Here is a 54525-nt window from a genome sequence, read left to right as displayed (position 1 = left end):
TTTTTTGAATCAATTGATAACTATCCGGCTCAAACTGATTTCGGTAACACCGCGAGATTTAATTTGAACCTATGGGCGCGGTGACTTTTATCTATCTGGATATATTCTGTTGGTATGTTGTTGATATGTGTTTTTATCGTCCGCTCATTTTTCCTCAAAGTCCCTGCAATTTCAGCTAAAGTTGCTCCATCCTCTGAAAACAGCGCGGCTTGAAGCAACACATAACAAATGCTTTTGTCTGTTTGGTTATCAATCACATCAAGCTGACCTAAAGAACTGCTATATTCATTTAACAACCGCTGTTTTTCCTTTAAATCTTCTTTTACACGCACGATACTCTTTTCTATAATCCATAAAAAGCCTGTAATAAAGGGGGTCAAATCCCCTCTGTTTCCATAGGAATTCGTTTCCTCAAACAGCTTATAGTACATGCGGAGCGATTTTTTTATGGTAATGGATAGCCGAATTGCCACCAGCGGGCTCAATATACGTGCAAGATAAAACGATGTAATAAAACGTGATGTGCGGCCATTACCATCATAAAATGGATGTATGTACCCAAAAAGATAGTGATAGATTGCTACCCGTACCAAATTGGGAATTTTAGGATCATGCAAAATAGACAGAGCCTTGTCCATATTATCAATAATCTTTCCTTCTGGATAAACGCCACGGTGTATCACTTTTGTCTTTGACCATACCTCCACACTGCTTTTCCGAAATATTTCGCCGTCGGGAATATTTTTCGGATCATCTCTGCGAATTTCATCTAAAATGAACTCATCATAGAACTTGCGCAAATCCGAGCTATTGTTAAAAGGAATATCCTGCTTATTCTGTAACTTGATATACTTGTTGACTGTACTCCATAGGCGAGTAGTTTTCGCTACTGATATATTGTCCTGAGCATCAAGCGCCTGACTGATTTCCTTCCGGGTACTGTTTACCCCCTCGATATCATTACTGGATTTTATTTCCTCTATCAGGCAAGCTCGCTGGAATGCCTCAATTGCAATGGCAGGGATGCGATTGGCTATTATCGTCAGCTCGTTCATATGGCTCATCAACGAGATAGTTGTTTGCATAAGTTCTTCCGTATAATAAAAGAATGCCGGATAGTGGCGTTGACTATTCGCAGGATGAATGTTGAAATCAAGCACATGCGTCAAGGGCGAATTGTACAGCGATTGGTAAAGTTCATTCCATTTATGCTCATCGGCATGGAATAACGTATTTAAATGAATACTTTCCATACAAGCACCCTTTCTAACATAATATCTCCCACAAACCAACTAGGAAAAAAATGCAATTTTTTCCTAGTTGCTAATCTATGTAGGAAAAAACGCCGCTTTTTTCCTACATAAAAACAGCTCCACACCTAACAAACCTAAAAATCCACATTCCTTTGTTATATAATAGCTTTCCTGATACAAAAAGGCAAGATAAACAAAGGGGGCCGGTTCACGTAATCGAAACGTATCCCAGCCCCTTGACTGTCATATAATTTTATACGTTAAAGCGGAAGTTTACGACATCGCCATCCTGCATGACGTAATCCTTACCCTCAACACGTACCTGTCCCTTCTCACGAGCAGCGGCGACGCTGCCGTTCGCTACGAGATCGTCGTAGTTGACAATCTCGGCACGGATAAAGCCACGCTCGAAATCCGTATGGATTTTGCCAGCGGCTTTCGGTGCCGTCGTTCCTTTGACGATCGTCCAAGCACGGCATTCATCCGGGCCAGCCGTCAGGAACGTCTGCAGTCCCAAAAGATCAAAGGCCGCCTTGATCAAACGGTCAAGACCACTCTCCGTCTCGCCGAGATCTTCGAGGAATGCTTTCGCCTCTTCTTCGTCGAGTTCAGCAATTTCCGACTCAACTTTCGCCGAGATAGCAACTACCTCTGCGCCCTCCTGAGCCGCGAATTCCTTAACCTTCTGCACATACGCATTTTCCTCGAAAGCCGTTGCCACTTCATCTTCAGCCACATTCGTGACATAAAGCGTCGGTTTCAGCGTGATGAGGTTCATATCCTTGATGACTTCGAGGTCATCGTCGCTGAGGTCGACCTGACGGGCCGGTTTTGCCTCGTCGAGGGCTTCCTTGATGCGGCGCAGGATTTCATCCTCCACGCGGGCTTCCTTGGCACCGGATTTGGCCAGTTTTGCCACTTTCATGATGCGCTTTTCGACCACTTCGAGGTCGGCCAGGCAGAGCTCCGTCTGGATGATGTCGATATCGCGCAGCGGGTCAATGCCGCCCTCAACATGCGTGATATTCGGGTCTTCAAAGCAACGGACAACATGTGCTACGGCATCAACCTGACGGATGTGCTCGAGGAACTTATTGCCGAGGCCCTCGCCCTTCGAAGCGCCTTTTACGAGACCAGCAATATCCACGAAACGGACCGAAGCCGGCGTCGTTTTCTTGGAATCATAGAGCTCATGGAGCACCTTGAGGCGCTCATCCGGAACCGCTACAACGCCGACATTCGGCTCAATCGTGCAGAACGGAAAATTTGCGGCCTCTGCGCCAGCCTTTGTAATCGCATTAAAAAGCGTACTCTTGCCGACATTTGGCAGGCCGACAATACCTACTTCTAAATTACTCAAAATACTTACTCCTTTAAATCAATCAAAGCGTGCCGAAGATACGGTCGCCAGCATCGCCCAGACCCGGTACGATATAGCCCTTTTCGTTGAGCTTCTCGTCGATGGCCGCAACGTAGAGCGGTACATCCGGATGATCTTCGTTGATGACCTTGATGCCTTCCGGTGCAGCTACGAGGCACATGAGAATCAAAGACTTCGCACCTTTTTCCTTGAGCAGGGAAAGCGCTGCCGACGCACTGCCGCCCGTTGCGAGCATCGGGTCAACGACGATAAGCGTACGCTCCTCGACATCATTCGGCAGTTTGCAATAATACTCTACCGGTTTGAGCGTCTTCGGATCGCGATACATGCCGACATGACCGACACGAGCTGCCGGAATCATGTTGACCACACCATTTAACATGCCCAGACCTGCACGCAGGATGGGAACTACGCCCACCTTCTTGCCCTCGAGAACCTTGGCCTTGCATTTTGCGACCGGCGTCTCAATCTCGATTTCCTTCAGCGGGAAATCGCGGGTAATCTCGTACGCCATGAGCATAGCAATCTCTTCCAAAAGCTCACGGAAATCCTTCGTTCCCGTATCCTTCTGGCGCATCAGCGTCAACTTGTGCTGAATCAGCGGGTGATCGATTACGGTAACTTTCATATCTTCAGACATTTTCTTTCTTCTCCTTTTTACTCATAAAGCGGGTACTTTTCGCAGAGAACAGCAACGCGCTTGCGTGCCTCCTCTTTCGTGGCTTCATCCTGTGGATTCGAAAGGACCATTGCTATGATGTTGCCTACTTCTATCATATCATCCTCTTTAAATCCACGGGTCGTAAGGGCCGGCGAGCCCAAACGGATACCACTCGTGACGAACGGGGAGAGCGGCTCAAAAGGTATCGTGTTGCGGTTGGCGGTGATATTGACCTCATCGAGCACAAACTGGGCCTCTTTGCCCGTGATGCCCTTGCTCGTCAGGTCGACGAGCATCAGATGGTTGTCCGTACCGCCCGAGACGATGCGGAAACCATCTGCCGACAGCGTATCAGCAAGTGCCTTGGCATTCTTCTTGAGCTGTTTGGCGTATTCCTTAAACTCCGGACGCAGTGCCTCGCCGAGCGCGACGGCTTTAGCCGCGATGACATGCATCAGCGGGCCGCCCTGGATGCCAGGGAACACAGCCTTGTTGAACTGCTTGCCAAACTCCGCATCGCGGCAGAGAATCATGCCGCCGCGCGGGCCGCGCAACGTCTTATGGGTCGTCGTCGTGACGACATCGGCATACGGAACCGGGCTTGGATGCTCACCAGCAGCGACCAAACCGGCAATATGCGCAATATCAACCATCAGATAGGCGCCGACCTTCCTCGCGATCTCGGCAAGACGCGGGAAATCAATGACACGCGCATAAGCAGACGCGCCTGCCACAATCAGCTTTGGCTTGCATTCCTCGGCCTGCTTCTCGAGCGCATCGTAATCAATCGTCTCGGTTTCCTTCGTGACACCATACGGAACAATGTTGAAATACTTGCCCGACATATTGACCGGACTGCCGTGCGTCAAATGTCCACCATCGGTCAGATTCATCCCCATGACCGTATCGCCCGGCTGGAGCAGGGCAAAGAACACGGCCATATTGGCCTGCGCGCCCGAATGCGGCTGCACATTGGCATACTCCGCCCCAAAGAGCTTCTTGGCACGGTCGATGGCCAGCTGTTCCACTTCATCCACGAACTCACAGCCGCCATAATAGCGTTTGCCGGGATAACCTTCGGCATATTTGTTCGTCAGCACACTGCCCTGCGCTTCGAGGACGGCTTTGCTTACGATATTTTCCGATGCGATAAGCTCCAGCTTCGTGCGCTGGCGGTTCAGCTCATTATCGAGCTGGGCTGCGATTTCGGGGTCAGACTTCTTCAGTGTTTCCATAAGACTCATAGGGAGAACCTCCTAAAACAGATGATGAATGCGGACACTTGCTTAATTTTTAATTGTTAGTATAGCGGCAAATATAGGATTACTTCTGCTCGATTGCCATGATTTTATTTACACGGCGCTCATGACGGCCGCCCTCGAACTCGCCTTCCACCCAGGCGCGAACGATTTCGCCAGCCGGGCCGAAGCCAACAACACGGCCGCCCATAGCCAACACATTGGCATTGTTATGCTGACGGGACATCTTAGCCGAATAAACATCGTTGCAAAGTGCACAACGGATGCCCTTTACCTTGTTGCAGGCAATGGAAATGCCGATACCCGTACCGCAAAGCGCAATACCGCGGTCAGCCTTGCCCGAAACAACATCAGCACAGATTTTCTCTGCGATATCCGGATAGTCAACCGATTCCGTGCCAAACGTGCCGACATCGGTTACTTCGATATCGCCATATTCCTTGAGCACCATTTTGACCTCTTCTTTCAGCTGGACAGCGCCATGATCGCTGCCGATGGTGATTTTCATGCTCTATTCCACCTTTCATACATACTAACCTTTATTGTATCATAAGCCACACGAAAAAAATAGAAGTCCAAGAATTTTTCCGTGGCGAAATAAGCGCCTTTACCCATACAAAAAAGACGCCTATTATTACTTATCGAAAAAATATTTTCTAAAGCACAACGCACAATGTGTATACATTCCCTCATATAGAATTCATGTTCTCTTTATGATATAATATTATGGATTACTTCATCAAAGAAATCGACGATTGCATCACGGAAACCAAAACCAACCACGAAGAAAGGGTGAGTTACATGACATACGAAATGAAAATGCAAGAAGCTCACGACGACGGCCGTGCCGAGGGACGTGCGGAAGGACGTGCGGAGGGCCGTGCGGAAGGCGAACGCAGAAATCAGGAACAAACCGCCCGTGATATGTTGCGCGACAACATGGACATTCAATTAATCATGAAATACACGCATCTTTCTGCCGACCGCATTGCCGAGCTTGCCCAAAAGCTCTAAATAAAATAATTTCATTATAATCTTAGGAGGATTCTCACTATGCGCAAACTACTTTACACGCTCGCTCTAGGCACCGCTTTAACCCTTGCTCCTTGGACAGGCGCCACCAAAACCGCCTGCGCGCAGGACGTCTGGGCTGCCTCTTCCGGCAACTACAACTACTACGTCGTATCCGAAACAGTCCGTGCTACAGGCAACCGCTACAGCGCCCGTGTAAAAGTAGATGAGGGCAACGGCCGCTCCTTCCGCATGGACAAGTTCTACATGTGTGACAGCTACGGCCTCTACACCCAAGGTACCGACGGCGGCTGGATTCCCGTAAAAGGCGGCTTCGACCTCGGCATCTTCCATACCATCCTTACCCTCTCCCAACAGTAAAGCAAAAATACAAAAAAGTTCCGCGCAATCGGCATTTACCGATTGCGCGGAACTTTTTTAATAGGCATCTCTACCCAATACTACATGAATCGTCTTAAATAAAATCACAATATCCTGCCAAAGATTCCAGTTGCGTACATACCAAGAATCCATCCTCAAACGTCCACTAAACTTCACATTACTGCGTCCACTAACCTGCCAAAGTCCCGTCATTCCTGGAACCGTCATACAAATAACCGGTAAATAATCGCCAATCTGCTCCCTTTCGCGTGGCAAATAAGGACGCGGCCCCACGAGACTCATATCTCCCTTGAGCACATTAAAAATCTGTGGCAGTTCATCGATGCTGTACTTGCGAATGATACGGCCGACACGCGTAACACGCGGATCTGCCCCACGAAGCTTCTGGAACTCCGTCCACTCCTGCTGTGCCTCCGGATGATTCAGCAAATATTCCTGCAAAATCCGATCCGAATCTACATACATCGACCGGAACTTATAACAACAGAAATTATGCCCATCCTTTCCAATCCGCTCCGCATTATAAAATATCGAGCCCTTAGAATCCAGCTTGATAAGAATCGCCGTCACCACAAGGATCGGCATAATCAAAAACGCAATCATACCACCGACCAACAAATCAAACGCACGCTTAAGCAGCCGATTCGACAGCCGGTTCAAATTATTATACGTACGCAAAATCAACAGCTGATCATCGAGACTTCGAATCGCCTTCATATTCCCAATCGGGATTCCAAACAAATTCGGTATCAACGAAACATGTTTGACAAACGGCTGTACCCGATAAAACAGAGCAATATTATCCGCCTTCGTAAGTCCTGGCGTTGCCAAAATAACCTCATTCACCGGATTCTCCTGCAGGATAGCTTCCACCTCCGCGAACCCGCCCAGTCGTGGATAATCCTGCAACAACGGCCTAGTCTGTACATCCTCTACAAAGCCCACGATCTCTACCCCAGAGCCAAAGGCACGAACATATTTCTGCGCGGTCTTACCAGCACCAATGATAATAACCCGGGTCTGCCATACCCCCAATTTACTAAAGCCCCATCGGAGCAGGCAACGCTCAAAATACAGGCCCCAAAAGCCAAACAACCACACAAAGAGTAAAAAACCTCGCGAAAGCGGCCCTCCCGTATGCAACACGAAATCAAAAACAATGATGGATAGGATTGCATAAGTAGACGCCTTGAACATCTTGCGCGCATGATCTGTCATCACGCGATGCGTGCGATATAGATCTGCAAATAACAAATTAGACATATAAAGCACAGGCAAAAGAACATACCATGTTTGCGGAGGGTACACACTATGCCCGATAACCCATTCTGCTGCCACCAAAGATAATTGCATCGCACCACAAACGACCAACAAATCTACGATAAACAAAATCACAGGTCGAAGAAAATAATTCCACTCGATATGCTTTTCCTCCAGCTGATTCTGTACTTTTACCAAATCACATTCCCCTATCTACGAGAAAAACATCGAAAAAATAAGACACTACCTACCGTGCCTTATCCTAAAATCAAACCTTATGAAAAACCTAAGTACAGTATATCATCTATGTGTATATTGCACAATAAATAATCCGTGTAAAAAGCACATTGAAATTAACAATATCTATTAAATATATTTCGAACGTATCCAGAGGACATGTATGCATCCCATAAACATTTTTATACATCTTCTTTTAGTCTCAAACATATTTTCGACTAAAATACATCTCCCATCCTATACTAAAGGCAAACGAAAGGAGATGTTCCTATGAACAACCTAAGCAAAACAGACGAAGACAAGCTCATCGCCCAAGTCGCCGAAGGAAACGAAAAAGCCACCGCCATCCTCTATCATCACTACGAAGGCCTCCTCATCAAAGAATCCCGGGAACGCTACCTTGCCGCTATGAATCTCAGCGACGAAGCCCCCGGAATCGCCCGGCTTGCCTTCTACGAAGCCATCAAAAGCTATGACGCCACCCGCGGCATCCACTTCGCCGCCTATCTCCAGCGTCAAGTCCGCGGCACCCTCTATACCGAATTCAAACGCCAGCGACGCTACCTATCCCGCACCACGCACCCAGACCAAACCGCCACCGAAGAGCAAAACTTCTGGGATGTCTACGCAGACACCAGCCGCAGCCAAAACCACGAAGAAAAAATCTGCCACCGCGAACTCCTTCGCCAGGCCATTCATCTACTCACCCCAGCCGAGAAGCGCCTTCTGAGCCTAATATATCTCTACGAACTCCCTCAAAAACAAATCGCCAGCCTCCTGCACATCACCCATCAAAGCATAACCAAAGCCAAAAAACGTCTGCTAACCCACCTGCGACAAACAATATCACAGCCCACCCCCTGCCTTACCTGTGTATACATTCTTTAATATATGGAATATTTGTTCGCAGTGTAGTATAATATCTTTATAGAGAAAATATGTTCTCTATAAATGTTTTTCCTTGCCGGCACAATGCTTTTTTTCTATAATGAAGAAAGAAGGGAATCCATTATGGTGATGGACCAAAACGCCGATTTGTTTGTAGATCTCAGCGAACGTAACTACAATCCCATGAATGATGTCTTGTTCAAATTCATTTTTGGCAAAGAAGAACGCAAACAAATCACGATTGATTTTCTAAACGCCGTCCTACAACATGATTTGCAGCATCCCATTCAGGATATAACATTTACCCAAACGGAGATGTCTCCTATCAACGAAGCGGATAAGCTCACACGTCTCGATGTAACCTGCATCCTCGACACCGCCGAGCAGGTAGATGTCGAAGTCCAGGTTGTCAATCATCAAGATATGGAACGACGGACTCTATACTATTGGGCACAGCTATATCTGATGACTCTGCCAGCGGGTAAACACTACCGTGATCTTAAACCATCTATCACGATTAACATTCTAAAATTTAAATTACTCCCACAAAACAGCCCTTACTCTATGTGGAGCATCTACAACCCAGAAACTGGCGACCGACTCAACAAAGATTTGACCCTTCACTTCCTTGAAATCCCTAAATACGCTAAGAAACCCGTCGCCGAAATGACAAAAATGGAACGCTGGCTAGCATACTTCGCCAACCAACTAGATGATACCGAAAAGGAGGAACTGTCCATGAGTGATACTGCCATCAAAAATGCTATGCAAGCCGCTCGTGTTTTCCTTAACAATACCGAAGAACGCCGCCGCTATATCAACCGCGAAATGGCCATCATGGACTACAACTCCGACCACGAAGCCGCCATAGCTCAAGGCCGTGCTGAGGGACTTGCCGAAGGCGAACGCAAGAATCAAGAACAAACCGCCCTTGATATGCTGCGCGACAACATGGACATGCAACGAATTATGAAATATACCCACCTCTCCGCCGAACGCATCGCGGAACTTGCTAAAACACTATAATATCCCCCAACCCAAAGAGCCTGACCATCGTATCTATGGTCAGGCTCTTTTTCATATTCCCATCAATCAGCCACAATTTTACAGCTTTAACAACTTCCCATATCCATTAGAAAATACTCCTGGATTCTTCCAACGTTTTAAATTCACTCCATAATCCGTGACTACAATACCATCAGAACAAATCTCCACCACTCGCCAAACTGGAGTGCCAAAACCATCATGACGCATAATAATACCATCACGGCCGACATATAGCACTTGGGCATTTGTCCTATCCTTCTTTATGGAAAAGAGACCTCGCTGCCCATCAACCCATTCATTTTGCTCTATGCCAGACATCGGCTGAGGTGTAAAATGCATAGCTGTTCCACGGAATTTATTTCGCATAACTGGATCAGGTGTATAAAGATAACTTCCCGGATCAGCAATAATCGTTTTCCCATCCAAAGTCAATGTCAACGACAACTGATCATTATGTGAATGTCCGCCACTACCATTTTGCCCCACTTCGCCGCAACGAACAATTAAATGCAATCTGTCAGATTTCCATATATAAAGCCCCATGCCCGTATACGCATAAACATGTAAATTTAACAGTAAATTTACATGTTCATCAGCAATGTGATACACATTTTCTCTGCCACTATCCGACCAAGCATCCCGTAAATGCTTCCACACCTCGTGTAAATCACCAGCATTTTTCACTTCCTGCATATCATCTGCAAACGGAAGTAATTCACGATATGATAAAACCTCCTCATGATTCTGCATATCCTCATCATAATACACATCATCTACTAATTGCTGAGGGGCAAGATTCTGATAACGTTCATAAGCCCCGGCTTTTGTCAATTTATGATATCGCGGTGCCAATTTGAAAAAATGACCGCTATCAGCATCACCTATCTGCTGTAACACGCCATCGATTGAACATTTTTCGACAAACCCTACGGCTCTCACCAGTCTGCACCAAAACCATTCGGGCAACTCTACCTGTAATTCCCGAGGCAAACGTTTGATCAATAAAGCACTATGTAGCATCAACTCCGTAGACAAACAATGATAGCTGGTCGAGGCTTCAAAATTACTACCATCGCCATGAAACTCTCGCTTCATCTCGCTGATAATTTCACGTTGAGAAAAAGCTAGCCACTTCGATATCTCAGTGGTATTCTCCAAATGCGCTGTTGCAAACAGCAAGCCAGCAATATCGGACAGATAATGATTCGTGGTAAGTTGCGGTGAATATTCCAAATTGTGAACGATATGATAAGCATGGTCATATACAGAACGTGCCAGGACCTGTTCAAAATCCTCAGAAAACTTTACCCCCTGTCCAACAAATATATCATACGCCAGTAACCAATTGGCAATACGGATTCCCACATCCATGGTGCAACGCCAATTAACGCCAAAACGCGGCGGATTCTGCGCGATAAAATCTAGGATTTCATCGCAATATTCCTGCCAGTATCGATCATTTCGATCATAAGCATATGCTATAGCCAATTGTGGCAAATGCTGCATCCGCGCCAATTCCCAAGGAACCTTCACATCAACGCCCGCCTTGTGACCAATCGGAATATCCATATACCAAGTCCGCTCAGACCACCGGTAGCCAGATTTAAAATCCAACTGCCAGTCAATCGGTCGATAACCTGCCGAAACCATCTGCCAAACAGTCGTGGCATACGGTATACAAGCAAGTGGTAAATGGTCTTTTAGCCATTTTTCTCTATTCTTTGAGGCTAATGACACGGACTGCCAGCCACTCCCCAACAAATCAAAACGATGCTGAAGATAAAGACTACACACTTCCTCCCTCATACAATCTATTACCAAATAACGATTCTCTATCGGTATAGCATTTAACTTGCAATCGTATATATGATAAGTACTACGTCGGCTATCCAAACACTTGACAACGATTCTACATAATCTTCTCCATATTTTCCCGAAAAGTTCTCTATTGATTTTTCGCATAATATCCTCATATTTCATTCTGCAGTAATATATACGATATAGAATAATGACGCCATTAAATTTATCAATATCTATTCAGCAACACAAAACAAATATACTATACAAGTCTATGTATTAATCAATTAGTATTTATCCATTAAGAATTTTTTTCCTTTCACATATCCATATATATTTATTAGGGTATAGCTTAATGACAAACTTAAAGCCATACCTAAGATTCCTAACATTGGATAAAGAAAAAAGACTGATAAGCAATGCAGCAAGACTACTCCAAAAACACATTTGCACAAAGGTTTAAAACATTCAAACTTCAATACCACTGTCATATACGGACTCAACATAACGGAAAAAACAGCTAACAAGCTAAAAACTAGAAACGCAAGAATTGATTCATCATATTTCCCCACGAAATACAGTTTAATAAATTCAACGATAAAAACATCTGTAACAGCAACAAACAAAAGCATGACTTTAAATATCTTTGACTGTAATTCGAACAAGTCTTTCATTTTTTGTTTTGTTTCTGCATTTACTATCCCTGGAAACATAACCGTAGTAATAGCCCCCAGTACTAAAGCATATATATTATAAAACTGAAACGCTACTCCATAGGATGCCAAATCACTTTCAGAAGCAACCATACGCAAAAAAAACACGTTAACATTTGCCAAAAACGTTAACAGTGCCATATATATAAACAAAAATTTGTAATCACTAGTAAATATTATCTTAAAAGTTTTTACTCCATCTCCCAAACATTGATTAAACGAACAAATACTAAAGACTTTTTTATTCATCATGGCTGCTGCCAAAAAGGCCAAACTATTTAACAGGATGACAGATATTGCTAAAATTGAATTTGTGAACAAAAACACATAAACGAATATAAGTATGGCAAAAATTCCAACACGGTACAATTCAACATGATTATACTGACTAAAGTTTTGTATATTCTGATATGCAGTCTTTATAAATTCCGAAAAACATACTGCTACGGTTAATAAAGTGACTGCTAAAAGTCCAGTGCCTTCTATGGCAAAAATATTTCCGAGTAAAACAGTAAAAACTACCACTAACACTGTCTGAACTAAACACAGCGATGTCTTGTCTTTCTCTAGAGATAGCTTATTACAACCAACAATGTATATATTATTTACACTAGCAACAAAAATCCCCGATACTAAGCCGCTAACGGATAATAAAAATGTATATAACGCATACTCCTCATAATCCATATACTTTATGATTAATAGTGTTATCACCCCCATGATTCCTTTAGAAAAAAAACTTGTCATGAATACATAAAGCATATCTTTAACTTTTGAACCAAACTTTAACATATTTTCTATCTTTCAATATACCCTTTCCAGTTAGCTTGCGGTTTAAAATGCAAATTAACACTCCGCCAATCTACGCTTGCACCATTTTTTTCACAATATGCCCTTATATCCTGTTCGTCATAACAAAACCCATCTAATTTCATCGCATTGTAAATCACAGGTATTTTATACGGATCAAATCCTATCAAATGTGCACATACAAAATCAACGAAAAACGGATTATTACCACCAGCTATAAGCCCAGCATGTTTAGGAGTCGGTTCTAACGGGCCATTTTCCTCACCAGCCACTACCCCATCAACCACACAAAAATATTTCCGCTGTGGCTCTTTATGAATAACACCCTTACTATCTGCGAACAATAAAATTCTATTTAAATCTAGACACATTCTCCAAACAGTATCGTTTCCATGCCAATCTCCATTCCCCATGACATAATCTCGCCCCGTTATAGCTCTATATAAACGATGAATAATTCCAAATGGCACATTCATAAGAAAATACTGATACCGACTTGTTTTGGTGTTTTTTATTAAAATATTATCCATTGCAAATCGTCGCCATTTATAATGTAATCTCCCTAACAAACCTACATCATCGGCAAATTCATCGCCTCCATCTGCCGGACTTCCCACACGATAATGCGCTAAAAAATTTTTATCTCCATTAGCACCCACCATATTTTTGCTATTTATCGTAACTCCAGCTTTTCGATGTGTTTTTAACTTAGGTATACTTATAACAACATCCGCATCTAAAACACTTCGCGAAAATAAATATCTATGTCCATTTGTATGCTGTTTGACAATAAAGTTTCTATCATAGTCAGCCCCATATAACCGATCGGGATTAGCAACATCCTGCAACATTGACTTATCTTCTAGATTGCATAATACATACCCACGAGGGTCACCTTTCAAGTCAACTCTTAGTCCTGTATCAAAACCTCCAACATATGCATTTTTCCGCAAATCTATCAACTCAATCATTACGTTTTTACTATTGTAATAATCGACTAACTGTTTCACACCATTTCTTTCAACAATAGTTTCGAAATCAGCATTAGCTTGCGGTGCATCTGCTATTATAATCTTCCCTGTGCCTTGTAGTGCCAATAACACATAATCAATAATTGGCCTTATAACAGCGCCATGCGTTACAAGACTTTGTATATCTGGATCACCTGCATTATCATGATATACAAAATTAGGCTTCAGTAAAACTGTATCGCCCTTATTAATCAATTCACAAAATGGATTCCATTTAGGTGTTCCATAATTTTCCTCATCCAACCCAAGATTTTTCAACATATCTCGAACGGCATGATATACAGGATTATTCTCTGATACAACATCTTCCCGTTTGAATATAAACTCGGGATACTCTTCACTCGGTGAATATGGAGGACAATCAGGATACATCGTTTTGTTATTAATATGAACTGACACATTATTCATTTCAATCTAACTCCGATATTATATATCTATACTTACCACTAGCTGCACGCCTAACCTCATTGACGTATTGAATATCCATCTTTAGATATTCACCTAGTTTACTTTGCACCGCGCTCTTTATAGCCACCTCATCGTCTATTGTGTAATCTTTGCCTTTCACTATTCGCATTGTTACCAAACCGGGGGTGTTTTGATAAAATTGATAATATTTGACACGATCAAAAACGTCAGAATGGAAGTTAATGGCCGTCATCGAAATTTTATTTCCCTGACTTGTAACTAACATCTCTTGAAGCCATCGCCCCTCGATGTCTTTTAAAATACGACCTTTAAAACCACATTTAGTCTTTACACACTCTTCATAACTCGCATAATCAGCAGTACGATAACGAATTAATGGCAAAACGTAGTTGTTAAATCCTGTGGCAGTAATTTCTCCCATTATCCCAGAATCATTAATAACATCACGGTTCTTGTCTAACAATTCAGTATATCCATATAATTCTTCTATATGATAGTGATCTTCCAAAGCACATCCATTTGCTAAACTACACATTTCTGAGTGTCCGTATGACATATACATCCGACAACCAAACGCATTCTCAATAATTTCTCGTTGTCCTTTATATAAATTTTCACTAGTTGCAAAAATCGCCAATGGCTTGTATGTTAGCCTATCTCCTGTTCGGTTCATATATTCCGCTAGCATCAATATTGATGAAGGATACACATGAAAAAAAGGTATTTTTTCCTTATTCAACTTATTAATAAATTTGTGACAAACTTCATCTGTCATGTGAAAAGGATCCAATACTAGTGAGCGATTCTTCTTTTCATAACGCCACAGCTTATTATCCGGCAAAACATTGTTTCTTAATACGACCATTTCTGATTTACCAGGGATATAGCCGACTTCGCCCCAAAGATAATCATACATTGCCTTTTCCCTTGGAATGGTCAATTGCTTTTGCGCGTAAAAAATCAGCTGCCGTCCTGTTGTACCACCTGTTGTAATTTGGAATCTTTGCCTGTTAGAGAATTTATCGGATAGCATATCTGATAAATTATTTCGAATAACTTCTTTATCGATTGTCGGAATCAGGGATAAATCGTCTAAATTGTTAAACTTGTACGGATTAAATCCCGCCTCGTTAAACTGCCGATTGTAAAATCTTGTCGTTTCATGGGCATGTATCAATAAATTCCTTAATTGCTTTATCTGATAATCATGAATTTCATCCTGCGACCAATTTGCTGATTCGTTAAGTAATTTATACATTTTTGCATATTCTGGTCCATATTTGATTTTTTGAGGAAGTGAACCATATAATCCACCAATGATATTTCGAGCAGGATACGGTAACGCATGATATATTTTTCGCAATTTATTCAAAGCCAAATCCCCCTAGTATCAATCACGCATTTACCTTCTAACAAACTGCAATCAATTTTTTTAAATTCCTTATGATCAACCAAAAGTAGTACTATGTTAGCCTTGGCAATAGCCTCTTTATACTCGCAAAACTCTACATTAGGAAAGCCCTCTAGCTTTTGCGGCAATTGAGTTACATTTGGTTCCACCGCATAGATATGGGCAATGTTTTTTTCGGCCAACTCTCTGGTTATCTGCAAAGACGGGCTCTCTCGCAAATCGTCAATATCCGGCTTGAATGCCAAACCTAGACAAGCCACCCTTGGTTCCTTTACATTGCGGATTGCATCAAATACTTTAGCCATTACATATTGTGGCTTATTGTCATTGACCTGACGAGCCGTGCGGATAAGACGTGCTTCCTCTGGTGCCGAATCCACGACAAACCACGGATCAACGGCAATGCAATGACCGCCAACCCCCGGACCAGGTTGCAGGATATTCACGCGCGGGTGGCGATTCGCCAGACGAATCAATTCCCACACATTGATGCCCAATTTATCACAAATCATAGACAGCTCATTAGCAAAAGCGATATTTACATCGCGGAAGCTGTTCTCCGTCAGTTTGGAAAGCTCGGCCGTACGGCTATCTGTTTCCAGAAGGTTACCTGTCACAAAATGGCTATAAAACTCAACCGTTTTCTTGGTAGAGGCCTCATCCACACCGCCGATGATACGGTCATTCCCCGGTAATTCCACTACAATTTTCCCCGGCAGGACACGCTCTGGACAATGCGCGAAATATAACATCTTATCTTTTAATGCTGGACATTCCGAAAGCACCCAATCCCGAACCTTTTCCGTAGTTCCTACCGGACTGGTGGATTCCAAGATTACCAGATTTCCCTCTTCCAAATAAGGCGCAACTTCACGGGCTGCCGACTCGACAAAAGATAAGTCCGGTTTCTTATCGCCCTTGAACGGCGTTGGCACAGCCAGGATAAAAACATCTGCCTTATGCGGTTTTGTATCTGCCTGAAGATGCCCATCGCCCACAGCCTTCTGTACCCACTGCGCCAAACCTGGCTCGACAATATGAATCTTCCCTGCATTGATGGTATCCACCACATGCTGCACAGGATCCATACCATACACCTTAAACCCATGATTGGCAATCAACGTTGCCGTAGGCAAACCTATATACCCTAAGCCAATTACACTAACCGATTTCATTAACAACCGCGCCCCTTTGCTTATTTTTGGTAAAATATTTTTTCGAATTTATCTACCACAGTGCGTATATCGTACTGAGACAAATCAATATGATCCCGTTCCCTGTAATCTCCGCTCAAAAATGACGAAAATACATCCGGCTTAAATGATGCCTGATTAAAACTTAAAATTGGCCGTTTACTCATAGCATAGTCAATCAGCTTGCTGGGCCGTTGATTGCTATTGTCATTGTCAAAGTTAATGACAAACTCCCACGTCGCCATTTCCGGAATCAAGACTTCCCGATCAACCGCTTCACGGATATCAAGTTTGTCCCCTAATTTTTCCTTATATTCCGCTAATAGCCTCGCAGTGAAGCCATCCGCAATTGCATAAACAACGAAACAGAAATCCTGTTGCAACGTCAGCAGATATTCAAAGAAATATCGTGGATTACGAATAGACTCGTAAAACACTCCCGCATAGCCAAAAGTCGGTACTTTATTTTTTTGATAAGTACTCGCTGGGATATCCATCAACTTAAAACCTTGCGGAATAACCTTTATCTTTTCCGGAGGTAAGTATTCCAAATAATTACTCCTAGCCGCCTCAATAGGAATCGTCACATAATCAAACTGGTTCAACACCCATTTCTCAAGATATTTCAAATAAAAAGCCTTCTTGAATGACGGATTTGCATAAAAAGGATCTCCACAATCCGCAATGAGCACCGTCGCAGGATTGATATAACGTTTCAAACAAGCTAAAGCCACATTCACATAGAACGGATAACTGATGGATATTATCACGTTATAATCGTTTTTATTTCGCAGATGTGTCTTTATACTTTTATATAAGAAATAAGCATAATATATAATATTCGGCCCATCGCCAAACAAAAACAAGAACATCTTCCTAAGCCTTTGCAACAATCTCGACTTCATTTTATTATTAGATTTTTTTGCGCGCATTACGCTTCCAGCCATTTTCCCATGCGGAACAAAAACAGTTCTGGCATCCGCCTGCATTTCTGCATCCTCCGGCAGAAATGCTATCACATCATATCCACGTCGTACAAATTCCATCAAAAGTTCATAGGCACGAAAAGCACGCGGATTTTTAATTGGTGCATACCAACGGGAGGCAATAAGTATTTTTTTTCGCATAAACAAATTTAAGCATCTCCACAAACACGTTTATCAACATTTTCACACATTCGCCATGCTAAAGCTAATAATACCCAATTTGCCGGATAACTTAGCATATCCCAATTGTTCGCTGTCAATAAAGATCCTATAATTGCAGCTATTAGAGCTACTACAAACATTTTCTCTTCGTCATTTTTTATATGAGTACATTTCTTTATTAATTTATTTATTACCGTTCCCCATAATAAAAAATATAATAATAACCCAACGATACCTTGCTCAGCTAACAATCTAGGATATACACCGAAGACCACCATATTATCTTGAAACATAAACATATCTGAACTCATCCATGCCCAGTCGGGTATATAATTTAATAAATAAAACTTTGCTTGACCTAAGCCAACCCCAAAGACAACATTATCCATCCATACCCCATAAGCTGCAATCTGAGAGCCATATCTCATGTAGTTAGATGTAATTCTCCCCGAATCATCCGAATCAATCAACGAGGTGAATATGTCAAATAGACTTATATTAGAAAACCATAAGCTATCATTAACCGTAGAAATTATTGCGCTTATTGTGAATAATGCTATTATAAGCATCAGCAAATATTTCCATGTTTTATAGTACATACTTATCAACAACATATCAAAAAATACTACTACATACACTGTACGCGAATACGTCATCAATGCCATAATCATTAAATATATACTCACAAATATATACATCCGTTTGCCATTTATCATTTTCACTAATATAAACGGCGCTACTACTGCTAAATAATTTCCTAACGTCGATGCTTCATAGGATACAGACCGTACTTTAAAACTAACACTCCCACCATCTCCGCCTCTAAAAAAGGCATCTAAACCTAACAGTATAGGTTTCAACGATTCATCGAACATAGATAATATTTCCACCAATGAATATAACCCAGCTATCGCAAAAGAAATTAATAACATTTTGCACACAATGTTACAAACAGCATCTATCTTTAAAGATAAAGTGATATCGTAAACATATATTGCCATAAAAAAATACACTAACATCGCAGCTAACTTAAACAAGAATTGTTCTATTCCATTAGATACTATATTCTCCGAATATGCTATCACTTCAAAATTTAAAACAGAGCTTACTATAGCTTCTATTATCCATAGAGCAAAAAAATATACACCTGTATGAAAAAACGTATTGATACTAACATTTCCTTTTATTACCTTTGAGATTATCCATATAATAACCCCTATCGACAAAGGAATTATACTTCCACTAAAACCAGAACCGCTATTCATTAATATAGAATTTACAAACGGAAACAATATTATTCCTAACCACAACAACTGTATTTGTATTGTATTTAAATTAACCATCATCTAAATCACTCCACATGCTCACTCCTTTATATCCCCAAAAACACAGCCAATACGGTAAACAAAAAAAAGAAATCGCACATTTAATAAATATACTAAAATCTTTATTAAGCACTCCAACTATTACGTTTTTCCGCAATTCAACCTGCAAGCTTTTCACCTTTAATTTCATATTAGGTAAAAGCAATATATCCTTTATGCAACTTCCAATTTCCTTCGCATATAACTCTCTCATACGTAAATATATTTTCATATCACATTTATTTTTCAACATGATATTTCGCATTATCTCTACACTATCTAATCTTAGATCACTCTTTTTTTTGTGTGTAGCACTATCCATTCGATTAACATAATGATATTTGTATAATGGCAAAAATATAACTTTTTTGATACATCTCAAATATCTCCACACGAAATCTAAGTCTTCCCCCATGCGATATCTCACATTAAAAAGTATATCATTTGTGATAAGTTGTTCTCTTAGGTACAATTTATCCCAAGGGGACCAATCAAAATGATTTTTACAAATCATTTCATACATGGCCTCCTTGGGAGTCATAAGCCGTTTTCTTATTCTATGAAATCTACAGCTTGCCATGTCGCCTTCATTATTTACATATCCCGATATAACTAAATCCAAAGAATTACTCTCAGCACAACAAAACATTTTCTCCAAGAAATCTTCTTCTAAATAGTCATCAGAATCTAGAAACGCTACGTACTTTCCTCTAGCGCTTTTGATTCCTAAGTTTCGTGCTGCTGAAACGCCCTTATTTTCTTTCTGTTTTATAATTGTTATTCGGTCATCTTTTCTCGCATATTTTTTTACTATCTCCATTGATGTGTCAGTACCACAATCATCGACAACCAACACTTCAATATTTGTTAACGTCTGTTTTAAAACAGACTCAATACTTTGTTGTATATAACCTTCCACATTATATACAGGCATAATGATTGATACCAAAACATCGGACATTTATTTTTCTATACCTCCTTTACCATACTACCATACCAACATTCCATTTTTTTCGCTTCATTTTGGATAGAAAATCCATTTTCTTCCAGCAAAGTTTTTCTAGCTCTTTTCCGTATCAAATCATTAATTGATTTTACCCATTCTTCTTTAACTAATGGCAGATATCTCACATTTTCATTTATAACTACTTCTTTCGTTATATTACTTGATAGGCAAACGGGCACACCATTCGCCTGTGCTTCTATGCCTACTACTGGTAATCCTTCATATAATGATGGCAGCAAAAAAACATCCATCGCACTATACCATTCATTTACATCTGATCTTAAGCCTTTAAAATATACCTTATCCGAAATTTTTAATTCCTTTGCCTTATGCTCTAGATTTTCTCGTAAAGGTCCATCACCTATCATCACCAATACTGATGCCGGATTTTGTTTAAAATACGACGCGAATACATCTAATAAAAACATATGGTTTTTCTGAGGAACCAACCGCCCTATATGGCCTATTACATTCACTTCCTCTTTAACCCCTAACTCTTCGCGTAACTTTTTTCTCGCCGTTACCGAAAATCTAAACTTCTCTATATCCACAGCATTATTGATAATCTTAACTTTATCCAATTGTATAGCTCTTTTGCCATACATCCATTCTGCTGCATATTTCGAGCACGCCACGTATTGATTTGCAAACAATGGTGAAAATGGTCGCAATATCTTTTTTAAATAATACTTACAACGCTCTTCCATGGCTTTTTCGTTTGTCGAATGATTATGTATTATGCGTATTTTTGCACCTGCTAACCAAGCAGGGAACAACGAAAATAGAGACATTGTATTCATATTATCGTGAATAATGTCGTACTTATTTTTTTTTATAATATGATAGATATCACACATATATTTGATGATATTATCCTTATATGGGGTTACATGATAAACCCGCCCCCCCATTCTCTTAATCTCATCATCTAATAATGATTTTTCTTTTCCATCTATCACAAAATCAAATTGCACTTTATCTCGATTAATATTACGGTAGTAATTCATAATAACTGCTTCTACACCACCGCCGCAAACTATACCAACTATCTGCAATACACGAATAGGATATTGATTATTCATATTTTATACAGACTCCACTTTCCTATATATGATAAAGCTATATATTCCTGCAATAATAAGTCCCAGCACAACCCCAACACTAGCAATAAGTTTCTTCCTCGGTGCTACTGGTTTATCTACATCCGGCAAGTCGGCGTTGTCGATGATCTGGATATCCATGCTTTCCATGGCTTCCTGGATTTTGTCCTGTTCGCACTGCTGGACGAGGCTGGTGTAGATTTGCTGTTTGATTTTCGCGTCGCTTTCGAGTTTGATGTAGTCCATGACGGCTTCTGGGAGCTGCGAGATTTCTGTTTCTTTCTCGGCTTTTTTCGCCTTGATAGCCGCTTCACTAGCGCTGGCGGCGCTGGCCTGTGCCTGGGCTACCGCCTGGTTCTTTAACAGTTCCATCTGGGCGCTGTTGAGGCTGGCGGCGTTGGAGTTCACGACGGCACCGACTTCATCGGATAACGACTGGCTGAGCTGATTCAGCTGACGCTGTGCCGCGATGACAGACGGATGATTGTCGGTATATTTCTGGCGCAGGCCGACGAGTTCTACCTCCTTGGCGACAATCTGCGCACGGATGCTCTGGACGGTGCTGTTATCGTTGATGTTGTAGCTAGCGGCTCCAGCTTTCTGTTCGCCGAGTTTCTGGGTAGCTACATCGTACTGAGCCTGGGCCGATTTCTGTGCTACCTGCATCTCACCGATGGTTTTATCGTAGGCATTGAGCTGCTCGATAGCGAGCTTGGCCTGGTCATTGGGGCTATAGAGTTTGTGCTCTTTCTGGAAAGCAGCCAGTTTTGCTGCCGCATCGTCGGCTTCTTGCTTCGCATTTTCGATGCGCTCGTTGAGGAATCGCACCAATAGGCTTTGCGTCTGCTGGCTGTTTTCGGTCTGCATGGTGAGGAAGTTGTCCACGACTCCCTGCGAGATCATCTGAGCCTCTTCCGGCGTGCGGCCTTTGGCGGTTACTTCGATGAGGTTTGTCTGTTTGGTATTTTTGATGTCAAGTTTCTGCTTGGCGAAATCTTTTGCCTGCGGCTTTTTGCCATCGGGCCATTCCATCTCGTCGATAATCGGTTCGAGGACGCGGCGGCTTTTCATCAGTTCGATATAGTTGGTCGGTGAGGCATTCGAGCTGCTGCCGCCGAGGCTGCCGACGTTTATCCCCATGGCGGCTGCCATGGCTGCGGCGCCACCGATATCCTTGCCGGCACTGCGGGTCTGGACGAGTGTCGTGGACTCGTACTGTTTCGGCAGGATGAAGGCAATGATGATGGCAAGAATGGTGCAGGCGGCGATGATGCTGCCTACTACTTTCTTGCGCTCGAGCATGAGCTGCAGGAGTCTGCCGAGGTCGATGACTTCTTCTTTTTCCATGTGATTGTTCTCCCCTATTTCTTCTTATATTTCAATATGCACTATTATCTGCACGCATCTATTGCAATTATATTATTCGTGTAAGCCTATGTCAATTTTACGCACACAAAAACGCCTAGATAATTCGATTATTTCCAATTATCTAGGCGTGTTGTCTTAGTATTTACTTAAAAATTTAGGACTTATTTCCTAACCAACCTGGTTCTGTACCTTTGCGCAGCATGTTTTTGTCGATGCGCTGCAGTACGAGCCGTGTCTGATGGAGCTGGCGCATATGGATGTACTGAGCCTCGACGAGTTTTTGCCGGACGGTGGCTACGGACCACAGCAAATGCAGTTTCTTGCCGCCGGTCAGCTCGATGTAGCTGTACCGTTTGCTTTCTGGGTCCGCGTAGAGCTTTTCGACATGGCCGAGGTTGATATAGGCCCAGGTCCGGTGATGAGTGCTATAGCCCGTGGTACGGTACTTCAGCCCTACCAGTATCATGTCGAGCGATATCGGCAGCAGAAAGGCATGGCGGGCTCCCAAACTCGGCGCATAGTGATGCCCAATGAGCCGCAGGGTTTTGTCCTCGCTCTCGGCATAGTGCTGGACGATGTAGCTCGCGGTCCGGTTCTCCTGGATGATGCTCGCACCGCTGCTCGTCAGGATTTTGGTTCCTTCTCCACCATCCTCGGTAGTAAAGGGAACGATGGCGTTTACTTCATGTTGGTTTGGATAAATCATGGATGGATTCCTCTTTTCCATTATTTAGTACAGGTGTGAAACATTAGACGCCTTGTTATTATTATAAATTGATTAAATGTAAATTACAATCGGTTTTGTATTGTTTTTTACACGAAAGACTCCCCGCAATCTGCAGGGAGCCTTTCTCTATCTCAAGGGCGACGTTGAAGTTCTTTTACCAGGTTTGCCAGCTGCTCGGTGAAGTTATCCATCGAGCGCTGGAAACGGGTTAGCAGGTAGAAGGTGACTACGATGGGGAAGCCAACGGTGGATATTGCCGTCAGGATGGTGTTTTCCATGGTCATGCGACGATTTCCTGATCGTCCACGTTCTGGATGTAAGCCTTTTTGAGGCCCACGGCCGGATAGCCGGCGACAATCAGTGCTTTCGTGGAGGTGATGGCCTCGACGAAGGCGTCGATATCTGCCTTCGTGATGTCCGCACGGGGATTCGGGACCGTAATCGTTGTCGTTTTGCCGTTGGCCAGATTCATGAGGATTTTGAGTGTGGATTTCATAATGCATTCTCCTTTCGCTATCTACGGTTACGCTACGATGCTGCTGGCATCCTGACGGATGTAGGCGCTGACCGTGCCCGTCTGGAACTCGGCCAGGGCACGGGCTACCGCATAGAACTGATCGTCCGTGAGCTCGGCGTTGATGTTGCTATAGGTGCGCTGGGCCAGCTTTTCTTTGCCATCGGCCGTCTGGCCAATGACGACTTTGAAGATGAGTTTGGTGGTGTTGTCTTTGCGTTTTGCCATTTGGATTACTTCCTTTCTATATGGGATGGTAGTTTCTCGAGGAGTGGTTCCTTGCCCCTCTCACTTTTATACATGACGCGAAAAGAAAAAAAGCAGCCTTTCGGCTGCAAAAAAAAAGAACTGCGGTTGTTCAAGCCACAGTCCTGCGCTCTATGGAAATCTCATCAATTCCTTAGCTTACAATCAGTATAGCATACTATTGCGGGAAATTCAATATTCTGCTAAGATAGAACTCGTTGCGGAATCACCGCCGATTGGAGGTGATTTTCTATGGAACAAAATCTCATCAATTTCTTGCTATCTGTACTGGCTAGCGTAATCGGCTGTTACGTCGTCAGATGGATCGACAGATGGTAATCCGCAACTGTATGAAGATCCTCCGCCTATGGACCGTTCACCCATAGGCAAGCGCCCGTCTAAAACGACGGGCGCTTTTGTATTATTTATGAAACTACTTACAATATCCCACTTATCTATTACGCGTCAACCGTCGCCACTTTGGCTACGGGGTCGGCATCTTCGCGAACCTGTCCGTTGGCTTTATATTTAATAGAAAGAACCAGCAGTCCGGAGAGGAACATGAAGGCACCCATGACGTAATAGCCGAGGTCGAAATTGCCCGTGGTGGTTTTGACCCATGCCATCATGTTCGGGCCTACCCAGCCGCCGATGTTGCCGCAGCTGTTTATGAGGGCTACGGATGCCGCAGCGGCAGGGCCAGTCAGAAAGGTTGTCGGGATCGTCCACCACACGCCCATAGCGGCATGGATACCGATAGCAGAGAGGCAGACGAGGAAGAGGGCCATGCCGAGGCTGCCCGCGTGGGGCGAGCAGGCCAGACCGACAGCGCCGACGAAGAGAGCGCCAGCTACATGCCAGACTTTATCCCCCGTACGCGTGGAGGTATAGCCGATGATGACCTGCACGACCAGAGCTGCCGTCATCGGGATGGCGATAGCACCGCCCAGGAGCGAGGTCGAAAGACCAGAGAGTTCTTTGAGCACCGTCGGCATCCAGAAATAGAAGCCCCAGAAGCCAACGACCCAAAGGAAGTAAATGAGGCAGAGTTTGAGGACTTTCGGATCTTTAAAGGCTTTGAGGACCGTGTATTTCTTGCGGCCCTGCATAGTGGCCTGCTCGGCTTCGTAGTTTTCCGTGAGGTATTTTTTCTCAGCCGCCGTGAGCCAATGAACCTGATCCGGACGGTCTTTGACACAGAAGAAGAAGAATACGGCAAAAGCCAGGGCCGGAACGGCCTCCAGAATGAAGAGTTCCTGCCAGCCATGCATGCCAAAAAACGAAGTCTCTAAGAGGACACCAGCCATTGGCGCACCGATGATGTTCGAGAGCAAAAGGCTCGTGAGCATCAGGCTCGTAGCCCGGGAGCGTTCCGCCGCCGTGAACCAGCGCGGGAACAGGATCGAGTAGATAACCGGATAGAGGCTTGCCTCCGAAGCCCCGAGCAGGAAACGGCAGAGATAGAAATGGAATTGAGTCGTCATAAAGGCCATGGCCACGCAGACTAATCCCCAGGTGAACATGATGCGGGCGATCCACTTCGTCGCAGAGAATTTTGCGGCCACCAGCGATCCAGGAATCTCGAAAATGAGATAACCGACAAAGAAGATGCCGGCACCAGCACCGAATACCTCCGGAGTAATCCAGGGGAGATCCTGGGTCATGGTGAGTTTTGCATAGGCCACGTTGACGCGATCGATGCAGGCAATAATGGATACCAAAAATACCGGCAGGATGATACGCCAATCCCGTTTGCGTTTGAGTCGGTCAAGGTCCAGATTTTCCATAGATGATTCCTCCTAAAATAAAAATTAATTGCTGATAAAATAAAAAAACGCCCGTCCCCGTAAAGGGACGGACGTTATATCCGCGTTACCACCCAGATTCCATAGCTTTTGTCCGCTATGGCGCTCTACTACGTACTCTGGCGGCATCGATATAGTTTCTTCCTGCAATCAACGTACCATCATACGCGGCTCCTATAACGGGGAGCTGCCGTGGCCACTTACTGACAGCGATCTGCTGCCGTTCAGCGCCATGTCTCGGAGATGATTTTCTGCTCCCGCTGTACTGCCGGCTTTCACCATACCCGGCTCGCTATGCGTCTCACCGTGAGCATACTCTTTCTCGTCATCAACTGTGTGTTATATGTGTTTTGTTCTTTACAACTTTACATACAACAATACCACCAACATGTAAAGTTGTCAACTATTTTGTTGTAAATTACCTTTTCCTCCCCTCACAAGTATGCTATCCTATATACAGCCTCCAATGAAAGGAGGTGTATCTTTTGTTTCTCAAAAAATTCGTTGAGCTCATCGTTGCTCCGTTAATCGTCGGTGTGCTGCTCAAGTTATTTGAGTGGTGGTTGACGCACTAGGATTAACCAAAAACGTAGAAAACCCCGTTAATCAGGTCCTAAGCTGATTAACGGGGTTTTCGCATCTTTTGTTTCTCATTCGTTACCTTGATAGTAGCACGTCAACCATTATATGTCAAGGTAAATAAGCCCTCTTCATCACCAAAGAAAAAATCTATGGTGCGCATCGATAAATTATATCGTACAGTTTGTGTATTCCGTGCGTATTTAATGATATAATGTCTATTGTAAGTGTATAGTAGCAGTTTATATTATCTTAACGATTGACAAAGTGTCAACCTCGTGCTATTATTCAAAACATATAATACTACTAGGAAATGGAGGATATGACGCTTATGATTAAGCTCTCTCATATAGAGAAAACTTACGACAGCCCGAGCGGTCCGGTTAAAGCACTCAAGGGAATCGATCTTGAGATTGCGCGCGGTGAGATCTACGGCATTATCGGACTATCCGGTGCCGGCAAATCAACGCTGGTACGCTGCATAAACATGCTGGAACGGCCTACATCCGGACAGGTCTTCGTCGATGGCAAGGAGCTGACGAAAATGTCTGCCAGCGAGCTGCGGGAAGCCCGCAAGGATATCGGTATGATTTTCCAGCATTTCAATCTGCTTTCATCGGCAACGGTCTATGAGAATATTGCTTTTCCGCTGAAACTTGCAGGGGCAGCTGCCGATGAGATTGAAAAGAAGGTCCAGCCACTCTTGAAGCTGGTCGGACTGGAGGCCAAGGCGCATCAGTATCCTTCGCAGCTGTCCGGTGGTCAGAAACAGCGTGTAGGCATCGCCAGAGCGCTTGCCAGTGAACCAAAGGTTCTACTGTGCGACGAGGCCACGAGCGCCCTTGACCCGCAGACGACCAAGGCGATTCTCGAACTCATCCGCGACATCAATCGCAAGCTGCAGCTGACGGTAGTTGTCATCACCCATGAGATGCAGGTCGTCAAGGATATCTGCGATAAGGTCGCCGTCATCGATAAAGGCGTCATCGCTGAGCAAGGTTCAGTCATTGATATCTTTACGAATCCGCAGCAGCCCATCACGAAGGAATTCATCAGTGTACTGCTCTCGAATGATTTACCGGCGGCCTTCCGCGGCAGCATCGTCTCGCAGGAGCCGGCACCTGATGCTTATCTTTTAGTTCGGTTGACATTTATCGGCGAACGCGCCGATGATCCCGTCATCGCCGGCATGATCCGGAATTTCCCGGAGGTCGAGACCACCATGCTCTTCGGCAACCTCGACCAGATTCGGTCAACGCCATTTGGCCGCATGATTATAGGGCTCACCGGTCCTCATGAACGCGTCCAGGAGGCTCTCGCCTATCTGCAGGCAAAAGATCTCAAAGAGGAGGTGATTGGCTATGTTCACCGACATGATTCCACTGCTCACTAAGGCTTTGGGTGAAACCGTCTATATGGTGGTGGTATCCATGGTCATCGCCTCAATCGTCGGCATCCCGCTCGGCGTACTGCTGCATACCACAGGGAAGGGGCAGATTTTGGAGTCCCCAGGCTTTAACAAATGCCTGGGCACCATTGTCAACGTCATCCGATCCATCCCGTTTATCATCCTGATGGTCGCTATCATTCCGCTGACCCGCATGATTGTCGGTACCGCTATCGGCACCTCAGCCGCTATGGTCCCACTGGTCATCGCCTCGATTCCCTTTATCGGCCGTCAGGTCGAGACCAGCCTCAAGGAGGTTCCCTACGGTCTTATTGAGGCGGCACAGTCCATGGGCGCTACGCCGTTCCAGATTATCTGGAAGGTTCTGCTGCCGGAATCACGGGCCAGCATCACCGCTCAGCTCACTACCGTTATCATCAGTCTGGTCGGCGAATCCGCTATGGCTGGTGCTATCGGCGGCGGCGGACTCGGTGATCTGGCAATCCGCTACGGCTATCAGCGCTTCCGCCCGGAGGTAATGGTTGCCACCGTGGTCATCCTCATAATCTTAGTCCAGCTAGTCCAGCTTGTGGGTAATACCCTGGCGAAAAAACTAGATAAAAAGTAATCCGATTACAATTTAAGGAGGCTTACCTATGAAAAAGATTCTTGCACTTATCGCGGCTCTTGCAGTCGCTACCCTTGCCCTCGCCGGATGCGGCGGCAGTGACTCGAGCAGCTCCGGCACCAGTGCCGTAGCCCAGAATTCCTCGGGTATGAAAACGCTGAAAGTCGGCGCCACGGCTGTTCCCCATGCCGAAATTCTCGAAGTGGTAAAACCGATGCTCGAAAAGGACGGCATCAAACTGGACATCGTCGAGTTCACCGACTACGTCCAGCCGAACCTTGCCTTGAACGACAAGGAGCTCGATGCAAACTTCTTCCAGCATGAACCGTACCTTACGAATTTCATGGAAGAACATAAGGAAGTAAAGCTCGTAAATGCAGCCGGCATCCACATCGAGCCAATGGGCGTCTATTCCAAGAAGGTCAAAGATCTCAAGGACCTCAAAGACGGCGCTACGATTTCTATCCCGAACGACCCGACTAACGGCGGCCGTGCGCTGCTGCTCCTGGAAAAAGCAGGTCTCTTGAAACTTAAAGATGGCGCTGGCGAAAAGGCTACCGTCCAGGACATCGCCGAAAACCCGCACAATTTCAAATTCCAGGAAGTAGAGGCAGCTCAGGTACCGCGTACGCTGGAAGACGTTGATGCCGCTGTCATCAACACCAACTATGCAATGCAGATTAACCTCGTTCCGACGAAAGATGCTCTGTTCATGGAGGACAGCACGTCCCCCTATGTCAACATCCTCGCTGTCCGCGAAGGGGACAAAGACCGCCCGGAAATCCAGGCCCTCATCAAAGCTCTGCAGAGCCCGGAAGTAAAGGCCTTCATCAACGATAAATACAAAGGTGCTGTCGTCGCAGCCTTCTAATCTTATCGCTAAATTTTAAATGCAACAAAAAAGCATGTGGAATCGCCCACATGCTTTTTTGTTGCGTTTTAGAAGTTTCGCCAATACGTCCAATGTACGTTCGTAGAATTTACTTCAAACTCATCAAACTCTGGAATCGACTGACCGTTTGTCGTTACCCAGAGGCTCTGGTTCTGACGTCCTTTCGGACTCAGCGAGCCGAGGTACATGTCGTTGTAAAAATAGAAGTGATCCGAATATACCTGCGCACCGTTATTATAGAGCGTGATATTCAGCGTCATGCTGCTTACTTTCTGAATGGAATTATACGAACCGTTGTAGAAATAGCCGTCGATATCCAGTCGATTTGCGCTGGTGCGGCGAACACTGGTGGCCAGGAATTCTACGCCATTGGAAGCATCGATAATCCGCTGGTTGCGTGCAGCCTGGCGGTCACGGATGGCCTGTTTACGCGCGGCTTCGGCTTCAGCCGCACGGCGTTCGGCCTCGATACGTTTTTGTTCCTCGATGGCCTTTTTCTTGTTAATATAGGCCTTGAGATCATCGGGCAGCGCACTAAGCTGCATCGCCGTGGCAAAATCCGTCTTGGGAATCTGAATCTCGCCTGCACGTTCAGCCAAATCTTTGGTGTTGGCCTGAACGCGTTTTACCACCTCGTCTGTCCCCTTATCGAGAGGCTGATTGACGACTGTTTTGGTGTCATCGATGAGGCTTCGCTCCAGCTGAACGGCCTCAACCAGTTTCTGATTGGCATCCTTGTACTTGCTGCCAGTACGCGAAGACTTGAGGTCGCGGGCCAGTTTATCCAGGTTCTCGCCCGCTTTATCCAAGCGGACAACAAAGTCCTTGGTCGCATCGGCATCGGGGTCACCATTGAGGTCTTTTGTCTCTTTCAGGAGATTCTGCACCTCCGTGACGACTTCCTCGCCCTTGACACATTTGGCTACATAGCGGTCTTCCGCTCCGCGGACATAGGCAAAGGCACCTACGGCAACGATGAGGAGCGCTACTACGATGCCGATAAGAATCTGCGTCGTATGTTTCTTTTTCGGCGGCATTGGTCCATAGCCGTAACCCGGCGGTGGCGGCGGTGCCATGTATGGTGGCTGCTGGGGCTGTACCATCGGCTGCTGCGGCATGCCCTGCTGCCAAGGCTGCTGCTGTGGCATAGGAGCAAGTTCCCGCACAGGCGGCATGCTCTGCGTGGCATCGAGTGGCGGCATTTGCTGTGCCTGCTGCTGCAGCTCCATGGCGGCCTGCGCAGCCTTCTCGGCCTCAGCGGCCTGTTCGGGAGTCACTACCGAATCAGCGGGCTGCGCCGTCGGCTGGGCTTGTGTCTCCATCGCCGTGGTAACTGGCGGCTGGGTATTCTCCATCGCCTCATGATTCGATCCGTCAGCGGGCTGCGCTTCCGGGCGGGGCTTTCCGCACATCTCACAAAAATTGCCGGAATTCTTCTGGCCACAGGCACAGGTCCATTCTTGCTTTTCTTCCATTGGTTACTCCTTCCCTTGGTGCAATAATTTTGCCTTTACAATCCTTTTTACTGATTCATCGATTCGCTGCTGGGATATCTCACCGTTTTCCACGGCCTCCAGGATGCCCAGATAAGCGTCCGCTGCATAGGAATATTCATGACACATCATAATCATATCAACGCCAGCCTTGACCGACTGTATACCGCGCTCACGTGGGCTGCTGTATTTCGCCACAGCCCCCATGTTCAAGTCATCGGTAATGATGATACCATCATAGCCGAGTTCTTTGCGCAAAAGATCTGTCACAATCGCGGGGGATTGGCTGGCCGGCCGCTCAGGGTCAAAGGCCAGATATTTCAGATGCCCCACCAAAATGAAGTAATCTTCCTCCGAGCGGCTGCTGATTATTCCCTTAAATGGCACTACATCGTTCTGCATGAGTTCTTCCCGGCTGGCCATGACCGTGGAAACATCGAGATGCGTGTCCACTGTTCCTCGGCCAATCCCCGGGAAATGTTTGAGCGCATACATCACGCGGTTCTTTTCATACCCTTGGGCCGCAGCCGCTAAGAACTTGGTCACCTGTTCCGGGTCCTGTCCATAGGAACGGCCGCGCGTGCCGCCCAAATCAGCCACGGGGGCAAAATTTACATTAATCCCCAAGTTTTTTAACTGCTGCGCGGTTCTATCCGCCCAGCCCTCAGCCTTGGTGACATCGCCCGATGCACCTATTTCCTGCTGGGACGGTGGTGGCGTGATGAATGCTTTGCCACGAACCACGGCACCGCCCTCTTCATCAATCCCAATGAATAGCGGTACTTTCTGCTCGGCCTGCTCACGAAGATGGTCCGTAAGCGCCTTTGTCTGCTCCGCCGATTCGAGATTGCGGTCAAACAAAATGATATTGCCGATATGATACTGATGCAACATAAATAAACTATCATCATTTACATCCGTACCATAGATACCAATCATGACCATCTGCCCGACTTTTTCCGGAAGCGTCATGGAGTCCACGATGGAATCCACCTGCTCATCCAAGGTCTGCGCGGGTTTGTCCTCCAGCGCCCTGCCCGTATCGGCTGATAGCTGGCAGCCGGTGCAGAGTGCCAACGCCCCCACCATAAGACTCAGGGCCAGCGCCCATTTTTTCTTGCTCATCGTGATTCTCCTGCTTTACTCCGTAGTGCGGCGGATGCTGATGTAGTTGACCGTATCCGTTCCCTGAACGACCGCAAAGCGCAGGATACCCGATTGCCCCTGAAGGTCCGTATAGCGGTACTCGTAAAGGTCTTTGCCACCGTACTCCGACTTCATGTAGTCCGTGCCATAGGTGTCCGTTACATCACTCAACAAAGAGCCCTCATGCAGGCCGCGTTTCGTCAGGGCACTGCCCGTCTCCGACACCAAGGACGTGACGATGTCGCCACGCGTACCGACCTCGACGGTTGGGTATTTGTAGAATACCATACCGTCCTTCTGTCTGGATGAAATCTCCTGTCCGAGCGTCTCATGCATCTGCGCGACCGTCATTCCCAGATCCATCCCGCCGAGTGAGAGGTCTGTCTGCATCTCGCGGCTGCCGTCCTGTTTCTTATCCGCATTCTGTTTGGATGCCGCCTGATCGCCGTTTTTCGATACCGAACTGTAATTGCTCGGTGCCGGCTCATCGCCAAAAGCGCCTTCCTTCATACCAAAGAATACCAGCACCAGTACCAAAACCAGCGCGACAATTCCCAAGCCAATTTTGAGGTTCTTATACTTGTCCTCCTGTGGCTGAGGGGGCTGCTGGTATACAGGCTGGCCGTAAACCGGCTGCTGGTACATCGGCTGGCCGTACGGCGGCTGTTGATAGGCGGGCTGGCCATACGGCTGTTGGTATGGCTGCTGGTATGGCTGCTGGTATGGCTGCTGATTTTGCGGCGGCATCTGCGGACCTTGCTGCTGTGGCTGCTGTGACTGCTGCGGTGCTTGCGGCTGGCTGGCCGGACGCGGCTTTCCGCATTTCACACAGAAATTGCCCTTGTTGCCAGACTGGCCACAGGGGCAGTTCCATTCAGCCGCCGCAGGTTCCTTACTCTCCATGAATAAACCTCCTAACGCCAATGAATTGCATCTAATATATGTCTAATAAATCCAAAAATAATTATACCGCGATTGTCCGAATTTTGCCAAGAACAAAATCACCTTTACGCGGCAAATAACAACGCCCCCGCCGGCTCATTGACGAGCCAGCGGAGGCGTAATTCAAGGCTTTGTGCCCGCTTGTTACTTGCTGAAGAACAACGCATGATACCCGTTGACAAAGATAACGAGTACGATGAGCGGCAGAATCCAGGTCACATAGAAGCGCACGCAGGTTGGGAAGGCTGTGCCTTTACCCGTGTTGGCTTCCTTGATAAAGTTATCCCAGCCCCAGCCGTAGCGGCTCGTGCAGAACGCGAGGTAGACGAGCGAGCCCAGCGGCAGCAGGTTGTTGCTGACGAAGAAGTCCTCGAGGTCGAGCACGCCTGAACCCGGGCCGAGCGGCTGGAAACCACTCCAGACATTGAAGCCGAGCACACAGGGCATCGACAGCAGGATGATGACGGGGATACCCCAACGGATGATGGTCTTGCGCTTTTTGTGCAAAAGCTCAAAGAAGCAGACGATGAGGTTTTCAAATACCGCAATGACCGTCGACATCGAAGCAAAGGTCATAAACAGGAAGAACAGCGTTCCCCAAAGGCGGCCAAACGGCATCGCGTTGAATACATTCGGCAGTGACACAAACAGCAGGTTCGGGCCACTGGCCGGATTGACGCCATAGGCAAAGCAGGCTGGGAAAATGATAAGGCCTGCCATGATGGCTACAAACGTATCGAGCAGAACCACCCAGACTGCCTCACCGGTCAGGCGCTTGGTCTTGCCGATGTAACTGCCGAAAATCGCCAGCGCACCAATGCCGATGGACAGTGTAAAGAATGCCTGTCCCATCGCCGCAAAGATGACTTCCTTGATACCGAATTCCATCAGCCGTCCGAAATCCGGATACAGATAATAGCGCAGACCTTCTTCACCGCCCGGCAGCAGAACACTGTTGACGGCGAGAACCACCATGAGCACGAGCAGGCAGGACATCATGGATTTGGTAATCCGCTCAACGCCAGCCTGTACGCCCAGATAGCAAACGCCGCCACAGAGCAGTACGATGGCTATCATATACCCAGCCATGGTAAGCGGATCCTGCAACAGAGCACCAAAAACAGCCCCAACGCCAGCAGCATCCAGGCCTTCCATGCCGCCCGAAGCCATCTTGTAGAGATAGTAGAGCATCCAGCCCGATACTGTCGTGTAGAACATCATCAAGAGCAAATTGCCCGCAATGGCTCCATACTTATAAAGATGCCACTTTGTCCCTTTCGGTTCGAGCGCATCGAAAGACATGGCCGCACTGCGGATACTCGCACGGCCGACAGCAAATTCCGCTACCATGATGGGGAGTCCCAGGATGGCCAAGAACACCAAATAAATCAGCACGAATGCCGCGCCACCGTATTCTCCCGTAATATAGGGGAAACGCCAGACATTGCCGAGGCCGATTGCACAGCCAGCGGAAACCAGGATAAAGCCCAGACGGGTCGAAAAACTTCCTCTTGATTCCAATAAAGCACCTTCTCTAATTAAAATTCCGTTGCGGCCGGAAATGTATCTTCGCTAGGTTTACAATGATACACCTCTATGCGCAATTACCTATCTATATTACCGCATCGGCTTAATTTTGTCCAGCAGGAATCGACATCCTTTGGCAACGTCTGCATAAGTTACTTCAAAGTTCCCCGTATACCACGGATCGGCCACCTCACGGGATTCCCCGGCATATTCCAGCAGCAAATGGCACTTTCCCTGCGGGTCGCCGCCTGTCAAGCGCGATAAATCGCACATATTTTCATCATCCATAGCGATAATCAAGTCATATTCCTCGTAATCACTGCGCCGAATCTGCCGTGCTTGCCGCGGCGTAAAGGAAATGCCATGAGCCGTCAGCACCCGCTTTGTCCCCGGATGCGTATCACTGCCAATCTCATCGGTCCGGCAAGCCTTCGATTCGACAAGAATCTCCTCCGTAAGCCCAGCCTTTGCCACCATATCCTTCATCACAAACTCCGCCATCGTCGACCGGCAGATATTGCCATGGCAAACAAATAATACTTTTTTCATACTCAAAACTTTTCTTCCTTCCTTGATTTATGAGGCTTCACTGCCTTCCCTTTTCCGTCGCAGCCTAACGAGCGAGGCAATCAGTAATTTTCACTCATATAATTCGCAATTGCTAGGGCGATGTTATTGTTCACCGTACCACCGCTTAAATAGCGGCAATCCACGCCCTTTCCCCAGCGGACGTCTACCACCGTATACGGGTCATAGTTTTTGCGGCCCGGAATCAGATTCTTGCACCGAATTCCAACATGCGCATGATTGGTTCCTACCATGGCGACCGAAGAGTCATCAATTTCTACCAACCACGCACCGTCGTAGGTCTTCACCGTACCAGCTTCTGCTACGGAAACGGCAAAGGGAGCCGGCGCCATCAACGGTGCCGCAGCCAAAACGCCCCCCAACAAGATACATGCTAAAACCTTTTTCATAAGAAATTCCTCCTTTACCAATAACCAAGGGAATAGACTCTTTTCTATTATATCGTATTTTTCCTCTTTTCTATAAAAATAAAACGCAAAATGGCATCACCACTGAAACGGTAATGAGACGAATATCTGTGGTATAATGAAAAACGAAACTGCAAGAAAGATGGTGCATTTTATGCTTATAAAAGATATTGAAACGATTATCGCCAAGGAACTGAACGTCCGCCCGAAACAGGTGGCGGCGGCGATTGAGCTGCTCGACGATGGCAATACGGTTCCGTTCATTGCCCGTTACCGCAAGGAGGCTACGGGCTCCCTTGAAGATGAACAGCTGCGCCAGCTCGAGGAGCGTCTCTCCTACCTGCGCAATCTCGTAAAGCGCCAGGAGGAAATCCTCGGCAAGATTGAGGAGCAGGGCAAACTGACCGATGAACTCCGCACGGCCATCGAGAAAACCACCAAACTGCAGGAGCTCGAGGACCTTTACCTTCCTTATAAACAGAAAAAACGCACGCGCGCGATGATGGCCCGCGAACGCGGATTAGAACCGCTCGCCAATGCCATGATGCTGCAGGCCCAGACAAAGGGCTCGGCACTTGAGGAAGCTGCCAAATTCATCGATGCCAAAAAAGGAGTCGAAACGGCTGAAGATGCCCTGGCCGGTGCCATGGACATCGTTGCCGAAACCATCATGGAGGACGCCGCCCTGCGCAAGAAAATGCGCTCCCGGCTTTGGAACATGGCCGTCCTCACCACGAGCCGTTGCGATGACGCCGCCGAGGAGGACAAGCAGGTTCTCGAAATGTATGCCGAATACCGCGAACCGGTTCATACGCTTCCTTCCCACCGCATTCTGGCCATCAACCGCGGCGAGAAAAAAGGCGCCCTCAAGGTAAAACTCGAAATCGACCACGAGGAGAACTGCCGCCGCATCTATAACGAAATCCACCGCCAGCCATCCATCTTTGACGACTGCCTGCGCGCCGCCATCGAAGACGGCTACAAACGCCTGCTGCTGCCAGCCCTCGAACGCGAAATCCGCTCGCAGCTCACCGAAGACGCCGAAGCGCAGGCCATCAAGGTCTTCGGCGTAAATCTGCGCCAGCTGCTGCTGCAGGCACCGCTGGCCGGCCATACGGTCATGGGCCTCGACCCTGGCTACCGCAACGGCTGCAAGATGGCCGTTGTCGATGCCACGGGACAGGTTCTTGACCACGGCGTCCTGCAAATTACCCAGAGCGACCGCGCCAAGGAAGCGGCCGCCAAGACGGTACTGGCATCCATCCGGAAAAATCACGTCACGCTGATTTCCATCGGCAACGGCACAGCCTCCTATGAGACGGAGCAGTTCACCGCCGAACTCATCCGCGAAAACGACCTTACCGATGTTCATTACATCATCGCCAACGAGGCTGGTGCCTCCGTATACTCGGCATCGGCACTGGCCAAGGAAGAACTGCCGGAATACGACGTTGTCATCCGCGGCGCCGTCTCCATCGCCCGCCGGGTACAGGACCCGCTGGCCGAGCTCGTAAAAATCGACCCGAAAGCTATCGGCGTCGGCCAGTACCAGCACGATGTCAACCAGAAAGAGCTTTCCCAGACCCTTGATGCCACCATCGAAAGTGCCGTCAACCATGTCGGCGTCGACCTCAATACAGCTTCGGCGGCACTGTTGAAACATATCGCAGGCATCAACGGCACCATTGCCAATAACATCGTGGCCTACCGCAACGAAAATGGCACCTTTGCGAGCCGCCGCCAGCTGCTCAAAGTCCCCCGTCTGGGCCCAGCCGCCTTTACCCAGTGTGCAGGCTTCCTGCGCATTGCCGGTGCCAAATCGCCGCTCGATAACACGCCGGTTCATCCGGAATCCTATAAGCTGGCCGAAGCCATTCTCGCTAAACTCGGCTTTGACCTCCAAGACCTGTCTGACAAGAATCAGCTCGCCATGCTGGCCGCCAAGAGCAAACTGGTCGATATCGCGAAGCTGGCCAAAGACCTCGACGCCGGTGAGCCGACGGTCAAGGATATCCTCGATGCGCTGGTAAAACCGGGCCGCGACCCGCGTGAGGACCTGCCCGCACCGCTGACCCGCCAGGCGATTGTCAAGCTCAGCGACATCAAACCGGGCACGATTATGCGCGGCACCGTCCGCAACATCACGGACTTCGGCGCCTTTGTGGACATCGGCCTGCATCAGGACGGCCTCATCCACATCTCCGAACTGTCCAAAAAACGCGTCAAACACCCGCTGGATGTGCTGTCCATCGGCGACGTGCTGAACGTCATGGTCATCAGCATCGACGAAAAACGCAACCGCATCGGTCTGTCACTGAAACAAGTGCCAAAGGAGGCGCAAATCGGATGAGTCTGCTGGAACAAACCATTGCCATCATCGAGCCGCCCAACCGGGAAATCCCTCAGGTGACTGCCAAACGCCTCAATCAGGTCATGGAAGACGATGACATCACCCTCGGCGGTCTCCGCGGCCTGCTCCTGCGCTATCTCGCGATAACCGGTAAGCGTCATCCGGAGTCACCGGAAAAATGCACCGTCATCTGCTGCGGCGACCACGGCGTGGCTGAGGAAGGCGTCAGCGCTTATCCGCCCGAAACCACCCTGCAAATGGTCCGCAACTATCTCATCAGCCAGGGAGCAGCCGCCAACGCCTTTGCCAAATACTGCGACTCTGAGCTGCTCGTCGTCGATATCGGCATCGCCGCCAACGCGCAGGATATTCCGGGACTCATCGACTGCCACATTGCCGACGGCACGTCCAATATAGCCCAGGGCCCCGCCATGACGCGTCAGCAGGCGGTTTTAGCCATTGAGACGGGCATCGAAATTGCCAACCAGCTCATGGATAAGGGATTTGACTGCATCCTGCCGGGCGAAATGGGCATTGCCAACACCACCGTCAGTGCCGCTATCGTTGCCGCCTGCTGCGGCCGAACAGCTGTGGAGACTACCGGCCGCGGAACCAATATCTCCGACGAACGGATGCAAAAAAAGATTCAAATTGTTAAGCAGGCCCTCGAAACCAACCAGCCCGATGGCAATGACGGCCTGGATGTCCTGACCAAGGTTGGCGGCTTTGAATTCGGTACGATTGCGGGCATCATCCTCGGGGCCGCTGCCCGCCATGGCACAGTAATCCTTGACGGCGCCAATACGAGCGCCGCCGCCCTTATCGCCCAAGCCATCGCCCCGGAATCCATCAGCTATGTGATTCCTTCGCACCTCAGCGCGGAGAACTCCCACCAATTCGCACTGGAAAAGCTCGGCCTTATGCCACTGATGAATCTGGATTTAAAACTCGGCGAAGCCTGTGGTTCCAGTCTGCTCGTCACGATGCTGGAGGCAGTATTATCGGCCTGGGATGTCCTCGACAAGCTCCCGCAGGAACCTGTCGAAACGCCCTTCCATCAGGAATTCATGCGCTATACCATCCCCAAGATTACCGATAAAACCTTTGATTTCTACCTGCGCACGATGCAGGACCTCGACTATGAGTCCCTGCACAACTGCCAGCACCGCATTGACAATCTGGCCAAGCCTCTCGACAGCCTCGGCTATCTGGAACAGATTGCCGCCGAAATTGCCGGCGTCATTGGCAACGACCTGCCCGAATGCGGCATGGAACGGGCCCTGCTGGTCTTTACCGGTCGCCAGACCAATTCCCTGCAGGCCCAGCTCACCGCGGCGTTTGCCCAGCACGCCGGTGCCGATGTCACGATGGCTCACCTGCGCGACGGCCTGCCGCCCACCGCGGCTTTCGACTTTGGCCGCGAACAGTCCGAGTACCTGTCGCTTACCTACCCGCTCCTGGGTCTGGCACTGACGGAACTCGACGAAGATGCCCCCTTTGGAACAGCCGCTACGGAATTTGCGACTACGCTATTGAATCCAGACGGCAGTCTGCGCTACGAGGCCGACGAGTTCCTGCAAAAGGCGCCCGAAGCCTATCGGCCTGCCATTGGTGCCATCATCGGTGCGATTATCGCCGCGGCTCACAACAGCAGCTTCATCCTGCTTGACGACGAAGCCACGGAAATCATCGCCCGCTACACCGAGCTCTTATGCCCGGAAGTCCGTCCCTATATTCTCCACGTTCAGCCGGCACTGCTGCAGGCTGACATCACGCTGCCCGGCGGCATTATTGCTTCTATCGGCTTAAACATCACCGAAGCCGCCCTGCACATGTTAAACGACATGCGCACCTTCGCCGATACCAAAGTATCGGTCTCACAGGACGGTCCGGGCGTCAGCAAACAAATTCCATAAATTCACAATGAAAAACCGGCTGGTATAACCAGCCGGTTTTTCACTGTGAATTTATGTTTAGGGAATTATTTAGAAGGCTTATTTTATCTCAATCTCGGTCGAGTGCTGAACCTCCGCGGCCTTCGGCATATTCACATGCAGGACACCGTCCTTGAATTCTGCCGTGACGCGGGCCTCGTCAATATTGTCGATATAGAACGAACGGCTCATCGAACCGGAGCGGCGCTCACGCCGGATATAGTTACCCGCATCGTCCTTTTCTTCCTTCGACTCATCTTTCTGGGCCGAAATGGTCAGATAGCTGTTCTGATAGCTCAGGTGAATATCTTCCTTTGCCATCCCCGGCAAGTCGGCCGTAAGCTCGTAACTGTTCCCGTTATCCTTGACATCGACGCGCATGCTGCCAGCGCCATTCCAATTGTTCATAGCCGGGAAGAAATCATCCTTGAAAAATGGTTCATCGAATACATCCCAAATCGACTGTGGACGCTCACTGCTCTTTGCGAGATTGTTTCTTGCACCAAATGGAACTAAACCAAACATAACTGTCGCCCCTTTCAAAACTGCGCCATAAGTTTCAACAGCTCATGGTATTGATTTATCTCTGGAGGTTTCCCTCTTTTCATCTCTTATTATAAATCAAATAGACAAAAAGTCAATAGGTCAAAGTAAAAATAATAACAAGGCCATGCTCTTTTCGCATGGCCTTGTTGGGGTATATGAACTTTATCAGAACTTGAACTGTCTGAGTGCCTGCTCCTGCTCTGCTGCCATATGTGAAAGCGAATCGCTGGCAGAAGCGATTTCCTCCGAAGAAGCCGACTGCTCTTCGGTTGCTGCCGATACAGATTCCATATGCTCGGAAACTACCTGGCCCTTGCTGCTGATCTCGGAAACCGAGTTAGCGATATTCTGGGCATCCTCATTGACGAGACGGATTGCTTCATCCATCTCTTTGGTCTTCTCAGCACCATCCTGTACCAGGTCATGGATGCGGTTGAATACGGCCTGAAGTTCCTCGACCGATTTCGCACCAGATACAACGGCATCGCAGCCCTGTTTCATGGAATCAACGGCTTCAGACGTATCCTGCTGCATGGCATTGATGAGCTCGGCAATCTTCTGTGCTGCCTCCTCGGACTGTTCCGCCAGTTTGCGGACTTCCTCCGCAACGACGGAGAAGCCGCGGCCCTGCTCACCGGCACGGGCTGCCTCGATGGCCGCATTGAGTGCCAGCAGGTTCGTCTGGCTGGCAATCTCCGAAATCGTATCGACGATAGCGCCGATTTCCTCGGAGCGGTTGCCCAGACGGCTTACCATCTCGGCCGTGCTGCTGACCGTTGCTTCGACATCGCGGATTTCCCGGACGGAGGTCTCCAGTGCCTTGTTGCCCTGTTTGGCCTCATCGGCAGCCGTCATGGAATTCGTCGTTACGTCATTGGCATGAGCACGCATCGTCTGAATCGAATCGTTGACCTTCATCAGGAGGTCCTGGCTTTCCTTAATCTTGCTCTCCTGCTCGATGACCAGGTGAGCAGCCTCGCCGACCGATTCTGCCGACTGTACGGCTGCCTGCGCCGACTGCATGGACGCCTCTTTCAGGTTGCCCGACGATGAGCTGATATCTTTAATGGCATTGCTGATGCCCTTCATATAGTTGCCGAGTTTCTGCTGCATGTCGGAAAGAACCCGGGACAGATGCCCGAACTCATCGCCACGGTTAAGGGAAAGTGCCGTACCACGGAAATCGCCATCGCGGAGTTTTTCGCAAACAGCCCGCATAGCGTCGAGGGCATTAGTGATGTTGCGTGCCGTCATGAGGCTGGCACCAGCCTGTACCAAGAGAGCCACCAGCGTAACCACCATAATCATCATGGCCGCCGCACTGTTGGCATCACGGCTGGCCTGTTCATTGGCCTCAGCCTGTTCGTTGACTTTCTTCTGCTGGTTATGGAACGCATCGCGCAAGCCACGGGTTGCCGGCGAACCTTCTTTTTCGTAGTAGGTCAATGCCTCGGCATGTTTCCCCTGGTTGGCAAGATCTACGGTATGATCCATGATCTTTTTATAGTTGGCCCACTGCGCATCGATGTCGGAGGTGTCTTCAATCGGCATCCCCTTGACCGCCGCTTTGTATTCGGCGATCGACTTCTCGACGTTTTCCTCAGCTTCCTTTTTCTGGCCCACGACTTTTTTAAGGCGCTCCGGATTATCCTGCAGCGTTACGGCCTGCAGGGTCTTTACCATCATGACACGGCTGAATTCCACGGCCGTTCCTAGCTTCTGTACGCCCTGCATCTCATGGTCATACATGCTCTTCATTTCATTATCGGCATTGCTGAGCGACCGGTATCCGGTAACACTAATGCCAATCATCGCAATTGCGGCTATGGCTACAATCAGCAATAACTTATAGGCTACTTTAAGTTGATCAAAACCCATAATCGATTCCTCCTATTTTTAAATCCCTAACATTACATCTACACACCTTCTAGATTCTACCATCAACCAAGAATGTATACTAATTATTTTTTCCTATATAGGTCATAGATTTTTCTTATAAAAATCAGGTCATGTGTCCTATTCTTTTGTCGAGCTTATTATTTTTTTAACATTTACCTATTGACATATCGCAATTTGCCCGATATAATGTAAACATATTAAACATGTATGCTTTGTTAAAAAAGTTTTTCATGTAAGTTAACCGCAAGAAAGAAGGTATCTTTTATGACCGATTCGAAACATGACCGCGTCCAAGCGGCGCGTGATGAAGCTTTGCGCCAGCATAACCCCGGCGCCAGCCGCCAGCAGATGATTCTCTGGTTCAGCGCCCTTATCCTCGGCGGTATCCTCGGCTCGCTCGGCATCGCCGCCCTCAACGAGTTATTCAACTTCATCGCGACCGTATTTACGCGGCTTTTCCAGTTTATTGCCGTACCGACCATCGCCCTGGCTGTCATCACGACCCTTTCGTCCCTGGGCGGGAAAAAGGAGACCAAGACGATTTTCGCCCACGCCGTGACCTACACGCTGCTCACGACGATTTCGGCCGCCGCCGTCGGCCTGGTGCTCTATCTGCTGATTGCGCCAGGCAATCTCCCGGCTGAAGTAGTGGGAGCCGGTACCGCATCCGTTCCACTGGATAAAGTCGGTTCCCTCTCCTATTATGACCATATCATTTCGGTTATCCCGAACAATCTGCTGCAGCCGTTCCTGGCGGGCAATGTTCTGTCGGTTATGCTGATTGCCGCCTCTGTCGGTCTGGCACTTGCCTTTATGCCGAAAACGGAAAACCGCGAAGTTCTCATCAAAGGACTTTATGGCGTCCAGGAATTGCTGTTCACGCTTATCAAAGCCATCCTCTGGGCACTGCCGCTGGGCATCCTGGCTTTTGCCGGCCAGCTCGCAGCTCAGATTCAGGCTGGTGTCATCGTCGGCGCCCTCGGCAAATACGTTGCCGTTGTCATCGGCGGAAATGCCATCCAGTTCTTCGTAATCCTGCCGCTGTTCCTGCTCGTGCGCGGTCTCAATCCGCTTGACGTGTTCAAGAAGATGAGCCCTGCGGTCGCCGTTGCGCTCTTTACCAAGAGCTCTGCTGGCACTCTGCCAGTCACGCTGGCCTCGGCCGAACAGAATCTCAAGGCGGATACGCGTGTTTCCCGCTTTGTCCTGCCAATCTGCACGACTATCAACATGAACGGCTGCGCCGCTTTCATTCTCGTCACGTCGCTGTTTGTCATGCAGAATGCAGGCTTTGAGCTGACGCTGGGCACGATGATTTCCTGGTTGTTTATCGCGGTCCTCGCTGCAGTCGGCAATGCCGGTGTCCCGATGGGCTGCTACTTCCTGACGCTGTCGCTGATGAGTTCCATCGGCGCCCCAATCGGCCTCATGGGCATTATCCTGCCGATTTATACGATTATCGATATGATTGAAACGGCCGAAAATGTCTGGTCCGACGCATCGGTATGCGCGATGACCGACCACGACCTCAAAGGCAGACTCGAAGGAAAGCCTGCCGCTGCTTCCTCGCTCTCCTAAACAATTTACATACCAAGAAGGACCTGGATTATTCCAGGTCCTTTCTATTTCGCCTCCTAAGCAGCTCATTCCTGCTTGGGAGGCATTCTATTTTTTTATACTTTATTGGATAAATGTATCTTGTATTTATCGGTTCAAAGATGGCGTTCGACTTCAAACCGCCAAAGCTTACAGGCTTCGCGTTCGCCGATATTTCCCTTGCGGCGCGCTATTGCAAGCTGCTCGCTGACACTGTCCACGCCGGGCAAATCCGGCAGCAGCAGGCCGCGGCGGTCACCGCTTTGAACGATGACTCCATAGCGCTTGGTGTCAAGCTGCGCGGGAGAATCGATTGGCTCCGGCTCCGTCAGCACATCGACATCATAGACCAGCCGATCCAGCTCTTCAGGCGCTACTGGCGAAAAGCGCGGGTCCCGTGTTCCTGCCGAAACGGCATTGTAGAGGATTTCTTCGGCCAGATTCTGGCGGACAGGCTGGATGGTGCCAATGCAGCCGCGCAGACTGCCATCCTTTTTGATGGAAACAAAAGCGCCCCGCCGCATTTCCTGCAGCGCCGCGGGCAAATCCGGCGGAAGCTTGGCCAATTGATGGGTGCGCACAAAAGTCTCAAGGCTTAGCCGCGCCAGCTTCACCAAAGCATCCTCCCGTTGCCGAATCGCCTGCATCGCCTCCTGCTCGCATTGTGCCAGCTGCTGGCCGATGTGCCGCGCCGCGTCGGGCGCGCCCGGCAGGAACCAGCCCACGCCATAGCCGACGCCAAAGGTCCCCTGATACGAAAGCAGTTCGGATTTTACCGCGCGGCCATCTAGCGCGCCCGCCATAATCCAAAACGACCGCAGGCCGCATTCGGCTGCCCCGTTGGCAAGGTCTGCCGGAGTCAAAAGCAAGCGCAGGAAATCGCCGCTTTGGAAAACTTCCTGCATCTGCGCATCAAAGACCGGACCTTCAGCCGCAAAGCCATAGGGGCCGTCTTCCTTTAATTTATGAGACAAGTCCCCACTGGCGACGATGAGCACGCGGCGGCCAAGTTCCTCCGCAACGGCGGCAATATGCTGGCCGAGGCGGTAATGCTCCCGCGCAGGCAGGCCCGACAGGCCAATCCGCACGATGGGAACACCTCGCAAATGCTGGTGCAGGAAGTACAGCGGTATCATCGTGCCATGGTCAAGCTCCGGATTCTTTTCGCCCAGCGTTCCCGCTGGGAAGTCTTCTGCCTGACAGCGCCTGGCCAAAGCTTCCGTAAACTCAGTATCGTAGGCCGTTTCGACCCTGACCTGCGGCGCGCGGAAGGCGGCAAAGGAACCAGCTGCGCCAGTTCCCGGCGACAGATGGAAATAGTCCGCATACATAACTGTATGCGGGCTCAGCACAACCACCGTATCGGGCCGCAGGGCCGCCGCCCGCTCCATGACCCGCTGATAAGCCGCAATCGTCGGCGCTATCTGCTGCTCTTCGCCATGACCAACTTCGGGGATGATAAGCGGCGGATGCGGCACCGCCATCGCTGCCAAAACTGCCATCAGAATCTCCTCCTATCCAAGCTCCTGCCAAAATAAGATTCCCTCTGCCCTTATTTTACTCCGCCCGATGCTCCGGAGCAATCATCGTATAGAAACAAATAACGCCCAAGGCATAGCCGCCAACCATAATCACTGCCATCGGGATGGCCGTATGGTCACCCATGATGCCGACTACCGGCATCATGCATGCCCCGAGTATCATCGAAAAGAAGCCGATAAGTGCACTGGCACTGCCAGCATTTTTCCCCTGCCGCGAAAGGGCCAGCGAAAAGCTCGCGGCGCCCATGACCGACAGCGGAACTACCGTAACGAAGAGCACCGCCACCGTATAGGCCATCGGTGCCTCAAGGCAGAAGCCTGCCAGCAGGAAGACCGCGCCGATAAGCGGAATCAGAATCGACCATTTTAACAAAAGCACATCCGACACCCGTCCGGCCAGCCGCGCTGGCAGCATGCCTGCAAGCATCAAGCCAGTTCCAATGAAGCCGAAAATCAGGCTGAACATCTGTGGCGATACCTGATAGATATTCTGGAAGACAAACGAGGAACCTGCCAGATAGGCAAAGAACGCGCCGAAAATGAAACACTGAAGCAGGCAGTGTCCCAGAAAATAACGGTCTTTCAAAAGCTGCGGATATTTCCGGAAGGATTCCCCCAGATTTTGCAGCCGCTGGTCCTGCGGCAAAGTTTCCTTATAAATGAGCGTCGCGAGGGCCTGCAGGATGCCGACAATTACCAGCACGACAAAGACGCCGCGCCAGCTCGTAAAGAGCAGAATCTGGCCGCCGAGCACCGGCGCGAGAATCGGCGCCAGGCCGTTGACCATCATCAGCAGGGCGAAAAAGCGCGTAAGCTCCGCGCCCTCACAGACATCACGCGCAATGGCCCGCGCGATGACGATTCCACTGGCCCCGGCAAAACCGGCCAAAAAGCGGAAGGCCAGGAACAGCCCGATATCCTGCGCAAACACACAGCCCGCCGTCGATACGATAAACAACAGCATGCCGATGAACAGCGGTCCTTTGCGCCCATAGCGGTCACTGAGCGGTCCCGTAAAAATCTGGCCAAGAGCCATACCGATAATCGTCATGGTGAGTGTCAGCTGTGCCAGCGAAGCCGAAATCCCCAAGTCCAGCTGTACCGTCGGCAATGCCGGCAGGTACATATCCGTCGACAGCGGTGCCATCGCTGACATGATGCCTAAAAATACCGTCAGCCACAATCGTGTTTTCTTTGTCATTTGCATAATTTTTCCCTTTCCAATAAGCGTAATGGAGCTATTTTAACAGGATTTTCTTAAAACTTTTATTAAAATTTCATTAATTATTCAGCCGCTGCTTTCGGCACGGCAATTCGCGTGATAAAGCCACGCGAATCACTCATACTCATGTTTTCCAGAATGCTTTCCTCATAGGAAAACGCCCCAACCTTACAGCCCTGTTCCTTGATGTACTGCCGCAGCAGTGCATAGGCCTTGGCCGTATCATCGTAATCCCCTTGAAAATACGTGACGAGATAGGTGCCTGCAGGACGCGTGTGCCGGTACGCCCGCTCCACGGTGCGGTACGGACCATTGATGATGGTAAAGAAGTGGCTGATGATGCCCTCCTGCCCGGGCTGGCAAAAATCCCGTGCCGCCACCATGGCACCGACGCCAAGGCCAGCACTTATTTGAAGCTCGGTCACCTGCCGCTCATGCTCCGTTGCGATTTGTTCGACCATAGGCCAATCGTCAGCGGCCGCCTGCCGCCTTGTATTGCGCGAGAGAACCAGCCGCGCGGCGGGCAGTTCCAATTCCTCCACCCGTCCGCAGATTACGGTCCGGGCCAGTTCGAGCAGATGGCGCTGATTTTCCACAATGCGCAGCTGCCGGCGGATTTTGGCCTGCTCCTGTTTCAGCCACGCCTGCTGCTCCCCCAGCAGTTCATCCAAGCGCTCGGGACTGCGGTGCTCCATGTACTCCTTGATTTCCGATAGCTCAAGCCCCATGCCGCGCAGCATGCGCAGGAGATAAAAGGGATAAAACTGGCGGAATGAGTAGCTGCGGTAGCCATTTTCCGCCACATGGTCGGGCTTGAAGATTCCCTGTTCATCGTAATAATGAAGCGTGCGCTTGTTGACCCCGACAATCCTGGCAAATTCCCCCGTGTGAAATGTCAGCCGCCGTTTCATGCTGTCCCCTCCCTTGACATTACAGTTACTGTATACTTTAAGATAACTATACAAGGAAAACACAAGAAAGGAAAGATATTTATGGAAAATAGTAACTCCACACCGCTGGCGCAGCGGTTCACTATTTTTTCGCTGCTGCGCTTCGCCGCGCCCTCGATAGGCATGATGCTCGTCATCTCGCTTTACACGGTGACGGATGGCATCTTCATCGGCCGCTATGCTGGCTCGCTGGCACTTGCGGCCTCCAACATCGTCTATCCGGTTATCAATCTGGTCTTTGGTCTTGCCATTATGCTGGCTTCGGGAGGGTCGGCCATCGTTGCCAAAAATCTCGGAGAAGGCCAGCTGGGCGCCGCCAACAATCGCTTTGCCTGGCTGACGGCAGTTGGTGCCGTAATTGCGCTGGCACTTGCCCTTACCGCCGGACTTTTTCTCGCACCCATCCTGACTTTTCTCGGTGCCAGTCCGGCCATGCTTGACGACTGCCGCCTCTATCTCGGGGTATTGCTTCCCTTCTTCCCGGCGGCCGCGCTGATGGTTATCTTTAATGCCTTCTATATTGCCGACGGCCGCCCCATCCAGGGCTTTCTCGTTTCTGTAGCCAGCGGTATTACCAATGCCGTCCTCGACTACCTCTTTCTGGCCGTCTGTGGTCTTGGCATCGGCGGCGCTGCCCTTGCTACAGGTATTGCCGACCTGCTGGCCGCCATCATCGGCCTTGTCTATTTCGCGCGCTTTAGCCGCACGCTCCGGCTTCGCCCCTTTAAGGCTGAACTTCCCGTTCTTCGTGCCGCCTGCAACAATGGCGCCTCGGAACTTGTCACCCAGCTTTCCGTGGGCGTGGTGACTTTCCTGTTTAACATCATCACGTTCCGCTGGGCCGGTGAAAACGGCGTTGCCGCTATCTCGGTTATCCTTTATGCGGAAATGCTGCTGACGTCTATCCTCATGGGCTTTACCAACGGCGTGGCCCCAGTATTCTCTTATCATTATGGCGCCCGCCACCACGGCGAACTGACCCGCCTGCTGAAAATCAGCCTGGGAATTATCACGACCTTTGGCCTGCTGGCGTTTGCCACCTCCCGCCTGCTCGCCACTCCGCTTATCGCGCTGTTCCTGCCCGATGGCGGACCTGCATTCACGCTGACCTTATCGGGCTTCCTGCTGTTCTCGCTGAGTTTCCTGCTCGTCGGCTTTAATCTCTTCGCCTCCGGCTTTTTCACGGCCCTATCCAACGGCAGGACCTCGGCCCTGTTATCCTTTGTGCGCAATCTCGCAGGAATCGTGATTTTCCTCATGCTCCTGCCCCGCGAGCTGGGCATCGCCGGCGTCTGGCTGGCCGTCCCCGCCGCCGATGCCGCCGCCCTGCTGCTCACCCTCTTCTGTCTCTATAACGAAAACAGAACCCTGCAGGAGCGGCAAAAAGCAACCACCACCAAATACAAAACCATCTTCTCAACCAAGGTTCTATAAATAAAAGTTTAACGGAGAAATCTTCTTCGAGCCTGTCCTCCGCCGAGGAGCAGGAACGTACCAACGCTTCACTGAGATGGTTTGCTAAAAAAATTTTTTGTCTTAAATTAAGCATCGAAAATTCGCTAAACGCGCTTCGCTTGAACGGTACCGAATTTTCGACGGAGAGTGAGGACAAAAAATTTTTTCTTCACGCAAACCATCAAACGTTACGCTTATGGTATGTTCCTGCTCCTCGGCTTTGTTATAGGCATGAGCGGAGGGGGGAAATTCCAAAAAGGGGCGCGCGATGCGGCACCTGCGTTTGAGCTGGCACATTCCTTCAATGCGTTCGAGGGAATATCCTGTGATTATCGTCTCAATATCAGCAGCCGCCAGGGGAAGTGCCATAAACGAAGCGTTTGATATTTTCCGTTAAGAACGAAATTTTTATCTTCGCTACTCGTCGAAAAAATGTAACCGTCCAAGCGAAGCGCGTTTTGAATTTTTTCGATGCTTAATTACAGATAAAAATTTCGTTTAGGAAAATATCTCAGCGTAGTGTTGGCACTTCCCCTGGCGGCTGCGGAGAGTGGCTTCAAACCAAAAGCTCCACGAACGTAATCCCTTGCGCCCGTGGAGCTTGCTTTTAGTTGGTCTGCCCGTGGTATTCCACGCGGCGGACCTCTTTTATTTTATTCTTTTCATCTACCATAACGACCTTAGGCTTATGTGCCCTGGCCTCGTCTTCCTCAAAGAGCGCATAGGCCATGATGATGACCACATCGCCTACCTGCGCACAGCGTGCCGCCGCTCCATTGAGGCAGACAACGCCTGAGCCGCGCGGGCCGGGAATCGTATAGGTCTCCAGCCGTGCCCCATTGTTGTTGTCGACAACCTGCACGCGCTCATTCGGAATGATACCGGCTTTTTCCATGAGCTCTTCATCAATCGTGATACTGCCCATGTACTGGAGATTCGCCTCCGTCACCGTCGCACAGTGGATTTTGCCCTTTAACAGATTCAGCATCATATCACGCTCTCTCCTTTCCCAGAATGGTGTTGTCAATCAGACGGGTCTTGCCAATCTTCACGGCAATAGCCAGCAAGGCCGGTTCTGCCACCGTATGCATCGGCGTAAGGCCTGGGAACGAATAGAGGTCTACATAATCGACTGCCGCCATCGGTTCGCCGCTCAGTGTGTTCTTTACGACCATCTTCAATTTTTCCACATCGCGCTCGCCGCGGTCATAAGCCTCCTTGGCCCGCTTCAAACTGCGGGAGAGCACCAGCGCCGCTTCCTTTTCCTCAGCCGACAGATACTGGTTGCGCGAACTGCGGGCCAGGCCGCTTTCCTCGCGGACAATCGGAACCATATTGATGTGGACATTGAGATTGAGATCCTCCACAAAGCGGCGGATAACGACAACCTGCTGGGCATCCTTCTGGCCAAAGAAAGCCTCGTCTGCCCGCGAAAGATTTATGAGCTTCGTCACTACGGTTGCCACCCCGCGGAAATGACCGGGACGGCGCGCACCGCAAAGTTTATCGGTAATATCGCCATCCACCGTCACATAGGTAGAAAAGCCCTCAGGATACATCTCCGACGGCTCCGGATGGAAAACTGCATCCACGGGAACAGACTCGAGCTTTTCACAATCCGCCTCAAACTGGCGCGGATACGCATCGTAGTCCTCATTGGGGCCGAACTGTACCGGATTGACGAAAACCGAGGCGATGACAATATCGCAGGCTTCCCGTGCCTGCCGCATCAGCGTCAAATGCCCCTCGTGCAAGGCGCCCATCGTCGGCACCAAACCGATTTTCTTACCTGCTGCTTTCATTTCTTTGGCATAAGCTTGAATTTCCTTGATAGTCCGTAAGATTTTCATAACTGTTTCCCCTCTTTGTACGATTACGCATTAACTGCTTTTAATTCTTCCTTCTCCTCCTTGCGGGCAAAATAATTTGCCACCAGGGAGCCCGACACATTATGCCAGACGCTGAAAATTGCGCCCGGGATAGCGGCCGCCGGATTGAAGTACATAATGGCCAGGCTGGCGGCCATGCCCGAATTCTGCATGCCCACCTCGATAGCCACCGTCCGTGCCTTGCGTGAATCCAAGTGGCAGGCATTGGCCATAACATAGCCGAGCAGCAGGCCAAAACCGTTATGCAGGATGACAAGGCCGAACATCAGCAAACCGACTTCTACCAGTTTCGCTGCCGACAAGGCTACGACACAGCCTACCAGCAGCACGATGCAAACCACCGATACGAGCGGCATGACCGGCATGATGCGTTCAACCTGCCGCTCGGCAAAGTGATGGATGGCAAGCCCTAAAAGCACCGGCGCCAGAACCATCTCGGCAATGGAAATCATCATTGCCATAAACGAAACATTTACCCAGGCATCGGCCAAGAACCAGGTCAGTGCCGGCGTGACAATCGGTGCCAGCAGCGTCGTCGTCATCGTCATGGATACCGACAACGCTACATCCCCCTTCGCCAGATAGGCGATGACATTTGACGCGGTTCCCCCCGGACAGGTGCCGACGAGAATGACGCCCACAGCCAATTCTGGCGGCAGATTGAAGGCTTTGACAAGACCATAGGCAACGAATGGCATGATGAGAAACTGGGCCGCTACACCGAGCCCCACCTGCCAGGGATGCCTTAGCACATTGCGGAAATCCTCTACCCTAAGCGTCATGCCCATGCCAAACATGACCACGCCCAGCATCCAGGAAACGTACGGCCCGACCCAGGTAAGCGTGCCTGGCGCCACTGCTCCGAGCACACCGACACCGATAACGAGCAGTGCCAGGTTATCCACCAACGCTTTGATGATTTTCTTCAAAAGAAAAACCTCCTTAAAAATATAAAATTTTCCGAGGCAAAAGAACGCATAAAATGGTCCGGAAAATCAAAAACGCGCCTCTCAGTGAGACCTGAAAGGCGCGCAAAAAAGCCCATAATCAAAACAAAATTATCGGGAAGTCGCACGGGTGTCCTCTCTGTCTCAGTCCTCAGGATCTAAGCAGTTCACAACCGAAGCGTATTTAATTTATTCCGGAAAAGTATAACTCACCATCGTGATGTCATCTTTTGCCACCAACCCCTATGCTAGCACAAACCAGCCAAAAACTCAAATCACCGCTATCGTTATTTATCCACATATTGTTTCCAACATCCTGTGGATATTGTGGATAAATCCCCCTTTCCCACCTCTAATGGCTAGTTTATGCACATAAACAGGGATTTATCCGCTGATTTTCTGTGGATAACCTGGCTAAAGGTTAATTTTCGTTTAATAAATGACACACACAGGTTTAATTCCTTTCTTTTATAATTAGCTCAGAATAAAACGCATGGATAGCACCGAAGGAGTGATATTATGAAATGGACTTATGACAAAAAATACCACAAACTAGCGGCAATACTAGCGCTGGCAATAACAACCAGCGTGGGAAGCGCCGCTAACTGCTCCGCGCAGGATATCGTAAACCAGCCCTTGTCTGTCAATCTCGATGGTGCTATCCCAGCCCCGCCGGATGGACAATTGCCACCAGGCGCACCGCCACAGGGTCAGGGCTTGCCGCCAGCTCCTGGCATGGAGCAGAAAGATGCCTCGGCACTCACGGCAAAGCTCATCAGTGACCATGAGACAGGCACCTTTGACAACCAAAATCTTGCCGCCAATGCTGCAGATGAGAACGCCTTCCTGGCCCGCAACGGAGCCACTGTCACGCTGACGAACTCAACCCTCAGCAAAACCGGCGATTCGAGCGACGTCGACGCCAGCAATTTTTCCGGCCAAAATGCCGTCTTCCTGTCGAGCAACAGCATCGCCACCCTGTCAAATCTCAAACTTGATTCCAATGCTGACGGTGCCAATGCCATCTTTGCCACCGGCGAGAAAAGTGTCGTCAACGTAAACCATGTTGTTATCCACACCAAAAACAATTCCTCGCGCGGACTTGATGCTACCTATGGCGGAACCATTCATGCCAAGGATGTGGAAATCACCACCGAGGGCGCCCATTGCGGCGCGCTGGCCACGGACCGCGGCGAGGGCAATGTCATCGTTGAAAACGCAAAAATCGTCACCTCAGGTGAAGGCAGTCCTTGCATTTACTCAACTGGCAATATCCAGCTCACCAACAGCACAGGCGAAGCCATGGGCAGTGAAATCGCCGTTGTCGAGGGCAAGAACTCTATCACCCTCAACAATGCCCGCCTCACCGGCCACATCAAGCATGGCATTATGCTCTACCAGAGTTTTTCGGGGGATGCGGGAATAGGCGAGGCAAAGTTCACCGCCAAGAACTCGCTTCTGACCAACAAATCAGACGGCCCCATGTTCTACATCACCAACACCACAGCAACGGCCAACCTCGAGAGCACACAGCTGATCCAGGACGGTGATGTACTGATACAGGCTGCCAGCGACCGCTGGGGCAACGAAGGCAAAAACGGCGGCACCTTTACCATGAATGCCATCAATCAGGAGTTGAAGGGCAAAATCCTCGGCAACAACATCAGCCAGATAACGCTGAACCTGCAAGGCGGCAGTCATTGGACGGGTTCCTTCAATGAAGATTATGCCGCCGACAAAGCAGCCCTGAACCTGGCTAAAGACGCCGTCTGGGATGTCACTGCCAACTCCTATCTGACCACCTTCAGTGATGCAGACAGCACCTTCAGCAACATCAACAGCAACGGCCATAAAATCTACTACGATAAAAAAGAAAATCCCGCGCTCGGTGGCAAAACCTATAAACTGCCTGGCGGCGGAAAATTGATTGCCAAATAAAAAAAGCGTTGACTCGTCGTTGAGTCAACGCTTTTTTATCCCCACATAATGCCGCTTATAAATCAGAGGTGCAATGCGGGCATTTGGTAGCATCCTCGGGAATCTCTGTCTTGCAATAGGGGCAGAGATGCGGTTCCTTTTCCGGTTCTTCTTTCTGCGGTACCAGGCGGTTGACCTGCTTAATCATCAAAAAGATAGCAAAGGCCACAATCAGGAAATCAATGACCGCATTGAGGAATGAACCATAGGCGATGACAGGCAGGCCTGCTGCCTTTGCCTCGGCTAAAGTCGCCACTGGCTTGCCAGACAGATTGATAAACAGATTGGAGAAATCCACTTGCCCCAAAATGAGACCAATCGGCGGCATCAAGACATCATTAACGAAAGAAGTGACAATCTTGCCGAAGGCGGCGCCAATGATGATACCGACAGCCATATCCAGCACATTGCCTCGCATGATAAACTTCTTGAATTCTTCTATCATAAAATATGCTCCTTTCCTGAAGAGAACATCCACATTCTCCTCCACGTTAAACATATTCAACAAGGAATAGAAAATCCCTTTAATTTAACACACAAAAAAGGCATCCTTAACGGATGCCCTTCGC

General features: G+C 48.7%; 49 protein-coding genes and 1 other annotated feature. Of the genes, 13 read left to right on the top strand and 36 right to left on the bottom strand.

What is annotated here, in order from left to right; all coding sequences use genetic code 11:
• Window positions 1-29 precede the first annotated feature (29 nt).
• From FZ040_RS11650 to rpiB, 5 genes are all read right to left on the bottom strand, one after another.
• Window positions 30-1253 (bottom strand): Fic family protein, encoded by a 1224-nt coding sequence (locus tag FZ040_RS11650; protein ID WP_149172138.1) that lies wholly within the window; start codon window positions 1251-1253, stop codon window positions 30-32.
• A 253-nt stretch (window positions 1254-1506) separates the two neighbouring features.
• Window positions 1507-2613 carry a redox-regulated ATPase YchF gene (ychF, locus tag FZ040_RS11645; RefSeq protein WP_033170655.1) on the bottom strand — a complete coding sequence of 369 codons (1107 nt, stop codon included), beginning with the start codon at window positions 2611-2613 and terminating at the stop codon, window positions 1507-1509.
• 22 nt (window positions 2614-2635) lie between these two features.
• Complete coding sequence (gene upp / locus FZ040_RS11640) at window positions 2636-3274, bottom strand: uracil phosphoribosyltransferase (protein WP_033170656.1); 639 nt, start codon at window positions 3272-3274, stop codon at window positions 2636-2638.
• 17 nt (window positions 3275-3291) lie between these two features.
• On the bottom strand, window positions 3292-4539 hold the full coding sequence (glyA, locus tag FZ040_RS11635; RefSeq protein WP_149172137.1) for a serine hydroxymethyltransferase: 1248 nt from the start codon (window positions 4537-4539) through the stop codon (window positions 3292-3294).
• A 79-nt stretch (window positions 4540-4618) separates the two neighbouring features.
• A complete protein-coding gene (rpiB, locus tag FZ040_RS11630) occupies window positions 4619-5062 on the bottom strand; it encodes a ribose 5-phosphate isomerase B (protein ID WP_033170658.1) in 444 nt (147 codons plus the stop codon).
• A gap of 218 nt (window positions 5063-5280) precedes the next feature.
• Here rpiB and FZ040_RS11625 point away from each other — a divergent pair, with 218 nt between their 5' ends.
• Complete coding sequence (locus FZ040_RS11625) at window positions 5281-5568, top strand: RpnC/YadD family protein (protein ID WP_149172136.1); 288 nt, start codon at window positions 5281-5283, stop codon at window positions 5566-5568.
• A gap of 39 nt (window positions 5569-5607) precedes the next feature.
• Window positions 5608-5946 (top strand): hypothetical protein, encoded by a 339-nt coding sequence (locus tag FZ040_RS11620; protein WP_149172135.1) that lies wholly within the window; start codon window positions 5608-5610, stop codon window positions 5944-5946.
• Between the two features lie 57 nt (window positions 5947-6003).
• On the opposite strand, the gene wbaP is transcribed toward FZ040_RS11620, so the two are convergent.
• The gene (gene wbaP, locus FZ040_RS11615) at window positions 6004-7425 is read right to left on the bottom strand and encodes an undecaprenyl-phosphate galactose phosphotransferase WbaP (RefSeq protein WP_149172134.1); all 1422 of its coding nucleotides are present in this window, start codon (window positions 7423-7425) and stop codon (window positions 6004-6006) included.
• A 309-nt stretch (window positions 7426-7734) separates the two neighbouring features.
• Between wbaP and FZ040_RS11610 the strand changes: the two genes are divergently transcribed.
• Together FZ040_RS11610 and FZ040_RS11605 are read left to right on the top strand one after the other, a co-directional pair.
• Window positions 7735-8352: an RNA polymerase sigma factor gene (locus FZ040_RS11610; protein WP_149172133.1), complete on the top strand. Its 618-nt coding sequence runs from the start codon at window positions 7735-7737 to the stop codon at window positions 8350-8352.
• Between the two features lie 123 nt (window positions 8353-8475).
• Window positions 8476-9378: an Rpn family recombination-promoting nuclease/putative transposase gene (locus tag FZ040_RS11605; protein WP_222930964.1), complete on the top strand. Its 903-nt coding sequence runs from the start codon at window positions 8476-8478 to the stop codon at window positions 9376-9378.
• Window positions 9379-9456: 78 nt separating this feature from the next.
• Here FZ040_RS11605 and FZ040_RS11600 read toward each other — a convergent pair whose 3' ends face one another.
• The 15 genes from FZ040_RS11600 to FZ040_RS11530 all read right to left on the bottom strand — a co-directional run bounded on the left by FZ040_RS11600 (window position 9457) and on the right by FZ040_RS11530 (window position 26043).
• On the bottom strand, window positions 9457-11193 hold the full coding sequence (locus FZ040_RS11600) for a heparinase II/III family protein (protein WP_187620317.1): 1737 nt from the start codon (window positions 11191-11193) through the stop codon (window positions 9457-9459).
• A gap of 290 nt (window positions 11194-11483) precedes the next feature.
• Window positions 11484-12701 (bottom strand): lipopolysaccharide biosynthesis protein, encoded by a 1218-nt coding sequence (locus tag FZ040_RS11595; RefSeq protein WP_149172131.1) that lies wholly within the window; start codon window positions 12699-12701, stop codon window positions 11484-11486.
• Window positions 12702-12706: 5 nt separating this feature from the next.
• Window positions 12707-14158 (bottom strand): DUF362 domain-containing protein, encoded by a 1452-nt coding sequence (locus FZ040_RS11590; protein WP_149172130.1) that lies wholly within the window; start codon window positions 14156-14158, stop codon window positions 12707-12709.
• A gap of 1 nt (window position 14159) precedes the next feature.
• Complete coding sequence (locus tag FZ040_RS11585) at window positions 14160-15551, bottom strand: phenylacetate--CoA ligase family protein (protein WP_255448865.1); 1392 nt, start codon at window positions 15549-15551, stop codon at window positions 14160-14162.
• Window positions 15548-16765: a UDP-N-acetyl-D-mannosamine dehydrogenase gene (gene wecC / locus FZ040_RS11580; RefSeq protein WP_149172129.1), complete on the bottom strand. Its 1218-nt coding sequence runs from the start codon at window positions 16763-16765 to the stop codon at window positions 15548-15550. Before wecC ends, FZ040_RS11585 begins: the two co-directional genes overlap by 4 nt.
• Window positions 16766-16785: 20 nt before the next feature.
• Window positions 16786-17910 (bottom strand): glycosyltransferase, encoded by a 1125-nt coding sequence (locus tag FZ040_RS11575; RefSeq protein ID WP_255448866.1) that lies wholly within the window; start codon window positions 17908-17910, stop codon window positions 16786-16788.
• Between the two features lie 8 nt (window positions 17911-17918).
• Complete coding sequence (locus FZ040_RS11570; protein ID WP_149172127.1) at window positions 17919-19277, bottom strand: O-antigen ligase family protein; 1359 nt, start codon at window positions 19275-19277, stop codon at window positions 17919-17921.
• Window positions 19267-20256: a glycosyltransferase family 2 protein gene (locus FZ040_RS11565; protein ID WP_149172126.1), complete on the bottom strand. Its 990-nt coding sequence runs from the start codon at window positions 20254-20256 to the stop codon at window positions 19267-19269. Before FZ040_RS11565 ends, FZ040_RS11570 begins: the two co-directional genes overlap by 11 nt.
• An 8-nt stretch (window positions 20257-20264) precedes the next feature.
• Complete coding sequence (locus FZ040_RS11560) at window positions 20265-21383, bottom strand: glycosyltransferase family 1 protein (protein ID WP_149172125.1); 1119 nt, start codon at window positions 21381-21383, stop codon at window positions 20265-20267.
• Between the two features lie 3 nt (window positions 21384-21386).
• A complete protein-coding gene (locus FZ040_RS11555; protein WP_149172124.1) occupies window positions 21387-22748 on the bottom strand; it encodes a GumC family protein in 1362 nt (453 codons plus the stop codon).
• 175 nt (window positions 22749-22923) lie between these two features.
• Complete coding sequence (locus FZ040_RS11550) at window positions 22924-23475, bottom strand: hypothetical protein (protein WP_149172123.1); 552 nt, start codon at window positions 23473-23475, stop codon at window positions 22924-22926.
• Between the two features lie 152 nt (window positions 23476-23627).
• The gene (locus tag FZ040_RS11545; RefSeq protein ID WP_231473885.1) at window positions 23628-23780 is read right to left on the bottom strand and encodes a YvrJ family protein; all 153 of its coding nucleotides are present in this window, start codon (window positions 23778-23780) and stop codon (window positions 23628-23630) included.
• The gene (locus FZ040_RS11540; RefSeq protein WP_033170673.1) at window positions 23777-23992 is read right to left on the bottom strand and encodes a DUF2922 family protein; all 216 of its coding nucleotides are present in this window, start codon (window positions 23990-23992) and stop codon (window positions 23777-23779) included. Before FZ040_RS11540 ends, FZ040_RS11545 begins: the two co-directional genes overlap by 4 nt.
• Window positions 23993-24019: 27 nt before the next feature.
• Complete coding sequence (locus FZ040_RS11535; protein WP_033170674.1) at window positions 24020-24238, bottom strand: DUF1659 domain-containing protein; 219 nt, start codon at window positions 24236-24238, stop codon at window positions 24020-24022.
• A 476-nt stretch (window positions 24239-24714) separates the two neighbouring features.
• Window positions 24715-26043 (bottom strand): MFS transporter, encoded by a 1329-nt coding sequence (locus tag FZ040_RS11530; protein WP_149172122.1) that lies wholly within the window; start codon window positions 26041-26043, stop codon window positions 24715-24717.
• Window positions 26044-26103: 60 nt separating this feature from the next.
• Window positions 26104-26399 (bottom strand) — a binding site (T-box leader).
• 147 nt (window positions 26400-26546) lie between these two features.
• Here FZ040_RS11530 and FZ040_RS14405 point away from each other — a divergent pair.
• The 4 genes from FZ040_RS14405 to FZ040_RS11515 all read left to right on the top strand — a co-directional run bounded on the left by FZ040_RS14405 (window position 26547) and on the right by FZ040_RS11515 (window position 29526).
• Entirely contained in the window at window positions 26547-26636 is a 90-nt protein-coding gene (locus FZ040_RS14405; protein WP_488655852.1) for a type I addiction module toxin, Fst family, read from the top strand.
• A gap of 335 nt (window positions 26637-26971) precedes the next feature.
• Window positions 26972-28033 (top strand): methionine ABC transporter ATP-binding protein, encoded by a 1062-nt coding sequence (locus tag FZ040_RS11525; protein ID WP_149172140.1) that lies wholly within the window; start codon window positions 26972-26974, stop codon window positions 28031-28033.
• Window positions 28002-28655 (top strand): methionine ABC transporter permease, encoded by a 654-nt coding sequence (locus tag FZ040_RS11520; RefSeq protein ID WP_149172121.1) that lies wholly within the window; start codon window positions 28002-28004, stop codon window positions 28653-28655. Before FZ040_RS11525 ends, FZ040_RS11520 begins: the two co-directional genes overlap by 32 nt.
• Window positions 28656-28683: 28 nt before the next feature.
• Window positions 28684-29526 (top strand): MetQ/NlpA family ABC transporter substrate-binding protein, encoded by an 843-nt coding sequence (locus FZ040_RS11515; RefSeq protein WP_149172120.1) that lies wholly within the window; start codon window positions 28684-28686, stop codon window positions 29524-29526.
• Between the two features lie 68 nt (window positions 29527-29594).
• On the opposite strand, the gene FZ040_RS11510 is transcribed toward FZ040_RS11515, so the two are convergent.
• The 6 genes from FZ040_RS11510 to FZ040_RS11485 all read right to left on the bottom strand — a co-directional run bounded on the left by FZ040_RS11510 (window position 29595) and on the right by FZ040_RS11485 (window position 35632).
• Window positions 29595-31022 carry a hypothetical protein gene (locus FZ040_RS11510; RefSeq protein ID WP_149172119.1) on the bottom strand — a complete coding sequence of 476 codons (1428 nt, stop codon included), beginning with the start codon at window positions 31020-31022 and terminating at the stop codon, window positions 29595-29597.
• Between the two features lie 3 nt (window positions 31023-31025).
• A complete protein-coding gene (locus FZ040_RS11505; RefSeq protein ID WP_149172118.1) occupies window positions 31026-32165 on the bottom strand; it encodes a glycoside hydrolase family 3 protein in 1140 nt (379 codons plus the stop codon).
• Between the two features lie 15 nt (window positions 32166-32180).
• The gene (locus FZ040_RS11500) at window positions 32181-33089 is read right to left on the bottom strand and encodes a hypothetical protein (RefSeq protein WP_149172117.1); all 909 of its coding nucleotides are present in this window, start codon (window positions 33087-33089) and stop codon (window positions 32181-32183) included.
• Between the two features lie 183 nt (window positions 33090-33272).
• A complete protein-coding gene (locus FZ040_RS11495; RefSeq protein ID WP_149172116.1) occupies window positions 33273-34649 on the bottom strand; it encodes a sodium-dependent transporter in 1377 nt (458 codons plus the stop codon).
• 96 nt (window positions 34650-34745) lie between these two features.
• On the bottom strand, window positions 34746-35204 hold the full coding sequence (locus FZ040_RS11490) for a low molecular weight protein-tyrosine-phosphatase (RefSeq protein ID WP_149172139.1): 459 nt from the start codon (window positions 35202-35204) through the stop codon (window positions 34746-34748).
• Between the two features lie 80 nt (window positions 35205-35284).
• A complete protein-coding gene (locus tag FZ040_RS11485; RefSeq protein ID WP_149172115.1) occupies window positions 35285-35632 on the bottom strand; it encodes a hypothetical protein in 348 nt (115 codons plus the stop codon).
• A 172-nt stretch (window positions 35633-35804) separates the two neighbouring features.
• Here FZ040_RS11485 and FZ040_RS11480 point away from each other — a divergent pair, with 172 nt between their 5' ends.
• Window positions 35805-38000 (top strand): Tex family protein, encoded by a 2196-nt coding sequence (locus FZ040_RS11480; protein ID WP_149172114.1) that lies wholly within the window; start codon window positions 35805-35807, stop codon window positions 37998-38000.
• A complete protein-coding gene (gene cobT, locus FZ040_RS11475; RefSeq protein WP_149172113.1) occupies window positions 37997-39916 on the top strand; it encodes a nicotinate-nucleotide--dimethylbenzimidazole phosphoribosyltransferase in 1920 nt (639 codons plus the stop codon). Before FZ040_RS11480 ends, cobT begins: the two co-directional genes overlap by 4 nt.
• Window positions 39917-39994: 78 nt before the next feature.
• Here the strand turns inward: cobT and FZ040_RS11470 are convergent, their stop codons facing one another.
• Entirely contained in the window at window positions 39995-40459 is a 465-nt protein-coding gene (locus FZ040_RS11470) for an Hsp20/alpha crystallin family protein (RefSeq protein WP_149172112.1), read from the bottom strand.
• 186 nt (window positions 40460-40645) lie between these two features.
• Complete coding sequence (locus tag FZ040_RS11465; RefSeq protein ID WP_149172111.1) at window positions 40646-42358, bottom strand: methyl-accepting chemotaxis protein; 1713 nt, start codon at window positions 42356-42358, stop codon at window positions 40646-40648.
• A gap of 285 nt (window positions 42359-42643) precedes the next feature.
• Between FZ040_RS11465 and FZ040_RS11460 the strand changes: the two genes are divergently transcribed.
• Window positions 42644-43957 (top strand): dicarboxylate/amino acid:cation symporter, encoded by a 1314-nt coding sequence (locus FZ040_RS11460; protein WP_149172110.1) that lies wholly within the window; start codon window positions 42644-42646, stop codon window positions 43955-43957.
• Between the two features lie 134 nt (window positions 43958-44091).
• Here FZ040_RS11460 and amrA read toward each other — a convergent pair whose 3' ends face one another.
• The 3 genes from amrA to FZ040_RS11445 form a co-directional block, all read right to left on the bottom strand.
• A complete protein-coding gene (gene amrA, locus FZ040_RS11455) occupies window positions 44092-45477 on the bottom strand; it encodes an AmmeMemoRadiSam system protein A (RefSeq protein ID WP_149172109.1) in 1386 nt (461 codons plus the stop codon).
• 55 nt (window positions 45478-45532) lie between these two features.
• A complete protein-coding gene (locus tag FZ040_RS11450; protein ID WP_187620316.1) occupies window positions 45533-46723 on the bottom strand; it encodes a multidrug effflux MFS transporter in 1191 nt (396 codons plus the stop codon).
• A gap of 77 nt (window positions 46724-46800) precedes the next feature.
• Entirely contained in the window at window positions 46801-47649 is an 849-nt protein-coding gene (locus tag FZ040_RS11445; RefSeq protein ID WP_149172107.1) for a MerR family transcriptional regulator, read from the bottom strand.
• Window positions 47650-47730: 81 nt separating this feature from the next.
• Here FZ040_RS11445 and FZ040_RS11440 point away from each other — a divergent pair, with 81 nt between their 5' ends.
• A complete protein-coding gene (locus FZ040_RS11440) occupies window positions 47731-49122 on the top strand; it encodes an MATE family efflux transporter (protein WP_149172106.1) in 1392 nt (463 codons plus the stop codon).
• 628 nt (window positions 49123-49750) lie between these two features.
• On the opposite strand, the gene panD is transcribed toward FZ040_RS11440, so the two are convergent.
• Genes panD through FZ040_RS11425 form a run of 3 tightly spaced genes read right to left on the bottom strand, consistent with a single transcriptional unit; the run spans window position 49751 to window position 51961 of the window.
• On the bottom strand, window positions 49751-50134 hold the full coding sequence (gene panD, locus FZ040_RS11435; RefSeq protein ID WP_149172105.1) for an aspartate 1-decarboxylase: 384 nt from the start codon (window positions 50132-50134) through the stop codon (window positions 49751-49753).
• Window position 50135: 1 nt separating this feature from the next.
• Window positions 50136-50993 (bottom strand): pantoate--beta-alanine ligase, encoded by an 858-nt coding sequence (gene panC / locus FZ040_RS11430; protein WP_149172104.1) that lies wholly within the window; start codon window positions 50991-50993, stop codon window positions 50136-50138.
• 23 nt (window positions 50994-51016) lie between these two features.
• Window positions 51017-51961 carry a bile acid:sodium symporter family protein gene (locus FZ040_RS11425; RefSeq protein WP_149172103.1) on the bottom strand — a complete coding sequence of 315 codons (945 nt, stop codon included), beginning with the start codon at window positions 51959-51961 and terminating at the stop codon, window positions 51017-51019.
• A 537-nt stretch (window positions 51962-52498) separates the two neighbouring features.
• On the opposite strand from FZ040_RS11425, the gene FZ040_RS11420 reads away from it, so the two are divergent.
• Window positions 52499-53917, top strand: a complete 1419-nt coding sequence (locus FZ040_RS11420) for a hypothetical protein (RefSeq protein ID WP_149172102.1) — start codon at window positions 52499-52501, stop codon at window positions 53915-53917.
• 55 nt (window positions 53918-53972) lie between these two features.
• Here FZ040_RS11420 and mscL read toward each other — a convergent pair whose 3' ends face one another.
• Window positions 53973-54401: a large conductance mechanosensitive channel protein MscL gene (gene mscL / locus FZ040_RS11415; protein ID WP_149172101.1), complete on the bottom strand. Its 429-nt coding sequence runs from the start codon at window positions 54399-54401 to the stop codon at window positions 53973-53975.
• Window positions 54402-54525 lie beyond the last annotated feature (124 nt).

It is taken from the genome of Pseudoselenomonas ruminis, from assembly GCF_008271295.1.
In the GTDB taxonomy this organism is placed as follows: Bacteria; Bacillota; Negativicutes; order Selenomonadales; family Selenomonadaceae; genus Selenomonas_A; species Selenomonas_A ruminis.
The sequence above is the reverse complement of the archived record's forward strand: the minus strand, read 5'-3'. Positions and strand labels throughout refer to the sequence as shown.

Bases quoted from the DNA above. Each gene is read 5' to 3' on its own strand.
- FZ040_RS11650 (WP_149172138.1), bottom strand. From the start codon at position 1,253: ATGGAAAGTATTCATTTAAATACGTTATTCCATGCCGATGAGCATAAA.
- upp (WP_033170656.1), bottom strand. From the start codon at position 3,274: ATGTCTGAAGATATGAAAGTTACCGTAATCGATCACCCGCTGATTCAG.
- glyA (WP_149172137.1), bottom strand. From the start codon at position 4,539: ATGAGTCTTATGGAAACACTGAAGAAGTCTGACCCCGAAATCGCAGCC.
- rpiB (WP_033170658.1), bottom strand. From the start codon at position 5,062: ATGAAAATCACCATCGGCAGCGATCATGGCGCTGTCCAGCTGAAAGAA.
- FZ040_RS11625 (WP_149172136.1), top strand. From the start codon at position 5,281: ATGGATTACTTCATCAAAGAAATCGACGATTGCATCACGGAAACCAAA.
- FZ040_RS11620 (WP_149172135.1), top strand. From the start codon at position 5,608: ATGCGCAAACTACTTTACACGCTCGCTCTAGGCACCGCTTTAACCCTT.
- FZ040_RS11610 (WP_149172133.1), top strand. From the start codon at position 7,735: ATGAACAACCTAAGCAAAACAGACGAAGACAAGCTCATCGCCCAAGTC.
- FZ040_RS11605 (WP_222930964.1), top strand. From the start codon at position 8,476: ATGGTGATGGACCAAAACGCCGATTTGTTTGTAGATCTCAGCGAACGT.
- FZ040_RS11595 (WP_149172131.1), bottom strand. From the start codon at position 12,701: ATGTTAAAGTTTGGTTCAAAAGTTAAAGATATGCTTTATGTATTCATG.
- FZ040_RS11590 (WP_149172130.1), bottom strand. From the start codon at position 14,158: ATGAATAATGTGTCAGTTCATATTAATAACAAAACGATGTATCCTGAT.
- wecC (WP_149172129.1), bottom strand. From the start codon at position 16,765: ATGAAATCGGTTAGTGTAATTGGCTTAGGGTATATAGGTTTGCCTACG.
- FZ040_RS11575 (WP_255448866.1), bottom strand. From the start codon at position 17,910: ATGCGAAAAAAAATACTTATTGCCTCCCGTTGGTATGCACCAATTAAA.
- FZ040_RS11570 (WP_149172127.1), bottom strand. From the start codon at position 19,277: ATGATGGTTAATTTAAATACAATACAAATACAGTTGTTGTGGTTAGGA.
- FZ040_RS11565 (WP_149172126.1), bottom strand. From the start codon at position 20,256: ATGTCCGATGTTTTGGTATCAATCATTATGCCTGTATATAATGTGGAA.
- FZ040_RS11560 (WP_149172125.1), bottom strand. From the start codon at position 21,383: ATGAATAATCAATATCCTATTCGTGTATTGCAGATAGTTGGTATAGTT.
- FZ040_RS11555 (WP_149172124.1), bottom strand. From the start codon at position 22,748: ATGGAAAAAGAAGAAGTCATCGACCTCGGCAGACTCCTGCAGCTCATG.
- FZ040_RS11550 (WP_149172123.1), bottom strand. From the start codon at position 23,475: ATGATTTATCCAAACCAACATGAAGTAAACGCCATCGTTCCCTTTACT.
- FZ040_RS11545 (WP_231473885.1), bottom strand. From the start codon at position 23,780: ATGACCATGGAAAACACCATCCTGACGGCAATATCCACCGTTGGCTTC.
- FZ040_RS11540 (WP_033170673.1), bottom strand. From the start codon at position 23,992: ATGAAATCCACACTCAAAATCCTCATGAATCTGGCCAACGGCAAAACG.
- FZ040_RS11535 (WP_033170674.1), bottom strand. From the start codon at position 24,238: ATGGCAAAACGCAAAGACAACACCACCAAACTCATCTTCAAAGTCGTC.
- FZ040_RS11530 (WP_149172122.1), bottom strand. From the start codon at position 26,043: ATGGAAAATCTGGACCTTGACCGACTCAAACGCAAACGGGATTGGCGT.
- FZ040_RS11525 (WP_149172140.1), top strand. From the start codon at position 26,972: ATGATTAAGCTCTCTCATATAGAGAAAACTTACGACAGCCCGAGCGGT.
- FZ040_RS11520 (WP_149172121.1), top strand. From the start codon at position 28,002: ATGTTCACCGACATGATTCCACTGCTCACTAAGGCTTTGGGTGAAACC.
- FZ040_RS11515 (WP_149172120.1), top strand. From the start codon at position 28,684: ATGAAAAAGATTCTTGCACTTATCGCGGCTCTTGCAGTCGCTACCCTT.
- FZ040_RS11510 (WP_149172119.1), bottom strand. From the start codon at position 31,022: ATGGAAGAAAAGCAAGAATGGACCTGTGCCTGTGGCCAGAAGAATTCC.
- FZ040_RS11505 (WP_149172118.1), bottom strand. From the start codon at position 32,165: ATGAGCAAGAAAAAATGGGCGCTGGCCCTGAGTCTTATGGTGGGGGCG.
- FZ040_RS11500 (WP_149172117.1), bottom strand. From the start codon at position 33,089: ATGGAGAGTAAGGAACCTGCGGCGGCTGAATGGAACTGCCCCTGTGGC.
- FZ040_RS11490 (WP_149172139.1), bottom strand. From the start codon at position 35,204: ATGAAAAAAGTATTATTTGTTTGCCATGGCAATATCTGCCGGTCGACG.
- FZ040_RS11485 (WP_149172115.1), bottom strand. From the start codon at position 35,632: ATGAAAAAGGTTTTAGCATGTATCTTGTTGGGGGGCGTTTTGGCTGCG.
- FZ040_RS11480 (WP_149172114.1), top strand. From the start codon at position 35,805: ATGCTTATAAAAGATATTGAAACGATTATCGCCAAGGAACTGAACGTC.
- cobT (WP_149172113.1), top strand. From the start codon at position 37,997: ATGAGTCTGCTGGAACAAACCATTGCCATCATCGAGCCGCCCAACCGG.
- FZ040_RS11470 (WP_149172112.1), bottom strand. From the start codon at position 40,459: ATGTTTGGTTTAGTTCCATTTGGTGCAAGAAACAATCTCGCAAAGAGC.
- FZ040_RS11465 (WP_149172111.1), bottom strand. From the start codon at position 42,358: ATGGGTTTTGATCAACTTAAAGTAGCCTATAAGTTATTGCTGATTGTA.
- FZ040_RS11460 (WP_149172110.1), top strand. From the start codon at position 42,644: ATGACCGATTCGAAACATGACCGCGTCCAAGCGGCGCGTGATGAAGCT.
- amrA (WP_149172109.1), bottom strand. From the start codon at position 45,477: ATGGCAGTTTTGGCAGCGATGGCGGTGCCGCATCCGCCGCTTATCATC.
- FZ040_RS11450 (WP_187620316.1), bottom strand. From the start codon at position 46,723: ATGCAAATGACAAAGAAAACACGATTGTGGCTGACGGTATTTTTAGGC.
- FZ040_RS11445 (WP_149172107.1), bottom strand. From the start codon at position 47,649: ATGAAACGGCGGCTGACATTTCACACGGGGGAATTTGCCAGGATTGTC.
- FZ040_RS11440 (WP_149172106.1), top strand. From the start codon at position 47,731: ATGGAAAATAGTAACTCCACACCGCTGGCGCAGCGGTTCACTATTTTT.
- panD (WP_149172105.1), bottom strand. From the start codon at position 50,134: ATGATGCTGAATCTGTTAAAGGGCAAAATCCACTGTGCGACGGTGACG.
- panC (WP_149172104.1), bottom strand. From the start codon at position 50,993: ATGAAAATCTTACGGACTATCAAGGAAATTCAAGCTTATGCCAAAGAA.
- FZ040_RS11420 (WP_149172102.1), top strand. From the start codon at position 52,499: ATGAAATGGACTTATGACAAAAAATACCACAAACTAGCGGCAATACTA.
- mscL (WP_149172101.1), bottom strand. From the start codon at position 54,401: ATGATAGAAGAATTCAAGAAGTTTATCATGCGAGGCAATGTGCTGGAT.